Genomic DNA, 55,953 nt, shown 5'->3' with positions numbered 1-55,953 from the left:
CTCCGAGACACCCGTCTGCGCCATGGCCTCCGTGACGACCCGCTCGTCCTCGGCCGACCACTGGCGCAGCAGCCCCTGGTGCGGGTAGCGGCCCCGGCCGACCAGGTCGGCCACGGTGATGCCGTCGGGCGCGATGGAGGACTGCGGGAGCAGGCCGAGGGTGCGGGCGACCTTCTTGGCGGGCATCGACTGGATGGCCTGCCCGTCCAGCAGCACCCGGCCGTCGGCCGGCTTCAGCATCCGCGACAGCGCCCGCAGCAGGGTGGACTTGCCGCACGCGTTGGGGCCGACGATGACGGTGAAGGAGTTGTCGGGTATCTCCACCGACAGCCCTTCGGCGATGACGCGCTGTTCGTAGGCGAGGGTGACGTTCTCGGCGGACAGGCGGTTCACAGTGCTGGTGCTCCTAGAGGTGTTCGGCTGGGGTCCGCTGGGTTCCGCGCTCATACCCGGCCCGCCCGGCGCTCGGTGACCAGCAGCCACAGCAGGTAGGCGCCGCCGACGACACCGGTGACCACGCCGACCGGCAACTGGTCGGCGCCGAAGGCGCGCTGGCTGATCCAGTCGGCGGTCACCAGCAGGGCCGCGCCCATGCACAGGGACGGTACGAGGTTGGGCCCCGGCGAGCGGGTCAGCCGCCGGGCGAGCTGCGGCGCGGTGAGGGCGACGAAGCCGACGGGGCCCGCGGCAGCGGTGGCGGCGGCGGTGAGCAGTACGGCGCACACCATCAGCACCAGCCGTACCCGGTGCACCCGCACGCCGAGGGCGTGGGCCACGTCGTCGCCCATCTCCAGCATCCTGAGGCCCCGGCCGTTGGCGAGGACCAGCGGGACGAGGACGGCGCACAGGATCAGCAGCGGCCAGACCTGGGTCCAGTCCCGGCCGCTGAGGGACCCGGTCATCCACACCACCGCGCGGGCCGCGTCCACCATGTCGGCCTTGGTGATCAGATAGCCGTTGACCGCGGTGAGGACGGCGGAGACGCCGATGCCGACCAGGACGAGCCGGTAGCCGTGCACCCCCTGCTTCCAGGCGAGCAGGTAGATGCCGATGCCCGTGACCAGGCCGCCGACCAGCGCACCGACGGTCACGGCGGTGGCGCTGCCGGAGAACAGCACGATCATCACCAGGGCGCCCGCGGTCGACCCCTGGGAGAGGCCGAGCACGTCGGGGCTGCCGAGCGGGTTGCGCGAGATCGACTGGAACAGCGCCCCGCCGAGCCCCAGCGACGCGCCGACCAGCAGCCCGACCAGCAGCCGGGGCAGCCTGAGCTCGTTGACGATGAAGTCCTGGGACGGGCTGCCGTCGCCCACGAGGGCGCGCAGCACGTCGGCCGCGGGTATGTGGGCGTCGCCGGTGCCGATCAGCGCCACGCCCGCGGCGAGCACGGCGACCAGCAGGAGGGCGACGACGACGAGGGAGCGCGGGTCCAGGCGCAGCGAGAGCCCGCCGGGGGTGCGTACCGCACGGCTCCGGGAGAGTGTCTTCACAGTTGCGCCGTCCTCCGCCGTCGTACGAGAAAGATGAAGACCGGGCCGCCGATGAGCGCGGTGATGATGCCGACCTGGATCTCGGCGGGCCGGGCCACGAGCCGGCCGATGATGTCGGCGCCGAGCAGCAGCACGGGCGACAGCACGGCGGCGTACGGGAGGATCCAGCGCAGGTCGGGCCCGGTGAAGGAGCGCACGACGTGCGGCACCATCAGGCCGACGAACATGATCGGGCCGCAGGCGGCGGTGGCGGCGCCGCACAGCACGGTCGCGGCCAGCATGGCCAGCGCGCGGGTGCGGTTCAGATGGGCGCCGAGCGCGCGGGCGGTGTCGTCGCCCATCTCCATCGCGTTCAGCGGCCGGGCCAGGGCGAGCGAGAGGACCATGCCGGCCACGAGGAACGGCAGCACCTGGACGATGGTCCGGTCGTCGGCGGAGTCCAGCGAGCCGACCGTCCAGAAGCGCATCCGGGACAGCGCCTCGTCGTCCAGGATCATCACGGCCTGGAGGTATCCGTACAGCGCGGCGGCGATCGCCGTACCGGCCAGCGCGAGCCGTACCGGGGTCGCGCCCCGGCTGCCGCCGAGGAACCACACCAGCGCGCCCACGGCCGCCGCCCCGGCGAACGCGAACCACACGTACCCGCTCAGCGAGGTCACGCCGAAGAAGGTGATGGCCGTGACGACGGCGGCGGAGGCGCCCGCGTTGATGCCGAGCAGACCGGGGTCGGCCAGCGGATTGCGGGTGAGCGCCTGGAGCACCGAGCCGGACAGCCCGAACGCGGCCCCGGCCAGCAGACCGAGGACGGTCCGGGAGATCCGGTCGGCCACGACGATGTCGGCGTAGGTCCCGGTGTCGTGGAACAAGCCGTGCCAGATCAGGTCCGGCGCCAGCGATTTGGCGCCGACGCCGATACTCGCCATGGCGACGAACGCCAGGAGCACGACGGCGAGGAGCAGCCCGAGGGCACGCACCAGCCGTCGTTTCGGGGGCGCGGGGACGGTTGCCGCGCGCTGTTCCGGAGGACTCTCGACCAACACGCGGTTAGGTTAGCCTATCCTCCTATTCGATCTCGATCCCGAGACTCCCGGCCCCGGTTGGGGCAAGCCTCAAAGACCCAGCCTGGCCAACGCCTTTTCCGCGTCCAGCGCGCAGGAGCCGTCGCCGGCTGCCGTCCAGGCAGCCGCGCACAGCGCCCGCAGCCCGTCCAGCGCGGCCCCCTCGCCCGACAGCTCCAGCCGGTCGGAACCGGCCGTGGCGGTCCAGCCCCCGCAGCCGAAGCCGTCGCCCTCCCGCGCCACCTCCGGCTGACCGGTGAGCAGGCCCCGCAGATCCGCGTCGACATAGGTCGGCCGGTGCTGCGGCGGCGCGGCGAGCAACTGGGCGCCGTCGGTGACACCGGTCAGCACCAGCAGGGAGTCGACCTCGCCGTTGAAGGCACCCTCGATGTCGGTGTCCAGCCGGTCCCCGACCACCAGCGGCCGCTTCGCGCCGGTGCGCAGGATGGTCTCCTTGTGCATCGGGGGCAGCGGCTTGCCCGCCACCTGCGGCTCGGCACCGGTGGCGATCCGCACCACCTGCACGGCCGCGCCGTTGCCCGGCGCGATGCCCCGGCCGCTGGGAATGGTCAGATCGGTGTTGGACGCGAACCACGGCACCCCGCGCGCCACCGCGTACGACGCCTCCGCGAACCGCCCCCACGCCAGCTCGGGCCCGCCGTACCCCTGCACGACGGCGGCCGGGTCGTCGTCGGCCGACTCCACCGGGGTCAGCCCGCGCTCGCGCAGCGCCACCCGCAGCCCCTCGCCGCCGATCACCAGCACCCGCGCCCCGGCGGGCACCTGCTCGCTGATCAGCCGGGCCACCGCCTGCGCGGAGGTGATCACGTCATCGGCGTCCGTGGGTATACCCAGCTCGGTGAGGTGCCCGGCCACGGTGTCGGGGGTGCGCAGCGCGTTGTTGGTGACGTACGCCAGGTGCATCCCCTCGGCGCGTGCGTCGGCCAGCGAGTCGACGGCGTGCGCGATGGCCTCACCGCCCGCGTACACCACCCCGTCCAGGTCGAGCAGCGCCGTGTCGTACGCCTCGTTCAGGGGCCGCTCGCTGCCCTCGGGGCTCGTCCTGACGCTCCGGCTCATCCGTATCGCTCCTCGTTCGACGCTCTTTCCCCCGATCATCCCGCACACCGCCCGCACACGTACGATGCCGGGATGAACATCGCAGGTCACTCGGAAGCAACGGCGCCCCGAGGTCTGGAACTCACCCCGTTCCGCGGCCTTCGTTACGACCCCGAACGGGTCGGCAGTCTGGCCTCCGTCACCTCCCCGCCGTACGACGTGGTCGTGCGCCCCGACGGCCTGCACCACCTTCAGGACGCCGACCCGTACAACATCGTCCGGCTGATCCTCCCCCAGGCCGACACGCCCGGTGTCCGCAACGAACAGGCCGCCGACACCCTGCGCCGCTGGCTCGCCGAGGGCGTCCTCGCCCCCGACCCCGCCCCCGCCCTGTACGTGTACGAGCAGCGGGACGTCGACGGCCTGGTCCAGCGCGGGGTCATCGGCGCCCTGCGGGTCTCGGAGCCGGAGGAGGGGGTCGTCCTCCCCCACGAGGACGTGATGACGCCGGTGGTCGCCGACCGCGCGGCCCTGATGCGCGCCACCCGCGCCAACCTGGAACCCCTGCTGCTGACCTACCGCGGCGACGGCGCCACGAGCGAGGTCGTCGAGCGCACCGCGAAGCTCCCGCCCCTGCTGACGACGACCACCGAGGACGGCGTACGCCACCGCCTCTGGGGGCTCACCGACCCGGCCGAGCTGGCCCTGGTGCGGGCCGACCTCGCCCACCACCAGGCCCTCATCGCCGACGGCCACCACCGCTGGGCCACCTACCGCCTGCTGCGCGCGGAGCAGCCCTCCCCCGGCCCGTGGGACCTGGGCCTGGTCCTGCTGGTCGACACCGCCCGCTATCCGCTGCGGGTGCGCGCCATCCACCGTCTGCTGCACGGCCTGCCGGTGGCGGACGCCCTGGCCGCCGTGGGCGACCTGTTCCGGGTACGGCATCTCGCGGGACCGCTGGCCGAGGCGCTGGCGGAACTCGCGGAGGCCGCCGCCGAGGGCAACGCCTTCCTGCTGGCCGGCGACGGCGCCTTCTATCTGCTGGACCGCCCGGACCCGGCCCTTCTGGCCCGCGCGGTCCCGGCCGGCCACCCGGCGGCCTGGCGTTCCCTGGACGCGACGGTCCTGCACAGCGTGCTCCTGGAACACGTCTGGCACATCCCCGAGGACTCCCCCGCGCACATCGCCTACATCCACGACACGGCGGCCACGGTCGCCAAGGCGGAACGCGACGGCGGCACGGCCGTGCTGCTGCACCCGGTGCGCGAGGAGGTCGTGCGCGAGCTGGCCCGCCAGGGCGTGACGATGCCCCGCAAGTCCACGTCCTTCGGCCCGAAGCCGGCGTCGGGGCTGGTGCTGCGGGTGGTGGACATCTGAAGCGGGACTCCGCGTCTTCCCGGGCGTGAGGGGCTCACCGGGCATGGGGGCTCACCGGGCATGAAAAAAGGGCGGGACCGCTGGGGTCCCGCCCTTCTTCATGTGCCGAGGATCAGTCCTCGGTGTTCCGCTCGGTGGTGTCCTTGATCTCGACGACCTTGGGCTCCACTGCCTCGACGGCCTCGGACTCGACGGCCTCGACCTCAGCGGCCTCCGGCTCGGTGGCCTCGGGCTCGTCGTGGGTCGTCGTGTCCTCGTCGACCACGACCGTCACGACGGTCTCGTTCTCGGCGTCGTCCTCGTCCATGGCGTCGACGAACTCGACACCGTCCAGCTCGGCGAGCCGGTCGGAGGCGTCCGTGCTGCCGTCCCGGTCGGCCTCGATGGCCTTGGCGAACCACTCCCGCGCCTCGCCCTCGCGGCCGACGGCCAGCAGGGCGTCCGCGTAGGCGTAGCGCAGGCGGGCGGTCCAGGGCTGGATGGAGTTGGAGGCCAGCTCCGCGCTCTGGAGCGTCACGATGGCCGCGTCCAACTGGTCCATGTCACGCCGGGCACCGGCGGCGACGAGCCGCATCTCGACCTGGCCGGCCTTGTCCAGCTTCTGCACCTCGGGGGCACCGGCCATGTCCAGCGCCTTCTCCGGACGGCCGAGCCCACGCTCGCAGTCGGCCATCACGGGCCACAGCTCGGTGTTGCCCGTCATCCGGCGCGCGGCACGGAACTCGGCCAGGGCCTCGCTGTACTTCTGCGTGGCGTACGCCGCGAAGCCGGCGGCCTCACGGACAGCGGCCACACGGGACGCCAGACGCAGGGCCACCCTGGAGTAGCCGTAGGCGCCCTCGGGGTCCTCGTCGATGAGCCGGGCGACCATCACCAGGTTCCTGGCGACGTCCTCCGCGAGCGTCTTCGGGAGGCTCTGGAGCTCCTGGCGGACGTCCTTGTCGATCTCGTCGCCGGTGACGTCCTCGGGGATCGGCAGCCGCTTGATCGGCTCGCGGTCGCGGTCCCGCTCGTCACGGAAGCGGCCACCACCACGGCGGTCGTCGCCGCCGCGCCGGTCGTCCCGGCGGTCGTCGCGGCCACGGAAGCCACCACGCTCGCCCGGCCGGGCGCCACGGTCGTCGCGGCCACGGAAGCCACCACGGTCGCCACCCCCACGGTTGTCATCGCGACGGAACCCGCCACGGTCGCCACCGCGGTCGTCACGACGGAACGAGGGACGGTCCCCGCCACCACGGTTGTCGTCACGGCGGAACGGCGGACGGTCGCCGGAACGCTCGTCGCGGCGGAAGGACGGACGGTCGCCGGAGCGGTCGTCGCGGCGGAAGCCACCACGGTCGTCGCTACGACGGTCATCACGACGGTCGTCGCGGCGGAAGTCGCCACCACGGTTGTCATCACGACGGAACGGCGGACGCTCGCCGCCGCCACGGTTGTCGTCACGACGGAAGGACGGACGGTCGCCGGAACGCTCGTCGCGGCGGAAGCCACCACGGTCGTCGCCACGGCGGTCATCACGACGGTCGTCGCGGCGGAAGTCGCCACGGCTGTCGTCACGACGGAACGAAGGACGGTCCCCGCCACCACGGTTGTCATCACGGCGGAACGAGGGACGCTCGCCGCCACCACGGTTGTCATCACGACGGAACGGCGGACGGTCGCCGGAACGCTCGTCACGACGGAAGGGAGGACGGTCGCCGCCACCACGGTTGTCATCGCGGCGGAAGCCGCCACGGTCGCCACCGCGGTCGTCACGACCCCGGAAGCCACCACGGTCGTCGCCACGGCGGTCGTCGCGGCGGAAGTCGCCACGGCTGTCGTCACGACGGAACGAAGGACGGTCCCCGCCACCACGGTTGTCGTCGCGGCGGAACGGCGGACGCTCGCCGCCACCACGGTTGTCGTCACGACGGAAGAACGGACGGTCGCCGGAACGCTCGTCACGGCGGAAGCCACCACGGTCATCGCCACGGCGGTCGTCACGGCGGAACTCGCCACGGCTGTCGTCACGACGGAACGAAGGACGCTCGCCGCCACCACGGTTGTCATCACGACGGAACGAGGGGCGGTCGCCGCCACCACGGTTGTCGTCACGACGGAAGGACGGACGGTCGCCGCCGCGGTCGTCACGGCCGCGGAATCCACCACGGTCGCCGGCCCCGCGGCTGTCGTCACGGCGGAAGCCGCCGCGGTCATCGCCACGACGGTCGTCGTCACGGCGGAAGGACGGGCGGTCGCCGCGGTCGCCACCACGGCTGTCACCGCGGTCGTCACGGCGGAAGGAGGGACGGTCACCGCCACGGCGGTCGTCGCCACGGTCGTTGGACCGTCGCGGAGCGCCGCGGTAGCCGCCACGATCACCACGGTCACCACTGTCCCGTCGCCGCTGATCGCGCTCCGGTCGGTCGTCGGGAGAGTTGGTGGACATCGGGTGACTCCTGTCTTCGGGTACTACAAGCATTGTAAAAACAAAAGGACCCCTGGTCCCAGCTGAACGCTGGGACCAGGGGTCCTCCAAAGATTGTTCGGCGGCGTCCTACTCTCCCACAGGGTCCCCCCTGCAGTACCATCGGCGCTGTGAGGCTTAGCTTCCGGGTTCGATATGTAACCGGGCGTTTCCCTCACGCTATGACCACCGAAACCCTAATGGTTTCGAGCGAACAAGCACACTTTTTACTTGTGAGTTCAGCTCTGAACCGGCAACTGTTCGTTGCCTCAGAACATACACAGTGGACGCGAGCAACTGAGGACAAGCCCTCGGCCTATTAGTACCAGTCAACTTCACCCGTTACCAGGCTTCCATATCTGGCCTATCAACCCAGTCGTCTACTGGGAGCCTTACCCTCTCAAGGAGGTGGGAATACTCATCTCGAAGCAGGCTTCCCGCTTAGATGCTTTCAGCGGTTATCCCTCCCGAACGTAGCCAACCAGCCATGCCCTTGGCAGGACAACTGGCACACCAGAGGTTCGTCCGTCCCGGTCCTCTCGTACTAGGGACAGCCCTTCTCAATATTCCTACGCGCACAGCGGATAGGGACCGAACTGTCTCACGACGTTCTAAACCCAGCTCGCGTACCGCTTTAATGGGCGAACAGCCCAACCCTTGGGACCGACTCCAGCCCCAGGATGCGACGAGCCGACATCGAGGTGCCAAACCATCCCGTCGATATGGACTCTTGGGGAAGATCAGCCTGTTATCCCCGGGGTACCTTTTATCCGTTGAGCGACGGCGCTTCCACAAGCCACCGCCGGATCACTAGTCCCGACTTTCGTCCCTGCTCGACCCGTCGGTCTCACAGTCAAGCTCCCTTGTGCACTTACACTCAACACCTGATTGCCAACCAGGCTGAGGGAACCTTTGGGCGCCTCCGTTACTCTTTAGGAGGCAACCGCCCCAGTTAAACTACCCATCAGACACTGTCCCTGATCCGGATCACGGACCCAGGTTAGACATCCAGCACGACCAGACTGGTATTTCAACGACGACTCCCCCTGAACTGGCGTCCAGAGTTCACAGTCTCCCAGCTATCCTACACAAGCCGAACCGAACACCAATATCAAACTGTAGTAAAGGTCCCGGGGTCTTTCCGTCCTGCTGCGCGAAACGAGCATCTTTACTCGTAGTGCAATTTCACCGGGCCTATGGTTGAGACAGTCGAGAAGTCGTTACGCCATTCGTGCAGGTCGGAACTTACCCGACAAGGAATTTCGCTACCTTAGGATGGTTATAGTTACCACCGCCGTTTACTGGCGCTTAAGTTCTCAGCTTCGCCCTGTCGAAACAGAGCTAACCGGTCCCCTTAACGTTCCAGCACCGGGCAGGCGTCAGTCCGTATACATCGCCTTACGGCTTCGCACGGACCTGTGTTTTTAGTAAACAGTCGCTTCTCGCTGGTCTCTGCGGCCACCCCCAGCTCACCGAGTAAATCGGATCACCAGTGATGGCCCCCCTTCTCCCGAAGTTACGGGGGCATTTTGCCGAGTTCCTTAACCATAGTTCACCCGAACGCCTCGGTATTCTCTACCTGACCACCTGAGTCGGTTTAGGGTACGGGCCGCCATGAAACTCGCTAGAGGCTTTTCTCGACAGCATAGGATCATCCACTTCACCACAATCGGCTCGGCATCAGGTCTCAGACTATGTGTTGCCCGGATTTACCTGGACAACGTCCTACACCCTTACCCCAGGACTACCATCGCCTGGGCTGGACTACCTTCCTGCGTCACCCCATCACTCACCTACTAACCGCTTGGGCCGGCGGCTCCACCACTTTCCTTTCCCCGAAGGGTCCGGAACGGCTTCACGGCCTTAGCATCACGATGCTCGATGTTTGACGCTTCACAGCGGGTACCGGAATATCAACCGGTTATCCATCGACTACGCCTGTCGGCCTCGCCTTAGGTCCCGACTTACCCTGGGCAGATCAGCTTGACCCAGGAACCCTTAGTCAATCGGCGCACACGTTTCTCACGTGTGTATCGCTACTCATGCCTGCATTCTCACTCGTGAACCGTCCACAACTCGCTTCCGCGGCTGCTTCACCCGGCACACGACGCTCCCCTACCCATCACAGCACCCGTTGGGGCTTATTGCTGCAATGACACGACTTCGGCGGTACGCTTGAGCCCCGCTACATTGTCGGCGCGGAATCACTAGACCAGTGAGCTATTACGCACTCTTTCAAGGGTGGCTGCTTCTAAGCCAACCTCCTGGTTGTCTCTGCGACTCCACATCCTTTCCCACTTAGCGTACGCTTAGGGGCCTTAGTCGATGCTCTGGGCTGTTTCCCTCTCGACCATGGAGCTTATCCCCCACAGTCTCACTGCCGTGCTCTCACTTACCGGCATTCGGAGTTTGGCTAAGGTCAGTAACCCGGTAGGGCCCATCGCCTATCCAGTGCTCTACCTCCGGCAAGAAACACACGACGCTGCACCTAAATGCATTTCGGGGAGAACCAGCTATCACGGAGTTTGATTGGCCTTTCACCCCTAACCACAGGTCATCCCCCAGGTTTTCAACCCTGGTGGGTTCGGTCCTCCACGAAGTCTTACCTCCGCTTCAACCTGCCCATGGCTAGATCACTCCGCTTCGGGTCTTGAGCGTGCTACTGAATCGCCCTATTCGGACTCGCTTTCGCTACGGCTTCCCCACACGGGTTAACCTCGCAACACACCGCAAACTCGCAGGCTCATTCTTCAAAAGGCACGCAGTCACGAGATATGTGCAAGCACATATCCGACGCTCCCACGGCTTGTAGGCACACGGTTTCAGGTACTATTTCACTCCGCTCCCGCGGTACTTTTCACCATTCCCTCACGGTACTATCCGCTATCGGTCACCAGGGAATATTTAGGCTTAGCGGGTGGTCCCGCCAGATTCACACGGGATTTCTCGGGCCCCGTGCTACTTGGGTGTCTCTCAAACGAGCCGCTGATGTTTCGACTACGGGGGTCTTACCCTCTACGCCGGACCTTTCGCATGTCCTTCGCCTACATCAACGGTTTCTGACTCGTCCTGTCGCCGGCAGACGACAGAAGAGAGATCCCACAACCCCGTACACGCAACCCCTGCCGGGTCTCACACGTATACGGTTTGGCCTCATCCGGTTTCGCTCGCCACTACTCCCGGAATCACGGTTGTTTTCTCTTCCTGAGGGTACTGAGATGTTTCACTTCCCCTCGTTCCCTCCACACTGCCTATGTGTTCAGCAGCGGGTGACAGCCCATGACGACTGCCGGGTTTCCCCATTCGGAAACCCCCGGATCAAAGCCTGGTTGACGGCTCCCCGGGGACTATCGTGGCCTCCCACGTCCTTCATCGGTTCCTGGTGCCAAGGCATCCACCGTGCGCCCTTAAAAACTTGGCCACAGATGCTCGCGTCCACTGTGCAGTTCTCAAACAACGACCAGCCACCCATCACCCCGAACCCTTACGGTTCGAGTGCACTGGGGCCGGCGACTGAGGAAATCCATTCCCTCAGACACCCAACAGCGTGCCCGGCACTCCCCCTGCCCTTTCCGTTCCACGCCGAAGCAGTACTAGGAGAAAGTCAGTGAAGTGTGCCGAATAATCAACGTTCCACCCATGAGCAACCAGCATCGAACATTCGCCGATGTACTGGCCTCTGGACCGCTAGGCGGCCTAGAAGTGCTCCTTAGAAAGGAGGTGATCCAGCCGCACCTTCCGGTACGGCTACCTTGTTACGACTTCGTCCCAATCGCCAGTCCCACCTTCGACAGCTCCCTCCCACAAGGGGTTGGGCCACCGGCTTCGGGTGTTACCGACTTTCGTGACGTGACGGGCGGTGTGTACAAGGCCCGGGAACGTATTCACCGCAGCAATGCTGATCTGCGATTACTAGCAACTCCGACTTCATGGGGTCGAGTTGCAGACCCCAATCCGAACTGAGACAGGCTTTTTGAGATTCGCTCTACCTCACGGTTTCGCAGCTCATTGTACCTGCCATTGTAGCACGTGTGCAGCCCAAGACATAAGGGGCATGATGACTTGACGTCGTCCCCACCTTCCTCCGAGTTGACCCCGGCAGTCTCCTGTGAGTCCCCATCACCCCGAAGGGCATGCTGGCAACACAGAACAAGGGTTGCGCTCGTTGCGGGACTTAACCCAACATCTCACGACACGAGCTGACGACAGCCATGCACCACCTGTACACCGACCACAAGGGGGGCACCATCTCTGATGCTTTCCGGTGTATGTCAAGCCTTGGTAAGGTTCTTCGCGTTGCGTCGAATTAAGCCACATGCTCCGCTGCTTGTGCGGGCCCCCGTCAATTCCTTTGAGTTTTAGCCTTGCGGCCGTACTCCCCAGGCGGGGAACTTAATGCGTTAGCTGCGGCACCGACGACGTGGAATGTCGCCAACACCTAGTTCCCACCGTTTACGGCGTGGACTACCAGGGTATCTAATCCTGTTCGCTCCCCACGCTTTCGCTCCTCAGCGTCAGTAATGGCCCAGAGATCCGCCTTCGCCACCGGTGTTCCTCCTGATATCTGCGCATTTCACCGCTACACCAGGAATTCCGATCTCCCCTACCACACTCTAGCTAGCCCGTATCGACTGCAGACCCGAGGTTAAGCCTCGGGCTTTCACAATCGACGTGACAAGCCGCCTACGAGCTCTTTACGCCCAATAATTCCGGACAACGCTTGCGCCCTACGTATTACCGCGGCTGCTGGCACGTAGTTAGCCGGCGCTTCTTCTGCAGGTACCGTCACTTTCGCTTCTTCCCTGCTGAAAGAGGTTTACAACCCGAAGGCCGTCATCCCTCACGCGGCGTCGCTGCATCAGGCTTTCGCCCATTGTGCAATATTCCCCACTGCTGCCTCCCGTAGGAGTCTGGGCCGTGTCTCAGTCCCAGTGTGGCCGGTCGCCCTCTCAGGCCGGCTACCCGTCGTCGCCTTGGTGAGCCATTACCTCACCAACAAGCTGATAGGCCGCGGGCTCATCCTTCACCGCCGGAGCTTTTAACCGCAGACCATGCGATCCGCAGTGTTATCCGGTATTAGACCCCGTTTCCAGGGCTTGTCCCAGAGTGAAGGGCAGATTGCCCACGTGTTACTCACCCGTTCGCCACTAATCCCCACCGAAGTGGTTCATCGTTCGACTTGCATGTGTTAAGCACGCCGCCAGCGTTCGTCCTGAGCCAGGATCAAACTCTCCGTGAATGTTTACCGGTAATCCGGTGCACACACACGAGAGCGGAACCATCGGAGGAATAGTCCGATGGTTCACAGCGTCCTCGCTGTGTTTATTTCAAAGGAACCTCGTCCCGGTCGTGATGACCGGAGACGGGGTATCAACATATCTGGCGTTGATTTTTGGCACGCTGTTGAGTTCTCAAGGAACGGTCGCTTCCTTTGTACTCACCCTCTCGGGCTTTCCTCCGGGCTTCCCTTCGGTGTTTCCGACTCTATCAGATCGTTTTCTGATCCGATTTCCTCGGTGCTTTCCAGGTTCTCGCTTTCGCGTTTCCCTTTCCGGCGGTTCCGACTCTATCAGATCCTTTCGGCGTCTGATTCCCAGTCGGATTGGGATTGCCTTGGGCTTTTCGGCTCTCGCCGTTCGGCCTTTCGACATTCACTACGTTAGCCGATCTCCGCCGCGCCTCATAATTGAGTCTCGCGGAGTCGAATTCGAACGTGCGGGCACGCCGAAATCATCCCCGCCAGGGGAAGTCGTAGGTAGTGGGTTGGCCGCTTCCGGCTGCAGGCGATTGCCGTACCCGGTTCAAGCGACTCGGGCTACATTACGCACGTTCCAAGGGTGAGTCAACGTGACCTGCGTCTCGGTACGTGGGGCCGGTAGGGACTCACGGTGGGGTCGTCGGCGACCCAGAAGCGCCAGGGGTGGACTCCCCCGTCGCCGGCCACTCCGGTCCTCGGTCCACTGCGTACCTGCTCGGACGGGACGGGCGTGCCCGCGAGGATGCGCAGCGGGGTCTCCCCCGGGGTGCAGGCGTCCGTGCCGTCGAGCGCGCGGTCGACGTCCAGGGCGGTCGCCAGCCGGGCCGGGCCCTTGGCCAGTTCCTTGTCATTGCGGGCCGAAAGCCGGCGTTCTCGGGCGAGCTCGGCGCCCTCGACGATCTCGCCCGCACGGAGCAGGACACCGCTCGCCGTGCCCTCGGGGCCGCAGACGAGGTTCATGCAGTGCCACATGCCGTAGGTGAAGTAGACGTACACATGTCCGGGCGGACCGAACATCACCTCGTTGCGGGGGGTGCGGCCGCGGTAGGCGTGCGAGCCGGGGTCGTTCGGGCCGTCGTACGCCTCCACCTCCGTGAGGCGGAGGACTGTCGGACCGTCGGGGGTCGTGCGGATCAGGAGGCGGCCGAGGAGGTCGGGGGCGACCTCCAGTACGGGACGGTCGAAGAACTCCCGCGGCAGTGGCGTACGGTCCGGGGGCGTGATCATGCCCTCCGAGGGTAGTGCAGCCCGCGTCGGCGTCCCCGCGGAACCGGTTAGGGCCGTTTCGCGTTTGTACGGGTCGAGGGTCCATTCGTAAAGGGAGAGTCAATGGCGTTCAAGAAGCTGCTCGCGAGCCTGGGGGCCGGGGGCGCCTCCGTCGAGACCGTGCTGACCGAGGTCAACGTGGTGCCCGGCGGTGTCGTCCAGGGTGAGGTCCGTATCCAGGGCGGCTCGGTCAACCAGAACATCGAGGGCCTGTCCGTAGGCCTGCAGGCCAGGGTCGAGGTGGAGGGCGGCGACCAGGAGTACAAGCAGGACGTCGAGTTCACCAAGGTGCGGCTCGGCGGCGCCTTCGAGCTCCAGGCCGGCGCGGTGCACGCGGTGCCGTTCGGGCTGGAGATCCCCTGGGAGACGCCCGTCACGGTGATCGACGGGCAGGAGCTGCGCGGGATGCACATCGGGGTGACGACCGAGCTGCAGATCGCCCGCGCGGTGGACTCCTCCGACCTGGACCCGATCCACGTGCACCCGCTGCCGGCGCAGAAGGCCTTGCTGGACGCCTTCATCCAGCTCGGCTTCCGCTTCAAGAACGCGGACATGGAGCGCGGCCACATCCGGGGCACCCGGCAGCAGCTCCCGTTCTACCAGGAGATCGAGTTCTACCCGCCGTCGCAGTACCGGGGCCTGAACCAGGTCGAGGTCAGCTTCGTGGCCGACGAGAACGCGATGGACGTCGTGCTGGAGATGGACAAGAAGCCGGGGCTGTTCAGCGAGGGCTCGGACACCTTCCGCTCCTTCCAGGTGGGCCTGCACGACTTCCACACCACCGACTGGGCGGCGTACCTCAACCAGTGGCTGTCCGAGGTCGGCAGCAAGCGGAACTGGTTCTAGGCTCGAAAGCCCGAACGGAACGATCAGCAGGAGGTATCGACGTGACCGAGCTCAAGCGGCGGCCGCTCCCCCATGACTTCCATCCGCCCGTGCCGTCGTTCACGGTGACGAGCGAGGACGTCACCGAGGGCGGGACGCTGAAGGGCGCCCAGGTCCAGGCGGAGGGGAACACCTCTCCGCGGCTGAGCTGGTCCGGCTTCCCGCCGGAGACCAAGAGCTTCGCGGTGACCTGCTTCGACCCGGACGCGCCGACCGGCAGCGGATTCTGGCACTGGGTCGTCTTCGACATCCCGGCGTCCGTGACGGAGCTGCCGACGGGTGCGGGCAGCGGCGAATTCGCCGGGCTGCCCAAGGGTGCCGTGCAGGCGCGCAACGACTACGGCGCGCCGGGGTTCGTCGGCGCGGCCCCGCCGCCCGGCGACGGTCCGCACCGGTACGTGTTCACCGTGTACGCGGTGGACGAGGAGAAGCTGGGGATCGGCTCCGACGCCACTCCGGCCGTCGTCGGCTTCAACCTGCGCTTCCACACGCTGGCGCGTGCCCAGCTCATCGGGGAGTACGAGGTCCCCGCGCAGGGCTGAGTTGTCCCTTCGGTGTTTGCCCGCCCCTGGTCTTGGAATTGATCAGGGGCGGGCGTTTTTTATTTCGTTGTCCATCTCGATGCGCCCGTCCAGAGTTGATCCAGGTCCGCCGGGGGTGCGGACAGGCGCACGGGAGGTGGGCGGGATGCGTGGCACGTTGGTCCTGAACGCGAGTTTCGAGCCGCTGTCGACGGTGACGGTGAACCGAGCCGTGGTACTGGTGCTCCAGGACAAGGCGGTGGTGGAGCAGGCGCACGCCGGGCTGCGGATGCGCGGCACGCTGGTGGACATGCCGGCACCGAGGGTGATCCGGCTGTGCAGATACGTAAGGGTGCCGTTCCGAAGACAAGCGCCATGGTCGAGGCGGGGTGTGCTGGTGCGGGACCGGCACCGGTGCGCGTACTGCGGGCGGGCGGCGAGCACGGTGGACCACGTGGTGCCGCGGGCGCAGGGGGGTGCGGACTCCTGGCTGAACACGGTGGCGTCCTGCGCGGAGGACAATCACCGTAAAGCCGACCGGACACCGCTGCAGGCGGGGATGCCGTTGCTGCGGCAGCCGTTCGAGCCGACACCGGCGGACGCGATGCTGCTGGCGCTGGGGTCGGACGACTTCGCCGCGCTGCCGGAGTGGCTGGCGCCACCCGCGGCCGCGTAGGCCGTACATGACAGCGGGGCCCGCTCTCCCTTGCCGGGAGAGCGGGCCCCTTGCCGTGCCGGGTGGGCTCAGTCGATGGTCGGCCGCTCGCGGCGGTCGGTGCCCGTGCCCTTGTTCTGCTGAGGTACGGAGCCGCCGCCCCCGCCTCCGCCGAAGTTGCCGAAGTTGCCCATGGCTCCGGAGAGGCCCTTGAGGGCGTCGCCGATCTCGCTGGGGACGATCCAGAGCTTGTTGGCGTCGCCCTCGGCGATCTTCGGGAGCATCTGGAGGTACTGGTAGGAGAGGAGCTTCTGGTCCGGGTCGCCGGCGTGGATGGCCTCGAAGACGGTGCGGACGGCCTGGGCCTCGCCCTCGGCGCGGAGCGCGGCGGCCTTGGCCTCACCCTCGGCGCGCAGGATCTGGGACTGCTTCTCGCCCTCGGCGGTGAGGATGGCGGCCTGCCGGGTTCCTTCGGCGGTGAGGATCGCGGCGCGCTTGTCGCGGTCGGCGCGCATCTGCTTCTCCATCGAGTCCTGGATGGAGGTGGGCGGCTCGATGGCCTTCAGCTCGACGCGGTTGACGCGGATGCCCCACTTGCCGGTGGCCTCGTCCAGGACGCCGCGCAGGGCCGCGTTGATCTCCTCGCGGGAGGTCAGGGTCCGCTCCAGGTCCATGCCGCCGATGATGTTGCGCAGCGTGGTGACGGTGAGCTGCTCGATCGCCTGGATGTAGCTGGCGACCTCGTAGGTGGCGGCTCGGGCGTCGGTGACCTGGTAGTAGATGACGGTGTCGATGTTGACCACCAGGTTGTCCTGGGTGATCACCGGCTGGGGCGGGAACGGCACGACCTGTTCGCGCAGGTCGATGCGGTTGCGGATGGTGTCGATGAACGGGACGACGATGTTGAGGCCCGCGTTCAGGGTGCGCGTGTAACGGCCGAAGCGCTCGACGATCGCGGCGCTCGCCTGTGGGATGACCTGGATGGTCTTGATCAGGGCGATGAAGACCAACACCACCAGAATGACCAGGACGATGATGACCGGTTCCATCGTGTTTCCCCGTATCCCCTCTCCGCATCGGTGCGCGCGGCGGATGTCGTGGCTGTGAAAGATCTTTCCGGTCGAGTCTGACAGACCGTCCGGCAACTCGTGAGCTGTTCGGTCCAGTTGAGTCGTGCGAGGTCAGGTCAGCGATCCGTCAGATGACGATCGCGGTGGCCCCCTCGATGTCCACGACGTCCACCTCCTGGCCGACGTCGTAGGCGCGGGCGGTGTCGAGGGCGCGGGCCGACCAGATCTCCCCGGCCAGCTTGACGCGTCCGCCGGAGCCGTCGACCCGTTCCAGGACGACGGCCTGTTTTCCCTTCAACGCGTCGATCCCCGTGGGCAGATGGGGGCGCCTGCTGCCGTGGCGGGCCGCGATGGGACGGACCACGGCGATGAGCGCGACGGAGACGACCACGAAGGTGAGGACCTGGACGACGACACCGAAGCCGAGTCCGGCCGCGCCCGCGGCCACCAGGGCTCCGGCCGCGAGCATGCCGAACTCGGGCATGGCGGTGACGACGAGCGGGATTCCGAGGGCGACGGCAACGACGAGCCACCACACCCATGCGTCTATGTCGTTCACCCGGTCATGGTAGGTCCGGGTGTCATGCCGCCGACAGGGTGCGAACGGACAGTTACGCCTCGGGGGAGGGCGCGGTCAGCCCAGCGGGAGGCCGCGCGCGGTCCAGCGCTCGCCCGCCTGCTCGACGACGAGGGGGAGGCCGAAGCAGCGGGAGAGGTTGCGGGAGGTCAGTTCCAGCTCGATCGGTCCGGCGGCGAGCACCTTGCCCTGGCGGATCATGAGGACGTGGGTGAAACCGGGGGCGATCTCCTCGACATGGTGGGTGACCATGATCATGGAGGGGGCGATCGGGTCGCGGGCGAGGCGGCCGAGGCGGCGGACCAGGTCCTCGCGGCCGCCGAGGTCGAGTCCGGCGGCGGGCTCGTCGAGGAGCAGCAGCTCGGGGTCGGTCATCAGGGCGCGGGCGATCAGGGTGCGCTTGCGCTCGCCCTCGGAGAGGGTGCCGAAGCGGCGGTCGAGGAAGTCGCTCATGCCGAGGCGGTCGAGGAAGGCGCGGGCGCGCTGCTCGTCGATGTCCTCGTACTCCTCCTGCCAGCCGGCGGTCATGCCGTAGGCGGCGGTGAGGACGGTCTGCAGGACGGTCTGGCCCTTGGAGAGCTTTTCGGCCATGGCGATGCCGGCCATGCCGATGCGGGGGCGCAGTTCGAAGACGTCGACCTTGCCGAGGGTGTCGCCGAGGATGGTGGCGGTGCCCGTGGTGGGGAAGAGGTAGCTGGACGCGACGTTCAGGAGGGTGGTCTTGCCGGCGCCGTTGGGGCCGAGGATGACCCAGCGCTCGCCCTCCTTGACCGACCAGGAGACCTGGTCCACCAGAGCCCGGCCCTCACGGACCACGGATACGTCCTGAAGCTCCAGAACATCGCTCATGAGCGCGTTGTCTCCCCTTGCGTTGTGGCCGGTCTCGGCTGTCGCGTACGCCTGTGGCTCGGTCGCCGCGCCGATGGGCGCAGCCCATATGAAATCTACGCCACGAGTGCCCCGCTCCATTCCATCGGTCCGGTCCTTAGGGTGGGGGCATGCTCACGGAACCGCGTTCAGGACGCCTCGCCGCTTGGGGAAATGCCCTATTGGCCGGACTTGTCTCGCCGGATGACGCCGTACTCGCCGCTGTGGGAGAGGACGCGGTGCACCGGGTCGCCGGGCTGCCCGGTGAGAACGGGGTGGTGGGGCTCACGTTGGCGCTCGGGCGGCTGCGGGCGCTCGGGGTGAGCGGGCTGCGGGTGGCGCTGCCGGCGCCGGGGCATCCGCTGGGGCTGAGCGGTCCGCCGGAGTTCAACGCGCGGGCGCTGGGCGCCGGGGAGGCGGTGCTCTGCACCGGGGCCGCCTTCGGGCTGGTGCCGGAGGTGCACGAGGCGGGGCCCGTGGGCGACGTGCACGCGGAGGTGGTGTGGCACGTCCTGCCGGTGCGGGAGGCGCCGCCCGCCGACGTCCCCTCTCTCGGTGAGGCGGAACGGGAGCTGGCGGAGGCCCTGCGGGAGGCGACCGAGGTGCTGTCGCGGCTGGACGTGGCCGGGTCGGGACCGGTGGCCGCGGCGGCGATCGACGCCTACCGGGCGCGGGCCGAGCGGGACGGGGAGGTGCTGGCGCCGGGGTATCCGCCGCGTGCGGCACGGGTGTTGGAGCTTGCCGGGCGGGTGGGGCTGCTGGTCTCGCTGGCCCAGGAGCGGGGGCACGGCGGTGCGGTCAGCGCCTCGGAGATGGGTGCCCGCGCCGAGGCGTTGCGCCCGGTGGAGCGGACGGCCCGGCGGGCGCGGGTGGCGGCGTACAACTCCGTCGTGGAGGAGCGGGAGCGGGGGGTGCGCTGAGGGGGTTCAGCCGCTCGCCTCGTGGCGTACGGCCCACAGCGCGGCCTGGGTGCGGTCGGCGAGGTCGAGTTTCATCAGGATGTTGGAGACGTGCGTCTTGACGGTCTTCTCGGAGAGCACCAGGGCGCGGGCTATCTCCCGGTTGGAGCGTCCGTCGGCGATGAGCCCGAGCACCTCGCGCTCCCGCTCGGTGAGCGAACCCCCCCTCCCCTGACCTGAGTTGGTGCCCTCCTGGGTGAGGAGGGCGTCGGCCACCTCGGGCTGGAGCAGGATGTGGCCGGCGTGCACGGAGCGGATGGCGGCGGCCAGGGCGTCGGGGTCCACGTCCTTGTAGACGTACCCGGCGGCGCCCGCGCGCAGGGCGGGGACGACGGTACGGCGCTCGGTGAAGCTGGTGACGATCAGCACGCGGGCGGGGTTGCCGAGTTCCCGGAGCTTGCGCAGTGCGTCGATGCCGTCCATGCCCGGCATGCGGACGTCCATCAGCACCACGCCGGGCCGCAGCTCCTCGGCGCGGGCGACTCCCTCGGCGCCGTCGGCCGCCTCGCCGACGACCTCGATGTCGTCCTGCACCTCCAGGAAGGTGCGCAGGCCGCGGCGGACGACCTGGTGGTCGTCGACGAGCAGCACCCTGATCGGGTCAGCCACCGGGCACCTCCATCTCGATCTCGGTGCCCTTGCCGGGCGCCGATTCCACGGTGAGCGTGCCGCCGGCCCCGCTCGCCCGGTCCCGCATGGAGACCAGGCCGAGGTGGCGTCCGGCACGGCGGACGGCGGTGGGGTCGAAGCCGCGGCCGTCGTCGGTGACGCGCAGGACGGCTCCCCGGCCGCGCCGCTCCACGTCGACGTGGACGTGCTCGGCGCCGGAGTGGCGCAGGGCGTTGTGCAGGGCCTCCTGGGCGACTCTCAGCAGGGCTTCCTCCTGGGCGGCGGGCAGTGCGCGGAAGCCATGGCCGGTGAAGGTGACGCGGGCCGTGTGGGCGCGGTCGAGGACCTGGATCTGGGTGCGCAGGGTGGCGAGCAGTCCGTCCTCGTCCAGGGCGGCGGGGCGCAACTCCACGACGGCGGCGCGCAGTTCCTCGGCGGCTTCGGCGGCGAGGGCGGCGACCTGGTGGAGTTCGCCCTTGGCGCGGGCGGGGTCGCGGTCGACGAGGGCGGTGGCCGCCTGGGCGGTCAGGCGCAGGGAGAACAGCTTCTGGCTGACGGCGTCGTGGAGTTCGTGGGCGAGGCGGGAGCGTTCCTCGGCGATGGTCAGCTCGCGGCTGCGTTCGTAGAGGCGGGCGTTGGTGAGGGCGATGGCGGCGTGCTGGGCGAGGATGCCGAGCAGGGCCTGGTCCTCCTCGGTGAAGCCGCAGCCGCCCTGGGGCTTGGGGCAGTTCTTGTTGGCCAGGAACAGGGCCCCGATGGTCTCGTCCCCGTCCCGGATGGGGAGGCCGAGGAAGTCGGCCAGCTCGGGGTGGGCGTCGGGCCAGCCCTCGAAGCGGGGGTCCTCGCGTACGTCGCCCAGGCGCACCGGGCGGCCCTCGCGCAGCATCGCCGCGAGGATGCCGTGCTGGCGGGGCAGCGGGCCGATGGCCTTCCACTGCGCGTCGCCCACCCCGTCGACGACGAACTGGGCGAAGCCCCCGTGGTCGTCGGAGACGCCGAGGGCCGCGTACTGGGCGTCGAGCAGCTCGCGCGCGGAGGCGACGATCGTCTTGAGGACGTCGCGCACCTCCAGGTGCCTGCTCATGGCCAGCAGCGCGGCGCTCACCGCGGCGAGCCCGGACCGGGGACCTTGACTCATGCACCTCACGGTACCGGCGGGCCGTGACGGCCGGATCGGCCTGTGGACAGCGGTCACCGGGCCGCTGGGCCTAGGGCGGCGGACGTAGGGCCACGGGGACCGCGCGGAGGAGGTAGAACGCGCGCGGGCGGGCGGGCAGGCGCACGGAAAAGGGGTGGCCAGAACGTTTGCTAACGCAGAGCGGCGTGCCATTACCTCTGGGTGACATGAGGCCCGTTCCGGTGTGAGCCCTCGCATAGGGCGCACATCACTTACGAACGGACATAGGAGACAGACCACCCCGGTATGAACGGGGCGGATATGCTGATCTGTCCCGTTTTAACCAGACCTGATCCACTACCCGGCTTCGTACGTCACATCATTGCCAGGGCATTTTGCGGCCGCTAAGAATTGCTCATGTCGCTCAGCGCCGCGGGTCACCCCGCGGCGTTCGTGCTGGAGGAACCGATTCCCCCGGCGGACGCGAGAGCGACCTCCGCGCTCACTCGAAGAGGTCCATCAAGCCATGCCTAAGAAGATCCTGAATCGTCGTCTCAGTCGCCCGCTCGACAAGTTCTCCGCGCTGAACAAGCAGCACAAGATCGCCATCGCCGGCGTCAGCACCCTCGGTGCCGCCGCCATCGCCCTGTCGGCCATCCCCGGCGGCGCCACGACCGTGGCCACCGGCGTCCCGGCCGCCTCCACCAAGCAGGTGGCCGCCGAGCACAGCCAGGTCCGTGACCTCGGCTCCACGCTCAGCAGCCCGCTGACGGGCGAGAAGGTCAAGCTCGACGCCCTCAAGGCGAAGCAGAAGGCCGCCGCCGCGAAGCAGCACGCCGCCGACGCCGCCAAGAAGAAGGCCGCCGAGTCGCGCTCCGCCAAGGAGACCGCGAACCGGTCCGCGAAGCGTCCCCAGATGGAGACGGTCGCGGCGAAGACCTACAAGAACAACCTCGACGGCTGGATCCGCCAGTCGCTCGACATCATGCACGCCAAGGGCATCCCGGGCAGCTACCACGGCCTGCACAAGAACATCATGCGGGAGTCCTCCGGCAACCCGCGCGCCATCAACGGCTGGGACATCAACGCCATCAACGGCATCCCGTCCAAGGGCCTGCTCCAGGTGATCCCGCCCACGTTCGCCACGTACCACGTGAAGGGCACCTCGAACGACATCTACGACCCGGTCGCCAACATCACCGCCGCCGCCAACTACGCGGCGCACCGGTACGGCTCGATCGACAACGTCAACAGCGCGTACTGAGGTCGGCGCGGACCTCTGAGACGCGGAAGGGCGGCACCCCGAACGGGGGTGCCGCCCTTCACGTGACTCTCGGAACGAAACGCCGCTACTTGCGCATGACCTCGGGCTCGTGCCGCCGCAGGAAACGCGAGACGAGGAAGCCGCAGGCCACCCCGAGCGCGATCAACGCGATCATGTCCAGGCTCCAGGCCGCCGCCGAGTGGTTCCACAGCGGGTCGGTGCTGGTCGGGTCATCGCTGTTCGGCGCGATGTCGTTGAAGTCCAGCGTGGTGCCGGCCGCGGCCACCGCCCAGCGGGACGGCATCAGGTACGAGAACTCGTTGACACCGGGCGTGCCGTGCAGGGTGAACAGGCAGCCGGTGAACACGACCTGGATGATCGCGAACATCACCAGCAGCGGCATGGTCTTCTCGGCGGTTTTCACCAGCGAGGAGATGACCAGGCCGAACATCATCGAGGTGAAACCGAGCGCCATGACCGGCAGGCAGAGCTCGAACAGCGTCGAGCCGCCGAAGACGACGCCCCGGTCCGGGATCTCCCGGCTGGCGAAGCCGATCAGGCCCACCATCAGTCCCTGGAGCACCGTGACGGCGCCCAGGACGACCACCTTGGACATCAGGTAGGCCGAGCGGGACAGGCCGGTCGCGCGCTCCCGTTCGTAGATCACCCGCTCCTTGATCAGCTCGCGGACCGAGTTGGCCGCGCCCGCGAAGCAGGCGCCGACCGCGAGGATCAGCAGGACGGTCGTCGCCGTGCCGTTCGGCACGTGTATGCCGGTCCTGGGGTTGACCGGGTTGACCAGCAGCCCCTTCTCGTGGTCGATCAGCAGGCTGACCGCGCCGAGGACGGCCGGCAGGATCACCGTCAGCGCCAGGAAGCCCCTGTCCGAGCCGATGACCGCCACGTACCGCCTGACCAGCGTCAGCAACTGGGAGCCCCAGCTCTGCGGCTTGGGCGGCTTGACCGCCTGCGGCGGGGGCGCGGTGACGGACTGCGCGGCGACCGCGTCGAGGTCGGCGGCGTACATCTGGTAGTGCTGCGAGCCCTTCCAGCGGCCCGCCCAGTCGTAGTCGCGGTAGTTCTCGAAGGCGGAGAAGACGTCGGCCCAGGTGTCGTAGCCGAAGAAGTTCAGCGCCTCCTCCGGCGGGCCGAAGTAGGCCACCGCGCCGCCCGGCGCCATCACCAGCAACTTGTCGCAGAGCGCGAGCTCGGCGACGGAGTGGGTGACGACCAGGACCGTGCGGCCGTCGTCGGCGAGGCCGCGCAGCAACTGCATGACATCGCGGTCCATGCCAGGGTCCAGGCCCGAGGTCGGCTCGTCCAGGAAGATCAGCGAGGGCTTGGTCAGCAGCTCCAGGGCCACCGAGACGCGCTTGCGCTGGCCGCCGGAGAGGGAGGTGATCTTCTTGCCCTTGTGGATGTCGAGCTTCAGCTCGCGCAGCACCTCGTCGATGCGGGCGTCGCGCTCCGTGGGCGTGGTGTCGGCGGGGAAGCGCAGCTTGGCCGCGTACTTCAGCGCCTTCCGTACGGTCAGCTCCTTGTGCAGGATGTCGTCCTGCGGGACCAGACCGATGCGCTGGCGCAGCTCGGCGAACTGCTTGTACAGGTTCCGGTTGTCGTAGAGCACCTCGCCCTCGTTGGCGGGGCGGTAGCCGGTGAGCGCCTTGAGCAGGGTGGACTTGCCGGAGCCGGACGGGCCGATGACCGCGATCAGGGACTTCTCGGGGGCGCCGAAGGAGACGTCCCGCAGGATCTGCTTGCCGCCGTCGACCGTGACGGTGAGGTGGCGGGCGGAGAAGGACACCTCACCGGTGTCGACGAACTCCTCGAGGCGGTCGCCGACGATACGGAAGGCCGAGTGGCCGACACCGACGATGTCGTCCGGGCCGAGCACGGCGGTGCCGCCCTTGGCGATCGGCTGACCGTTGACGTAGGTGCCGTTGTGCGAGCCGAGGTCGCGGATCTCGAAGCGGCCCTCGGGCGTCGTCTGGAACTCGGCGTGGTGCCGGGAGACCTGGAGGTCGGAGACGACGAGGTCGTTGTCCAGCGAACGGCCGATGCGCATGACATGGCCGAGGGCGAACTGGTGGAACGTGGTCGGGCTGCGGTCGCCGTGGACCGGCTGCTCCGCCTGGCCGTGGCCGCCGCCCTGCTGCTGCGGGAAGGCCGGGGCCTGCTGCGGGCCGCTGTGCCACTCGGGGCTCTGCGGCTGGGCGGGCGGACCCGGCTGGGCGGCGGCCTGCGGCACGGCCTGCGTCTGCTGGGCCCAGGTCGCGGACTGGGCCGCGTACGGTGCGCCCTGCCCCGCGTCGGCGGCCGTCAGGTTCAGGCGCGGTCCGTCGGTCGCGTTGCCGAGGTGCACGGCCGAGCCGGCCCCCAGCTCCGTCTGGCCGACACGGTGACCCTGCACGAAGGTGCCGTTGGTGCTGCCGTGGTCCTCGATGACCCAGGTGTGGCCGTTGAAACGGACCGTGGCGTGTCGCCAGGACACCCTGGCGTCGTCGAAGACGATGTCGCCCTGCGGATCACGTCCGAGGGCGTAGGACCTGGACGGATCGAGCGTCCAGGTCCGTCCGTTTGTTTCCAGTACGAGTTCCGGCACTCCATGCCCCACTGAGTTGTCCCCCGAATTGCCCCCGACACGGGGAGTCTAGGGATGTCGAACATCGTGGGGAACTATTCCAGGCGCGGGCGCCCAACTGGTAGTCGGGCGGGTGTGCGTGGACGGTTCGGGGGGCGGATACCGGTGCGGAGGGGGGTAATTGACCGCGAGCCGGAGGAGGGACCCGGACCGCCGGCCCTCCCCGCCCCCTCGCCCCGCCGCGGCACCGTCCGGTTGGCGGACCTGTCGGGCGGGGGGTGCGGGGTGCCGGATACGGTGGTGGGACCATGAGCGCTTCGCAGACCGTCGCTTCGCAGCCCGAAGACGTCCCCACTCTTCTTGTCAAGATCTTCGGCAAGGACCGGCCCGGCATCACGGCCGGGCTCTTCGACACCCTTGCCGCCTTCCAGGTCGACGTGGTCGACATCGAGCAGGTCGTCACCCGTGGCCGGCTGGTGCTGTGCGCGCTGGTCACGCAGCCCGCGGAGGGACTGGAGGGTGACCTCCGCTCGACCGTCCACAGCTGGGCCGAGTCGATGAAGATGCAGGCCGAGATCATCTCGGGCCACGGGGACAACCGGCCGCGCGGTGTCGGCCGCTCCCTGGTGACGGTGCTCGGGCACCCCCTGACCGCCGAGTCGACGGCCGCCATCGCGGCGCGGATAGCCGAGGCGGGCGGCAACATCGACCGGATCTTCCGGCTCGCCAAGTACCCCGTGACGGCCGTGGAGTTCGCCGTGTCCGGCGTGGAGACGGAGCCGCTGCGCACGGCGCTGGCGGCGAGCGCGGCGGCCCTGGGCGTCGACATCGCCGTGGTCTCGGCGGGACTGCACCGGCGGGCGCAGCGGCTCGTGGTCATGGACGTGGACTCGACCCTCATCCAGGACGAGGTCATCGAGCTGTTCGCCGCGCACGCGGGCTGTGAGGCCGAGGTCGCCGAGGTGACGGCGGCGGCGATGCGCGGGGAGCTGGACTTCGAGCAGTCGCTGCACGCGCGGGTGGCGCTGCTGAAGGGGCTGGACGCCTCGGTGGTGGACAAGGTCCGCGAGGAGGTCCGGCTGACGCCGGGCGCGCGGACGCTGATCCGCACGCTGAAGCGCCTGGGCTACCAGGTCGGCGTGGTCTCCGGCGGCTTCACCCAGGTCACCGACGCCCTGCAGGACCGGCTGGGGCTGGACTTCGCGCACGCCAACACGCTGGAGATCGTCGACGGGAAGCTGACCGGCCGGGTCACCGGTGAGGTCGTGGACCGGGCGGGCAAGGCGCGGCTGCTGCGCCGGTTCGCCGCCGAGGCGGGGGTGCCGCTGTCGCAGACGGTGGCGATCGGTGACGGTGCCAATGACCTGGACATGCTGAACGCGGCGGGTCTGGGCGTGGCCTTCAACGCCAAGCCGGTCGTCCGCGAGGCGGCGCACACGGCGGTGAACTTCCCCTTCCTCGACACCGTGCTCTACCTGCTGGGCGTCAGCCGGGAAGAGGTCGAGGCGGCCCAGACCCACGACGAGGACTGACCCCGAGGAGACGGCGTACGTCGGGCCCGGAACCTCGGTGGTTCCGGGCCCCGCGCATGTCCACAGGTCACTCGGAGGGCGCCCAGTAGTCCACCAGCGTCGCCTTGCCCGGCTCCAGGTCCTTCCAGTCGCCGTCGAAGGTCAGTACGGCGAAGGCGGACGTGGGGAAGCCGCGCCGGTTCATCCGCTCGCGGGCGTCGCCCTCGGCGGTCCCGGCGAGGATCTCGGTCAGGTTGTGCACGCCGGGGTTGTGGCCGATGAGGATCACGTCCCGCACGTCGTCCGGGGTCTCGTTCAGCACGGCGATCAGCTCGCCGGGCGAGGCATCGTAGACCCGGTCCTCGTAGACCGTTTTCGGCCGGTGATCCAGCTCGTGCACGGCGAGCTTCCAGGTCTCGCGGGTGCGCAGCGCGGTGGAGCAGACGGCCAGGTCGAAGGGGATGCCGGTGTCGGCCAGCCTGCTGCCTGCGACGGGGGCGTCCGTGCGGCCGCGGTCGGCGAGCGGGCGCTCATGGTCGGAGACCTGGGGCCAGTCGGCCTTCGCATGGCGGAAGAGGACGATCCTGCGGGGTTCAGCGACGCTCATGTCACCCAGCTTCGCATGAAACAGGCCACCTGGCGCAGGGAGTTGACATGCGGATTCACCAGTACGAGCGGGGCTGCGGCTCAGTGCGCGACGAGCTGCCGGGCGCGCTCCACGACCTGCGCGAGCGCCGGGTCCCCGCTCGCCGCGTGGGCGTCCGACGGGTTCATTATGAGCATCAGCAGCGCGACGAAGGCGAGCGTGGGAAGCGCCAGCGCCCACCAGGGCAGGCGGGTGGCGGCAGGGGCGGGGCGGGGCCGGGTGTGGGCGGGTACCGGCATGGTCGCCTCCGTCGCTCGTGGGGCCGTCCGGGAACCTCTGTCCCGGTACCCCTCGAAGCTACGTGCTCACCCGCCGTCGCCCCATCCGGGCTTCCACCCACTCGACCCTGATCCTCGCCCCCTAGGGGATGGTGGGGGAAACCCCACCAGGACCGGCCGGGATCAGGGGGCGAGCATCATCGCGACGATGCCGATGACGACGAAGATGGCGAAGAACGAGCCGAAGACGATCAGCATCTTCTTCTGGCCGTTCTGCGGGTTCGGATCGAGCACAGGCTGCATGACCCCAGTCTCCCACCCGTCCCCGGGCCGGAGGCCGCCGGGGCGGCCGAGACGCGCCTAACGCCCCGCCTCGTCCTCCACGATCCGGTCGCGCCCGGCGAGGAAACCGACCGCCATCTGCGGCAGCATCAGTGCCGCCATGAGCGCGATCGGCACGCCCCAGCCCCCGGTGCGCTGGTAGAGCACACCGACCAGCAGCGGGCCGGGGATGGAGAGCAGGTACCCGGTGCTCTGGGCGAACGCGGAGAGCTGGGCCACGCCCGGACCGGTGCGGGCCCGCATGCCGACCATGGTGAGCGCGAGCGGGAAGGCGCAGTTGGCGATGCCCAGCAGTACCGCCCAGGCCCAGGCACCGGCGGCGGGCGCGAGGTACAGCCCGGCGTAGCCGGCGAGCCCGCAGGCGCCCAGGACCAGCACGATGGGGCCCTGGTGGGGCAGCCGGGTGGCCAGACGCGGGATGACGAAGGCCAGCGGGACGCCCATCACCATGGTGACCGCGAGCAGCACGCCCGCCGTACCGGCCGGGACACCGGCGTCACGGAAGATCTGCGGCATCCAGCCCATGGTGATGTAGGCGGCGGTGGCCTGGAGGCCGAAGAAGACGGCGAGCGCCCAGGCGGTACGGCTGCGGGCGATCCGCAGCCGGGGACCCGCCTCGGCCCCAGGGACCGGTACCGGCGCGGGCACCCGCTCGCGGACCAGCGGCAGCCAGGGCAGCACGGCGACGCCCGCGAGCACCGCCCACACGGCGAGTCCGGACTGCCAGCGGCCGCCGAGGGCGCCGGTCAGGGGCACGGTGACGGCGGCGGCGGCCGAGGTGCCGAGGGCCAGCGCCATGGAGTACAGGCCGGTCATGGTGCCCACGCGGTCCGGGAACCAGCGCTTGACGATGACCGGCATCAGCACGTTGCTCACCGCGATGCCCATGAGGGCGAGCGCGCTGGCGGCCAGGAAGCCGGCCGTGCTGCCGACGTAGGGCCGGATCAGCAGGCCCGCGGTGATGGCGGTCATGCCCGCGCAGACCACCGCGCCCGGTCCGAAGCGGCGGGCGAGGCGGGGTGCGGTGGCGCCGAAGACGGCGAAACACAACGGGGGCACGGAGGTCAGCAGTCCGGCGACGCCGCCGCTCATGCCGAGCCCGTCGCGGACCTCCTCCAGGAGGGCGCCGAGGCTGGTGATCGCCGGGCGGAGGTTGACCGCGGCCAGCACGATGCCGACGACGACCAGGCGCACGGCCCAGGCGGGCGGCGTGGGAGCGGTGGCCTGCAAGGGGGTCTGTGTGTCGGTACGGTTCCGCGCGGTCCGGGTCTCCTCAGCCATGAGACCCATCATAGAATCATGGGATGATTGGTTGTCCATTCCGGGGCGGGCTCCGTGCGGGGCGCCCCGGTCCGGCCCGTTCGTGCGGGCCGCAGCTCTCGTGCCAAGGTGGGCCATGCCTCTGAGCCACCCGCGCCGTTCGGCGCTGTCCGAACAGGTCATCGCCGAGCTCCGCGCCCAGATCACGTCCGGTGAGTGGCCGGTCGGCTCGCGCATCCCGACCGAGCCGGAGCTCGTCGAGCAGCTCGGCGTGGCCCGCAACACCGTCCGCGAGGCGGTCCGGGCGCTCGCGCACAACGGACTGCTGGACATCCGCCAGGGCTCGGGCACCTATGTGGTGGCGACGAGCGAGCTGGCCGGGGTGATGCACCGCAGGTTCGCCGACGCCGATCCCCGGCACATCGCCGAGCTGCGGTCCACGCTGGAGTCGTCGGCGGCGCGGCTGGCGGCCGAGCGCCGTACGGAGAAGGACCTCAAGCAACTGGACGCGCTGCTGACCCGGCGCGAGGAGGCGTGGGAGGCCGGCGAGGCGGAGGCGTTCGTCGCGGCCGACGCGACCTTCCACCTGGCCGTGGTGGCCGCCTCGCACAACGACGTGATGACGGCGATGTACGCCGACCTCGGCGAGGTGCTGCGGGACTGGCTGCGCGCGGACGTGGGTGCCGAGCTGCGGCCGAGGTCGTACATGGACCACACCCGGCTGGTGGACGCGATCCGCACCGGGGACGCGCGGGCGGCGGCCTCGGAGGCCGCGAGCTACCCCTTCCAGTGCCGCCCGGAGCCGGTCAGCCCGCCTTCTGGTGACTGATCCACACCACCCGGATCTCCTTCCAGCACCGCCCGGTCAGCTTCACCGTCAGGGCGGGCCCGGCGGCCACCGGCGCGCTGTCGGTGTCGATGTCCCACCAGCGGGCGCACTCGACATGCAGCCGCACCCGGTCGACGTGCACATAGGGGTTGTGGCAGTACGCCACCACCTCGGACCCGTCCACCTTGATACGGCAGGACGCGCCGAAGAGGTCGGGGGCGTGCGGCTTGCCGTCACCGGCGCGGGCTACTCCGCAGGGCAGGGCGAGGACGAGAGCGGCCACGGCGACCGGGGCCACGCTGCGGGACGGGCGCACAAGGGGACCTCCTCGGCCGGGCTGCGGAGGGGCGCACGGAACAACGCCTGCTTCGAGGGTGCGCCGCCGCATCGGCGACGGCCCGGCCGGAGATCCGTACGGGTGAGGCCCGCACCCCCCTTGGGGGTACGGGCCTCTCGCGTGTGCGGTGTCGGTCAGGCGCCGATGGCGTGCAGGCCGCCGTCGACGTGGATGATCTCGCCGGTGGTCTTCGGGAACCAGTCGCTCAGCAGGGCGACGATGCCCTTGCCGGCCGGCTCCGGGTCCTTGAGGTCCCACTCCAGCGGGGAGCGGGTGTCCCAGACGGCGGCCAGGTCGGAGAAGCCCGGGATGGACTTCGCGGCCATGGAGCCGAGCGGGCCCGCGGAGATGAGGTTGCAGCGGATGTTCTGCTTGCCCAGGTCGCGCGCCATGTAGCGGCTGGTGGCCTCCAGGGCGGCCTTGGCCGGGCCCATCCAGTCGTACTGCGGCCAGGCGTACTGCGCGTCGAAGGTGAGGCCGACGACCGAGCCGCCGTTCTGCATCAGCGGCAGGCACGCCATGGTCAGCGACTTCAGGGAGAAGGCGGAGACGTGCATGGCGGTGGCGACCGACTCGAACGGCGTGTTCAGGAAGTTGCCGCCGAGGGCGTCCTGCGGGGCGAAGCCGATGGAGTGGACGACACCGTCCAGGCCGCCCAGCTCCTCGCCGACGATGTCGGCCAGGCGCGCGAGGTGCTCCTCGTTGGTGACGTCCAGCTCGATGACCTTAGCGGGCTTCGGCAGCTTCTTGGCGATGCGCTCGGTCAGCGTGGGCCGCGGGAAGGCGGTCAGGATGATCTCGGCGCCCTGCTCCTGCGCGAGCTTGGCCGCGTGGAAGGCGATGGAGGACTCCGTCAGCACACCCGTGATCAGGATGCGCTTGCCCTCGAGAATTCCGCTCATGGTGATCAGTGACCCATTCCCAGTCCGCCGTCAACGGGGATGACGGCTCCAGTGATGTACGAGGCGTCGTCCGAGGCGAGGAACCGCACCGTCGCGGCGACCTCCTCGGGCTCCGCGTAGCGGCCGAGCGGCACCTGAGACACGATGCCCGCACGCTGCTCGTCGGTGAGCGCCTTGGTCATGTCGGTGTCGACGAAGCCGGGGGCGACGACGTTGAAGGTGATGTTGCGCGAACCCAGCTCACGGGCGAGGGAGCGCGCGAAGCCGACGAGCGCGGCCTTGGAGGCGGCGTAGTTCGCCTGCCCCGCCGAGCCGAGCAGACCGACCACCGAGGAGATCAGTACGACGCGGCCCTTCTTGGCGCGCAGCATGCCGCGGTTGGCCCGCTTGACCACACGGAAGGTGCCGGTGAGGTTGGTGTCGATGACCGAGGTGAAGTCCTCCTCGGACATGCGCATCAGAAGCTGGTCCTTGGTGACACCGGCGTTGGCGATCAGGACCTCGACGGGGCCGTGCCGCTCCTCGATCTCCTTGTACGCCTGCTCCACCTGCTCGGCGTCGGTGATGTCGCACTTCACGGCCAGGAAGCCGGCCGGCGGCTCACCCGAGCGGTACGTGATGGCGACCTTGTCGCCGGCGTCGGCGAAAGCGCGGGCGATGGCGAGGCCGATGCCCCGGTTGCCTCCGGTGACGAGAACCGAGCGGCTCAACGGATCACCCTTTCGTTAGCGGTCTGCAGCGTTCCGACAATCCGCCCGGTCGCCCTGGTGAGGGGCGGGACAGGCGGCTTCCCCGAAAACCTATCGGTCCGTCCACGACCACGGACAATCGGGCACCGACAGTGACACATCCCTGCTCCTGTCGGATTCCTACAGATCAGGACTCGCGGGTGGCGCACTCCGCCCACACCGTCTTGCCCGGGCCCGTGCGCGCCGCGGTGCCCCAGCGGGTGGCCACGGCGTCCACGAGGAGGAGGCCCCTTCCCCCCTCGGCCGCGGGGTCCAGAGCGGGGAGCACCGGGTGGGCGGGATGGGTGTCGGAGAGCTCGACCCTCACGTGGCCGGGCGCGCGGTGGAGGCGGAGTTCGAAGTCCCTGCCGGGTACGCGGCCGTGCAGGACCGCGTTCGCGGCGAGTTCGGCGACCACCAGGGCGACGGCTTCCGATACGGGGCTGCCGTACGGGAAGCCCCACTGGTCCAACTGGTGCACGGCCAGCATCCGCGCGAGGCGCGCGCCGCGCCTGGTGGCGGAGAGACGCTGGGCGAACATACTTACGGTGACTGCCTCTTGGGCGCGTGACGGCGACATACGCCCAGCCTGGAGACTCCGTCCGCCGCCCCAACAGGAACGAAGCCCATACAACTCCGCTTGTATCGGTGCACACTCTGGACTGGGTGGGTCACTCCCCGTGACGATGAGCGGATCGGGCTGGTTGGGCGGGGTGCGCGAGAGGTGGGCGGCGATGGTGGCGGAGCAGAGCGGGGCCGAGGTCTCCGACAGCCTGAAGATGTTCGGTGCGGTCATGAAGTCGCTGAGGGATCAAGGGCGCCTGACCCAGGAGGAGTTCGCGGCGCAGGTGGGGTACTCGGCGCCCTACGTCGCCAAGATCGAGCAGGGGAAGCGGTTTCCTCCGGCGGATCTGCCGGCTCGGGCGGCCGGCGTTCTGGGCGACGACACGGCGAAGGTCCTCGCTGCGGCCGCCAAGACCCTGACGAGGCGGTCGGGGCTGGCGTCCTGGTTCCAGCAGTGGGCGGGGATCGAGGAGGAGGCGATCTCCCTCTACGCGTACGAGTGCCGTGCGATTCCTGGGCTGTTGCAGCCGGAGATCTATGCGCGGGCGGTGTTCGAACGCCAGCTTCCGCCGTGGAGCGACGAGCAGATCGACCACAAGGTGGCGGCACGACTCGAACGGCAGACGTTACTCGTCGACCGCCCGAACACCGCGTTCACGTTCATCATCGAACAGGCGGTCCTGGAGCGAGGACTGGGCGGCGCAGGCGTGACCACGGCAGTCATCGACCACTTGTTGGACGTGAGCCGACGGAACAACGTCGAAATCCAGATCATGCCTCTGCACCAGGAGGACCACTGCGGCGTAGACGGTCAGATGTACCTCGCCGAGACGCCCGCACATCAGTGGTTCGGCTACGTCGAAGGGCACCGGTCGAGCACCCTCATCGCCCAGCCGGGCGAGGTGAGCGTCCTGCATCAGCGCTATGGCAAGCTGCGTTCCCAAGCCTTGGACTGCCGGGCTACGGTGATGCTGCTGGAACAGATGCGAGGAGCGCTATGAGCACCACCTCTGGGCTGAAGTGGTTCAAGAGCAGTTACAGCGGCGGGGACGGGGACAACTGCATCGAGGTCGCCCTCGACGCCGAAGCGATACACATCCGCGACTCCAAAGACCCCCGCATCACCCCCCTCACCGTCACGCCGAAGGCATGGTCCGCGTTCATCGCCGTATCGTGCCCTCATGCCCGGTGATCTGATTCGTATCGTCTCCCGCAACTCCCCCATGGCGCTCGCCCAAGTGGAGCGCGTGCGCGCCGAGTTGGCCGCGCTCCACCCCCATCTGCGTACCGAGGTCCTGCCCGTGACGACCACCGGTGACCGGTGGATGGGAGACCTCGCCCAGGTCGAGGGCAAGGGCGCGTTCACCAAAGAGGTGGACGCCGCCCTGATCCGGGGCGACGCCGACCTCGCCGTGCACTGCATGAAGGACGTGCCCGGCGACCGCCCCATCCCGGCAGGGACCCTCTTCGCCGCGTACCTCGAGCGCGACGACATCCGGGACGCCCTGGTGGACCCGCGGGGCCGTACCCTCGACGAACTCCCGGCCGGGACCAGGATCGGCACCTCCTCCGTGCGCCGTGTCGCGCAGCTCGCCGTTTCCCACCCGCACCTCGACTGCGTGCCCATCCGGGGCAACGCGAACAGGCGCCTGGAGAAGATGGCGGCCGGTGAGGCGGACGCGCTGATCCTGGCCGTGTCCGGCCTGGAGCGCATCGGCCGTATGGACGCCGTCACCGAGGTCCTGACCCTGGAGACGATGCTCCCGCCGATCGGCGCCGGGGTCCTCGCCCTGCAGTGCCGGGAGGACGACACCGAGACGATCGACGCCGTCAGCGACCTGGGCGACCCCGCCACCCACCGCGAGACCACCGCCGAGCGGATGCTCCTCCACGTCCTCCAGGGACACTGCAACTCGCCGATCGCCGGATACGCCCGCACCGAGCGCTCCGGCGAACTCTCGCTGCGCGCGGCCGTGTTCACCCCGGACGGCAAGACCGTCCTCCAGGCGCACGAGTGGGCCGGACGCCTCGACCCCGCCACGCTGGGCACGTCCGTCGCCGTCGCCCTGCTCCGCCAGGGGGCCCGGGAACTCATCGACGGCATCGCGCACTGAGACCGGGCACCGCCGGGACGTATCCTCCTGAGCACCCCACCACGTCCAGGAGGAACCCACCCGTGGCCCGACACATCGACCCCTCCTTCCTGGAGCTCCCCCTGCGGGCCCTGGCCGACGCCGCGTTGGCGCGGGCCCGCGCCCTGGGAGCCGAGCACGCCGACTTCCGGCTGGAGCGGGTGCGCAGTGCCTCCTGGCGGGTGCGCGACGGACGGCCGGCCGGGTCCTCGGACACCACCGACCTCGGCTACGCGGTCAGGGTCGTGCACGGAGGTAGCTGGGGGTTCGCCTCCGGGGTGGACCTGACCATGGGCGGCGCGGCGAAGGTCGCCTCCCAGGCCGTGGCGATGGCCAAGCTGTCCGCGCAGGTGATCCGGGCGGCCGACTCGGCGGAGCGCGTGGAACTGGCCGACGAGCCCGTGCACGCCGACAAGACGTGGATCTCCTCGTACGAGATCGACCCCTTCACCGTGCCGGACGAGGAGAAGTCCGCGCTGCTGGCCGACTGGAGCGGGCGGCTGCTCGCGGCGCAGGGGGTCGACCACGTGGACGCGTCGCTGACGACCGTGCACGAGAACAAGTTCTACGCCGACACCGCCGGGACGGTCACCACCCAGCAGCGCGTCCGGCTGCACCCGGAGCTGACGGCCGTCTCGGTGGACAGCTCCAGCGGGGAGTTCGACTCCATGCGCACCCTCGCCCCGGCCGCCGGGCGCGGCTGGGAGTACCTGACCGGGACCGGCTGGGACTGGGACGCGGAACTCGAACAGATCCCTGAGCTGCTGGCCGAGAAGATGCGCGCGCCGAGCGTGGAGCCGGGACTGTACGACCTGGTCGTGGACCCCTCCAACCTGTGGCTCACCATCCACGAGTCCATCGGCCACGCCACCGAGCTGGACCGCGCCCTCGGCTACGAGGCCGCGTACGCCGGTACCTCGTTCGCCACGTTCGACCAGCTCGGCAAGCTCAGGTACGGCTCGGAGCTGATGAACGTCACCGGCGACCGCACCGCCGAACACGGTCTGGCGACCATCGGCTACGACGACGAGGGCGTGGCCGCGCAGTCCTGGGACCTGGTGCGGGACGGCACGCTCACCGGGTACCAACTGGACCGCCGTATCGCCAAGTTGACGGGCTTCGAGCGCTCCAACGGCTGCGCCTTCGCGGACTCCCCCGGCCATGTCCCGGTGCAGCGCATGGCCAACGTCTCGCTCCGGCCCGACCCGGCCGGGCTGTCCACGGAGGGGCTGATCGGGGGCGTCGACCGGGGGATCTACGTCGTCGGCGACCGTTCATGGTCAATTGATATGCAAAGGTACAATTTTCAATTTACCGGGCAGCGCTTCTTCCGCATCGAGAACGGGCGGATCACCGGCCAGCTCAGGGACGTCGCCTACCAGGCCACGACCACCGACTTCTGGGGTTCGATGGCCGCCGTCGGCGGTCCGCAGACGTACGTCCTCGGCGGTGTCTTCAACTGCGGCAAGGCCCAGCCGGGCCAGATCGCCGCCGTCTCCCACGGCTGCCCCTCGGCCCTGTTCCGGGGCGTCAACATCCTCAACACCACGCAGGAGGCCGGGCGATGAGCGCGCGGACCAGCAAGCCGTACGAGATCGTCGAGCAGGCCCTCGCGCTGTCCCGGTCCGACGGCTGTGTCGTCATCGCGGACGAGGAGTCGAGCGCCAACCTGCGCTGGGCGGGCAACGCGCTCACCACCAACGGCGTGACCCGCGGCCGTACCCTCACCGTGATCGCCACCGTGGACGGGCAGCAGGGCACCGCCTCCGGCGTGGTGTCGCGGTCGGCGGTCACCTCGGCCGAGCTGGAGCCGCTGGTGCGGGCCGCCGAGGCCGCCGCGCGGGCGTCCGGGCCCGCCGAGGACGCCCAGCCGCTGGTCACCGGGGTGCCGGAGTCCCCGGACTTCCGCGACGCACCCGCCGAGACCTCCTCGGCGGTCTTCGCGGACTTCGCCCCGGCGCTCGGCGAGGCGTTCGCCCGTGCGCGGGCCGGGGGCCGGGAGCTGTACGGCTTCGCCAGCCACGAGACCGTCTCCACCTACCTGGGCACCTCCACCGGCCTGCGCCTCAGGCACGACCAGCCGACCGGCACCCTGGAGCTGAACGCCAAGTCCCCCGACCACACCCGCTCGGCCTGGGCCGGCCGCTCCACCCGCGACTTCAAGGACGTCGATCCGGGCGCGCTGGACACCGAGCTGGCCGAGCGCCTCGGCTGGGCGGAGCGCCGGGTGGACCTTCCGGCCGGGCGGTACGAGACGCTGCTGCCGCCGTCCGCCGTGGCCGACCTGCTGATCTACCAGCTCTGGTCCGCCTCGGGCCGGGACGCCGCCGAGGGCCGCACGGTGTTCTCCAAGCCGGGCGGCGGCACCCGCTCCGGCGAGCGGCTGAGCGAACTGCCGCTGACCCTGCGCAGCGACCCGTACGAGCCGGGGCTCGGCTGCGCGCCGTTCGTGGTCGCGCATTCCTCCGGCGGCGACCGCTCGGTGTTCGACAACGGGCTGCCCGTACGGGCCACCGACTGGATCAAGGACGGTGTCCTCGATCACCTCACCACCACCCGGCACAGCGCGGCCCTGACCGGTCTGCCGCTCGCCCCGGCGCTGGACAACCTGATCCTGGACGGCGGCGGCGACCGCTCGCTCGCGGAGATGGTCGCGGACACCGGGCGCGGGCTGCTGCTGACCTGCCTCTGGTACATCCGCGAGGTCGACCCGGCGACCCTGCTGCTCACGGGCCTCACCCGCGACGGGGTCTACCTGGTGGAGAACGGCGAGGTCACCGGCCAGGTGAACAACTTCCGGTTCAACGAGTCACCGGTCGGCGTGCTGGGCCGGGCGTCCGAGGCGGGCCGCACCGAGCAGACGCTGCCCCGCGAGTGGAGCGACTGGTTCACCCGGGCCGCGATGCCCGCGCTGCGCGTGCCGGAATTCAATATGAGCTCTGTCAGCCAGGGCGTATAACCTCGTAGTCGGCTGTCACCCGACCGCCGGAAGATCATCTAGGAGACACGAGAACCGTGACGGACATCGTCGACGAACTGAAGTGGCGTGGGCTGATCGCCCTCTCCACCGACGAGGACGCATTGCGCAAGGCGTTCGCGGACGGTCCTGTCACGTTCTATTGCGGCTTCGACCCGACCGCGCCCAGCCTGCACCTCGGCAACCTCGTGCAGATCCTCACCATGCGCCGGATCCAGGACGCGGGCCACCGTCCGCTGGGCCTGGTCGGCGGCGCCACCGGTCTGATCGGTGACCCGAAGCCGAACGCCGAGCGCACGCTGAACGCGCCGGAGATCGTCGGCCAGTGGGTGGAGCGGCTGCGCGGGCAGATCCAGCCGCTGCTGGACTTCGAGGGCCCGAACGCGGCCGTGATGGTCAACAACCTGGACTGGACCCAGGGGATGTCGGCCATCGAGTTCCTGCGGGACATCGGCAAGCACTTCCGGGTCAACAAGATGATCGCCAAGGAGGCCGTCTCCCGCCGGCTGAACTCCGACGCGGGCATCAGCTACACCGAGTTCAGCTACCAGATCCTCCAGGGCATGGACTTCCTGGAGCTGTACCGGCGGTACGGCTGCACGCTCCAGACCGGCGGCAGCGACCAGTGGGGCAACCTCACCTCGGGCACCGACCTGATCCACCGGGTCGACCCGGACGCCGTGGTGCACGCGCTGGGCACCCCGCTGATCACCAAGGCGGACGGCACCAAGTTCGGCAAGACCGAGTCCGGCACGGTCTGGCTGGACGCGGAGATGACCACGCCGTACGCGTTCTACCAGTTCTGGCTGAACGCGGACGACCGGGACGTCTCCAAGTTCCTGCGGATCTTCAGCTTCAAGTCCCGCGAGGAGATCGAGGAGCTGGAGAAGCTGACCGAGGAGCGTCCGCAGGCCCGTGCCGCGCAGCGCGCGCTGGCGGAGGAGCTGACGACGCTGGTGCACGGCGCGGAGCAGACCGCCGCCGTGGTCGCCGCGTCCAAGGCGCTGTTCGGCCAGGGTGAGCTGTCGGAGCTGGACGAGCGCACCCTCGCGGCCGCGCTGTCCGAGCTGCCGCACGTCCAGGTCGCCGAACTGGGCCCGGTGGTGGACCTGCTCGCCGAGGTGGGCCTGGTCGCCAGCAAGTCCGCCGCGCGCCGCACGGTGAAGGAGGGCGGTGCCTACGTGAACAACGTCAAGGTCGCCGCCGAGGACGCCGTACCGGCCGCCGAGGAGCTGCTGCACGGCCGCTGGCTGGTGCTGCGCCGGGGCAAGAAGAACCTGGCGGCCGTCGAGGTCACCGGGGCCTGAGGCCACGCCGAAGGGCGGCTTCCCCTCGCGGGGAGGCCGCCCTTCGTCATGACCGCTGCCTCACACCCGCTGCTCGGCCTTGCGCCGCTTGCGCTTGCCGAGGGTCGCCATGTAGAGCATGTCGACGAAGAACACGATGATGATCGCCGCGACGAGCTGGAAGATGTGCCTGCTCCAGTCGATGCCGCGTGTCTCGGCGACCCCGAGCCCGCGGGCGATGGCGTTGCCCACGAGGGCGCCCAGGATGCCGCAGATGGTGGTCAGCCACAGCGGGCTGTGCTGCTTGCCGGGAATGATCGCCTTGGCGAGCAGACCCAGCACGAATCCCACGATGATCGCCCACAGCCAGCCCATGGCGGCCTCCTCGTCCGGCTCGACCTGATCGTCCCGGCCAGTCTGGGCGCGCTCCGGGCGCCGCGCACGCCGGGCGCACCCGGATGGTGGGCGTTCCCGCAGGCCGGGCGGGTGCCCCGGTATCGAGCGCGGCGCCGTGGCGGCGTACCGTGGGGGAAGTGTCCCGGTCCGGTTCCCCGACGGGCCGAGGGACGCGGCTTCGGGCCGGGGATGGTCCCATGCGGGCGGATGGTGGACTGATGGGCAAGCAGCGTGGCGAGGTTTTCCGGATCACCGGCGCCCGGACCGGACTCGCCGAGGACGTGCGCGGCCGGCAGCGCCGGTACGTCATCTCCATGTCCGTGCGGACGCTGTCGGTGATCCTGGCCGCCTCGCTGTGGAACGTGGAGCGGTACGTCGCCATCGTGGCGCTGGTGCTGGGCGCCCTGCTGCCGTACGTCGCCGTCGTGATCGCCAACGCGGGCCGGGAGCGGCCGCAGTCACTGCCGTCGACCTTCGTCGCCATGCCGTCCAAGCCGATGATCACACCGCCGCGCGCCGAGAGTTCCGACGCGCGGGCGGAATCCGGCCCGCGGCCGTCGTCGGCGGGGCCGGAGGCGGAGTCGCGCGGCGAAGGTTCCGACCGAGCCTGAGCAGCGTGGGGGCGGAAAAAGCGGAAGACGACTTCCCGCCAAGCTCAGGAAAAGCTCAGATCAATCATGCTGTTCCTGTGCCGGTCGGCCAGTGCTGCGTGACATACTGCGTACGCGCTCCGCATCCCCCGTCGGAGCGACAGACCGACGCCGGGCAGCTCCCCCCGTGGCTGCTCGGCGTCGCCTTGTTCGGGGCCGTTTCCGCCGCGGGACTCCCTCTGTGAGAATCCCTCTGTGAGCGATACACCGATCTGTTCCGCCAAGGGCTGCCGAGCCGACGCCGTGTGGGTACTGGCGTGGAACAACCCGAAGATCCACACCCCTGAGCGGCGCAAGACCTGGATCGCCTGCGAGGAGCACCGCGAGCACCTGTCGCAGTTCCTCGGGGTGCGGGGGTTCCTCAAGGACGTGGTCGCGCTGAAGGACTGGCAGGAGCCCGGCGCCTGACGGTCCCCCCGTCAGCCGCCGATCGCGGACATCGGTCGGTCCGGCTGGACGAAGGACGGGTCGTCGAGACCCGCGCCGGCCTTCTTGCCCCACATCGCCTTGCGCCACAGCTCGGCGATCTCCTCGTCCGGCGCGCCGGAGCGCAGCAGGGCGCGCAGGTCGGTCTCCTCGGTGGCGAACAGACAGGTCCGTATCTGCCCGTCGGCGGTGAGCCGGGTGCGGTCGCAGGCCGCGCAGAACGGGCGGGTCACCGAGGCGATCACGCCGACCCGCTGCGGGCCGCCGTCCACCAGCCAGCGCTCGGCCGGGGCCGAACCGCGCTCGCCGGCGCCCTCGTCGGTCAGCTCGAAGCGGGTGCGCAGGGACGCCAGGATGTCCTGGGCGGTGACCATGCCCTCGCGCTTCCAGCCGTGCTGGGCGTCCAGCGGCATCTGCTCGATGAACCGCAGTTCGTACGCGTGCTCCAGGGCCCAGGCCAGCAGGTCGGGGGCCTCGTCCGCGTTCAGGCCCGGCATCAGCACGGAGTTGACCTTCACCGGGGTGAGCCCGGCGTCGGCGGCGGCCTGGAGGCCGTCCAGCACGTCCTGGTGACGGTTGCGCCGCGTGAGGGTCTTGAAGACGTCGGGGCGCAGGGTGTCCAGGGAGACGTTGACCCGGTCCAGGCCCGCCTCCTTCAGGGCGGCGGCGGTGCGCTTGAGGCCGATGCCGTTGGTGGTGATGGACATCTGGGGGCGCGGGGTCAGGGCCGCGACGCGCTCCACGATGCCGACCAGGCCGGGGCGGAGCAGGGGCTCGCCGCCGGTGAACCGGACCTCCTCGATGCCCAGCAGGCGCACCGCGAGGTCGATGAGGCGGACGATCTCGTCGTCCGTGAGCAGGTCGGGCTTGGCCAGCCACTGCAGGCCCTCTTCGGGCATGCAGTAGGTGCAGCGCAGATTGCACCGGTCGGTCAGCGAGACCCTCAGGTCGGTGGCCACTCGGCCGTAGGTGTCGATGAGCACGTGGGCCCCCTCCCTCGTTCTCCGGACCTCTTTTTCCCTGTCACCTGCGAGCCTACGCGAGACCTCCGACATCGACAGCCGCTCGTTCCCCGGCGCGGTACGGACGCGGCCGCGCCGCGCGGGTGTGCTGCCCGCGCGGCGCGGCCGTGGCGTCCTTCTGCAGAGGGGGTGCTCAGTGCGCCCCGGTGCCGGTCAGGGACCGTACCTCCAGCTCGGCGTACTTCTCCGCGTCCGGGACCTCCTTGGACAGCAGGGTGCCGACCGCGCCCAGCAGGAAGCCGACCGGGATCGAGATGATGCCGGGGTTCTCAAGCGGGAACCAGTGGAAGTCGAGGTCGGGGAACATCGAGGTGGGCTTGCCGGAGACGACCGGGGAGAACATCACCAGTCCGACCGCGGTGACCAGGCCGCCGTAGATCGACCACAGGGCGCCGGAGGTGGTGAACCGCTTCCAGAACAGGCTGTAGAGGATGGTCGGCAGGTTCGCCGACGCGGCGACGGCGAAGGCCAGCGCGACGAGTCCGGCCACGTTCAGGTCGCGGGCGAGGGCGCCGAGCACGATGGAGACGGCGCCGATGCCGACGGTGGCGTAGCGGGCGGCGTTGATCTCCTGCTTCTCGGTGGCCTGGCCCTTCTTGATGACGTTGGCGTAGATGTCGTGGGCGAAGGACGAGGAGGAGGCCAGGGTGAGGCCCGCGACGACCGCGAGGATCGTGGCGAAGGCGACGGCGGAGATGCTGGCCAGCAGGATGGCGCCCCAGTTGGAGTCCACTCCCCCGAGGTGCAGGGCGAGCAGGGGCGCGGCGGTGTTGCCCGCCTTGTTGGAGGCGATGATCTCGTCGGGCTTGATCAGCGCGGCGGCGCCGAAGCCGAGGGCGAGGGTCATCAGGTAGAAGGCGCCGATCAGGCCGATGGCCCAGATGACCGACTTCCGGGCCGCCTTGGCGGTGGGGACGGTGTAGAAGCGGATCAGGATGTGCGGCAGGCCCGCGGTGCCCAGGACCAGGGCGATGCCGAGGGAGATGAAGTCCAGCTTGGAAGTGCCGGTGGCGCCGTACTTCAGGCCGGGCTCCAGGAACGCCTTGCCCTTGCCGCTGTTGTCGGCGGCCGAGCCGAGCAGGTCCGAGACGTTGAAGTCGAACTTGAGCAGCACCAGGAAGGTCAGCAGCAGGGCGCCCGCGATCAGCAGCACCGCCTTGACCATCTGGACCCAGGTGGTGCCCTTCATGCCGCCGATGGTGACGTACACGATCATCAGGACGCCGACCAGGGCGACGATGCCGATCTTGCCGCTGTCGCTGGTGATGCCGAGCAGCAGGGAGACCAGGACACCGGCGCCGGCCATCTGCGCGAGCAGGTAGAAGATCGACACCACGATGGTGGAGGTGCCCGCGGCGGTACGCACCGGGCGCTGGCGCATGCGGTAGGCCAGCACGTCGCCCATGGTGTAGCGGCCGGAGTTGCGCAGCGGCTCGGCGACCAGGAGCAGGGCCACCAGCCAGGCGACCAGGAAGCCGATGGAGTAGAGGAAGCCGTCGTAGCCGAAGAGGGCGATGGCGCCGGCGATACCGAGGAAGGACGCGGCGGACATGTAGTCGCCGGATACGGCCAGGCCGTTCTGGAAGCCGGTGAACTGGCGGCCGCCCGCGTAGAAGTCGGCGGCGTCCTTGGTCTGGCGGCCCGCCCAGACGGTGATGACGAGGGTCGCGACGACGAACACCGCGAACAGGGAGATGATCAGCGTCCGGTGTTCACTGGCCTCACCGGCCGCGAGCAGCGTGTGCTGGGCGGGGATCGTGTGCTGAGCGGGGATCATGCGCCGCCCTCCATCCGGGACTTGATGGCCTCGGCCTTGGGGTCGAGCTTGGCGGCGGCGTGCCGCGCGTACCACCAGGCGATGAGGAACGTGGTGAGGAACTGGGCGAGGCCCAGGACGAGGGCCACGTTGATGTTGCCCGCGATCTCGGTGCCCATGAAGTCGCCCGCGTAGCAGGAGAGCAGCACGTAGAGCAGGTACCAGGCGATGAAGGCGATCGTCAGGGGGAAGGCGAAGGAGCGGTTCGCGCGGCGCAGTTCACCGAACTCCGCGCTCGCTTGCGCCTCGGTGAACTCCTCGGGGGAAGGAAGTGGGGGCTTCGCGGGGGGCGGTGTCTCGGTAGCCACTCAAGTCTCCTCGCGTCACGGACGGGCGGTTGCCGACCTCACTGGAACGGAGATCACGTTACCGGGCGTCAACGCGCGACTCCCCGTTGTGATCATCCGGGGGGCGCGATCCGGCCGTGCCCCCTCGTTGACGCACACGGCCCGGCGCGTGCGCCGGTTCACGCGGGTCCGGCCCTTTCGGAGATCCGCGCCGTCGGGATAGCTTCACCTTGTTCCACCCGTCATGTACCTGCCCGAGCGCCACCCGTGCCTCGGGCGGTTTCGTTTCCGGATGATGTGGAGATCCCATGGCTCATCTGCGCTCCCGGCGCCGGTTCGCTCCGGCCGTCCCGGTCGTGCTGTCGCTGACCGCCTCGCTCGGCTTCCTGCCGACGGCGGCCTCCGCGGCCCCGTCCACGGCCCAGACGACGCGGGCGGCGGAGGGTTCGGCCACCACGTACGACGGCCCGAAGCTGTCCTACGTGGTCAACACGAGAACGGACCATCGCACGATCGAGTCGGTGCGCCGCGCGATTGGACGCAACGGCGGCACCGTCGTGGCCAGTTATGACCGTATCGGCGTGATCGTGGTCCACTCCGCGAACCCGGACTTCGCCAAGTCCATCCGCAGGGTGTCCGGTGTCTCCTCGGCCGGTGCCACCCGTAACGCCCCGCTGCCCGCGCAGTCCACCACCGACGTGGGCGCCCCGAAGCCGCTGAGCGCGGCGGAGGTGGCGAAGGCGAAGGCGGCCGACGGGCAGGACCCGCTGGAGTCGCTGCAGTGGGACCTGCCCGCCATCAAGGCGGACAAGGCCCATGAGAAGACGCTCGGCAGCAAGAAGGTGACGGTCGCCGTCATCGACACCGGTGTGGACGACACCCACCCGGACATCGCGCCCAACTTCGACCGTGCCGCCTCCGTCAACTGCGTCTCCGGGGCGCCGGACACGACGGACGGCGCCTGGCGGCCGAGCGCGGCGGAGTCCCCGCACGGCACGCACGTCGCGGGCGAGATAGCGGGCGCCAAGAACGGCGTCGGCATCACGGGCGTGGCGCCGGGCGTGAAGGTCTCGGGCATCAAGGTGGGCAACCCGGACGGCTACTTCTACACCGAGGCCGTGGTCTGCGGCTTCGTGTGGGCGGCCGAGCACCACGTGGACGTCACCAACAACAGCTATTACACCGACCCATGGTACTTCAACTGCACCGGCGACCCGGACCAGAAGGCCCTGGTGGACGCCATCACGCGGGCGACGAGGTACGCGGAGGGCAAGGGCGCGGTCAACGTCGCGGCGGCCGGCAACGAGAACTACGACTTCGCCGCCGACTCGATCACCGACTCCTCCTCCCCCAACGACGGCACCCCCTCGGACCGGACCGTCGACCCGCGCAAGTGCTTCGACATACCCACCCAGCTCCCGGGTGTGGTGACGGTCGCGGCCACCGGTGCGAAGGGCGTCAAGTCCTCGTTCTCCAACTACGGTCTGGGCACCATCGACATCGCGGCCCCCGGCGGCGACTCGACCGCCTACCAGACCCCGGCCCCGCCCGCGGTCAGCGGCCTCATCCTGGGCCCGCTGCCCGGCGGCAAGTGGGGCTACATGGCCGGTACGTCGATGGCCTCGCCGCACGTCGCGGGCGTCGCCGCGCTGATCAAGTCGACCCACCCGCACGCCTCCGCCGCCGCGGTGAAGGCGCTGCTGTACGCGGAGGCGACCGCCACCCCGTGCACCGACCCGTACGACATCAACGGTGACGGCAAGGTCGACGCGGTGTGCGAGGGCACGAAGAACCGCAACGGGTTCTACGGCTGGGGCATCGCGGACGCGCTGAAGGCGGTCACGCGCTAGATTCCGCGTGGCAGCGCCGCAGGCGGGCGCCTCCTTGTCGGGTCCGGGTGGCTGATGCATAGTGCAGCGGTGACCGATCCGATGATCAAGTCCGCCTGGGTCGCGCTGGGCGGCGATCGCACGCTGCTCGCGCGGCTGGCCTGCGTCGAGCGTCCGGGGGGCCTGATCGGCCGCCTTCCCGTGCAACGGCTGGCGCGTGCGTGCGTGGGCACGTGTGCGCTGGCCGCCGCCGAGCTGGGCGCGCTGCGGGCCGGGCTCGGCCAGGTGCCGCGCGCCGTGGTGGACGACGGCGCGGTCGTCACCGCGTTCCACAGCGAGCGGGTGCTGCGGATCGACGGCCGCGCCCCGGTCAACTTCGCGCCCCTGTCCCGCTGGTGGCGGGCGTCGTACGGCTGGGTGCGCACCCACGCCAACTACCCGCACCACCGGCTCCGCCTGCTCGACGCGCTGGGCCTGCCCGACGGTGCCACCCCCGAGGACGTGGAGCGGCTGCTCCTCGAGCGCTCCGCCCTGGAGATCGAGGAGACGGTGTACGCCGCCGGTGGACTGGCCGTCGCCCTGAGCACCCCCGGCCAGTGGGCGGCTCATCCGCAGGCCGCCGAGGTGGCCAAGCGCCCGCTGGTGGAGCGCGCCCCGATCGGCGCCGCCTCGGGACGCGAACTCCCGCCCCTGGAACGGGAATCCGCACCCCTGCTGCCCGCCGCCGGGCTGCGCGTCCTGGACCTCACCCGCGTCCTGGCCGGGCCCGTCGCCACCCGCACCCTCGCGCTGCTCGGCGCCGACGTGCTGCGCGTGGACGCGCCCGAGCTGCCCGAACTGGCCGACCAGCACGCGGACACGGGCTTCGGGAAGCGGTCCGCCACCCTCGACCTCGCCGCCGACAGCAAGGTGCTGGAAGAGCTGCTGGCCTCCGCCGACGTGGTCGTCACCGGTTACCGCCCCGGCACCCTCGACCGCTTCGGCCTCTCCCCCGAGGCGCTGGCCGAGCGGTACCCCGGTCTGATCGTCGCCCAGATCTCGGCGTGGGGCGCGTACGGGCCCTGGGGCGAACGGCGCGGCTTCGACAGCCTCGTCCAGGTCGCCACCGGGATCGCGGCCACCGAGGGCTCGACCATGGAGCCCGGCGCGCTGCCCGCGCAGGCCCTGGACCACGGCTCGGGCTACCTGATGGCGGCGGGCATCCTGCGGGCCCTGGCCGAACGGTCCCGCGACGGCCAGGGCCGCCTGGTGCGCCTCGCGCTCGCCCGGACCGCGCGCTGGCTGACCGACGAGGCCGGGCGGGACCGCCAGGGCGGGCAGGTCTACGAGGGCCCGGACGCGTGGCTGGCCGAACGGGACAGCCCGCTGGGGCGCTTGCGGTACGCCCGGCCCCCGGTGTCATTCACCGGCGGGCCGACCGACTGGGCCGCCCCGCCGGTCCCCTGGGGGTCGAGCGAGGCGGCCTGGAGCTGAGGGCGTCGCGGTGCCGGCTCAGTCGGAGGGCATCGCGGTGCCGGCTCAGTTGTTGGTGACGAGCACCTTCAGGGCCGTGCGCTCGTCCATCGCCTTGTAGCCGGCCGGGACGCCCTCGATGTCCACGGTCATGTCGAACACCGGGGAAGGGTCGATGGTGCCGTCCAGGATGTCGGGCAGCAGCTCGGGGATGTAGGTGCGGACCGGGGCGACACCGCCGCGCAGCGCGATGTTGCGGTCGAACATGACGCTGAGGTCCAGACCGGTGCCGCTGCCGTGGGGCACGCCGACGAAGCCGATGGCGCCGCCGTCGCGGGTGATGTTGACGGCCGTGTTCATGGACTGCTCGGTGCCGACCGCCTCGACGACGGCGTGCGCGCCCTGGCCCCGGGTCAGCTCGCGGACGGCCGCGACGGCTTCCTCGCCACGCGCGGCGACCACGTCGGTGGCGCCGAAGCGGCGGGCGATGTCGGTGCGCGCCTCGTGGCGGCCGAGCGCGATGATCCGCTCGGCGCCGAGCCGCTTGGCGGCCAGCACCGCGCACAGGCCGACCGCGCCGTCACCGACGACGGCGACCGTGGCGCCGGGGCGGGCGCCCGCGCCGAGGGCGGCGTGGTGGCCGGTGCCGAGCACGTCGGACAGGGTGAGCAGGCCGGTGAGCAGGTGCTCGTCGGCGGCCGCCTCCTTGGGCAGCCGGACCAGGGTGCCGTCGGCGAACGGCACGCGCACGGCCTCGCCCTGGCCGCCGTCGTAGCCGACGGAGCCCCAGAAGCCGCCGTGCACGCAGGAGGTGGTCAGGCCCTCGCGGCAGTACTCGCAGGTGCCGTCGGACCACATGAACGGCGCGACGACGAGGTCCCCGCGCTGGAGGCTGCCGACGTCGGAGCCGGTCTCCTCCACGATGCCGAGGAACTCGTGCCCGATCCGCTGCCCCTGCTGCCGGGCCGCCTCGCCCCGGTAGGCCCACAGGTCGCTGCCGCAGATGCAGGCGCGCAGCACGCGGACGACGGCGTCGGTGGGGAGCTGCACGATCGGCTCGGGCACGTCCGCCACACGCATGTCGTACGGGGCGTGGATGGTGGTGGCGCGCATGGCGGAGGTCCTTCTCGTGCAGGGGGTGCGGGGTGCCCGGGGACGGCCCGGGCGCACCACACGGTACGCCGTGGCGGGGCCGGTTCGCCTACCGAGGGGGCCCGGACCAGCGGGGACGGACGCAACGGCGTTCCCCCGCACCGGCCTTGGGGACGTACACCCATACGAGGCCCGACCCGGTCGGTGGGTGCGAAGCCCTGGGCGGCCCGGTTGTCGGTCAGGACCCGTATCCTCATTGACCATGCTCGAAGACCCCGCGACCGCAGTGTCCTCGCCCACCCGGTGGCCGGCCGTGTATCCCAAGGGATACGCGGTCGTCGACGTGGAGACCACCGGCCTGGCCCGCGACGACCGGATCATCTCGGCGGCCGTGTACCGCCTGGACGCGCGCGGCGAGGTCGAGGACCACTGGTACACGCTGGTCAACCCCGAGCGCGATCCGGGCCCGGTGTGGATACACGGCCTGACGAGCGAGGTGCTCGAAGGCGCCCCGCTCTTCGCGGAGGTGGCGGAGGAGTTCGCGGCCCGGCTGGACGGCCGGGTGCTGGTGGCGCACAACGCGGTCTTCGACTGGCAGATGATCGCGCGGGAGTACGCGCGCGCCCGGCGTGAGCCGCCGGTGCGGCAGCGGCTGTGCACCATCGCGCTCTCCAAGGAGCTCAGGCTGCCGCTGCCCAACTTCAAGCTGGAGTCGCTGGCCGCGCACTTCGGGGTCGTGCAGCAGCGCGCGCACCACGCGCTGGACGACGCGCGGGTGCTGGCCGAGGCGTTCCGGCCGAGCCTGCGGGCCGCGGCGGCGGACGGGGTGCGGCTGCCGCTGCTGGAGTGCCGCCCGCTGACCGAGTGGGCGGACAGCCCGCGCATCGGCCGTCAGGCGACCGGCCCCTACGGCGGCGGACAGGGCGGCGGCTGGCGCCCGGCCCGCAAGCGGCCCGCCTGCCCGCACCCCAACCCCGGAAGGTACGAAGCGGGCAAACGCCTCAAGCAGGGCATGCGGGTGGCCTTTTCGGGCGACACCTCCACCGAGCGGGAGCTGCTGGAGGACCGGGCGACCGAGGCCGGGCTGCACGTGGCCTCCAGTCTGTCCCGGCTGACCAGCCTGCTGGTCACCAACGACCCCGACTCGGGCACCTCCAAGACGGCCAAGGCCCGCCAGTTCGGCACCCCGGTCATCGACGAGGCCGCGTTCGGGCAGTTGCTCCGCGACGTCGAGGACGCCGACGGGTGAGCCGTACGGACGGGTGATTCCCCGCGACTCGCGCCCGTGCCCGCTCGTCCGGCGACCGGGTACGGCTCACGCTGTGGCGCATGGCGAGATGCGAAGTTTGCGGCAATGACTACGGAATGACCTTCGAGGTCCACGCGCAGGGCGCGGTGCACGTCTTCGACTGCTTCTCCTGTGCCATCCATCGCATGGCCCCCATCTGCGAGCACTGCCGGGTGCAGATCATCGGGCAGGGCGTCGAGGTCGAGGGCCACTGGTACTGCGGCGCCCACTGCGCCCGCGCCGAGGGGAGGACGGGGGTGGTGGACCGGGTCTGACCCGGTACCCGCCCGAATGCGCCCCACGGCCCGGAGGTACCGTCGTGGGGTGCACCGCTACCGCTTCCTGCTCACCCGCCAGTGGGTGATCCTCAGCCTCGTCGTGATCGCGCTGATCCCGACGATGATCAGGCTCGGTATCTGGCAGCACCACCGGTACGAGGAACGCACCGCCCGCAACGACCTGGTGGCGCGGGCCCTCGACGCCACCCCGGTGCCCGTGGAACGGCTCGCCGCCCCCGGCCGCGCCGTCACCCACGCCGACAAGTACCGCACCGTCACCGCGACCGGCACCTTCGACACCGCCCACGAGGAGGTCGTCCGGCGCCGGACCAACGCCGACGGCGAGGTGGGCTTCCACGTCCTGACCCCGCTGAAGCTGACCGACGGCCGGGTGCTGCTGGTCAACCGGGGCTGGATCCCGGCGAACGGGGCGCAGACCGAGTACCCGAAGGTGCCCGCACCCCCGGCCGGGAAGGTCACGATCACCGGGCGGCTGAAGGCCGACGAGACCACCGCGGCGAGCGGCATCAAGCGGATCGCGGGCCTGCCGGACCGGCAGATCATGCTGATCAACAGCGCGGAGCAGGCCCGGCGCCTGGGCGCCCAGGTGCTCGGCGGCTATGTCGAGCAGACCGCGCCGGAGGCGAAGGGCGCGACGCCGGAGCAGATCTCCAGCCCCGGCAAGGAGGACGCCCCGCTGAACTACGCCTACATGATCCAGTGGTGGCTGTTCGCCGCCGCCGTGCCGGTCGGCTGGTGGTTCCTGGTCCGGCGCGAGCTGCGCGACCGGGCGGCGGCCGCGGAGCAGGAAGGCCGGCCGGAGGCGGAACCCGCCACCGTGTGAGCCGGCCGTCACTCCCCCGGCGCACCACCTGATTGGCCGTCACGCCCACCGGGGAATCGCCAACCCGTGAACCCGCGCATCGAGGACTACGCCGTCATCGGCGACGAGCAGACCGCGGCCCTGGTCGGCCGGGACGGCTCGATCGACTGGCTCTGCCTGCCCCGCTTCGACTCCGGCGCCTGCTTCGCCCGGCTGCTCGGCGACGAGGACAACGGCTACTGGCGGATCGCGCCGAAGGGCGCGGGCGCCTGCACCCGGCGCGCCTACCGGCCCGACACCCTCGTCCTGGACACCGAGTGGGACACCCCCGAGGGCACGCTGCGCGTGACCGACCTGATGCCGCAGCGCGAGAAGGTCCCGGACGTCGTACGCATCGTGGAGGGCGTCAGCGGGCGGGTCACCGTGCGCAGCACGCTGCGGCTGCGCTTCGACCACGGGTCCATCGTGCCGTGGATGCGCCGCTCCGACGGGCACCGGGTGGCCGTCGCGGGGCCGGACTCCACCTGGCTGCGCTCCGAGCCGCACGTCCGCACCTGGGGCGAGGACCTCGGCACCCACTCGGAGTTCACCCTGGCCGAGGGCGAGCGGGTGGCGTTCGTGCTCACCTGGCACCCCTCGCACCAGCCGCGCCCCCGCCTGATCGATCCGTACAAGGCGCTCAGCACCAGCGTCCGGGACTGGCGGCGCTGGAGCGGCCGCTGCCGCTACGACGGGCCGTACCGGGACACCGTGGTCCGCTCGCTGATCACCCTGAAGGCGCTCACCTACCGGCCCACCGGCGGGATCGTCGCCGCGGCCACCACCTCGCTGCCGGAGAAGCTGGGCGGGGTGCGCAACTGGGACTACCGCTACTGCTGGCTGCGCGACTCCACCCTCACCCTGAACGTGCTGCTCGCCGCCGGCTACCACGAGGAGGCCGAGGCATGGCGCGACTGGCTGCTCCGGGCGGTCGCGGGCAGCCCGGAGGACCTCCAGATCATGTACGGCGTCGGGGGCGAGCGGCGGCTGCCGGAGACCGAGCTGCCCTGGCTCGCCGGGTTCGCGGGCTCGGCCCCGGTCCGCATCGGCAACAGCGCGGTGGACCAGCTCCAGTTGGACGTGTACGGCGAGGTGATGGACTCCCTGTGGCTCGCCCGGCGGTCCGGGCTGTCGGCGCGGCCGCACATGTGGGCCCTGCAGTGCGCGCTGATCGACTTCCTCCAGGAGCAGTGGCGGCAGCCGGACGAGGGGCTGTGGGAGGTGCGCGGCGGGCGCCGGCAGTTCACCCACTCCAAGGTCATGGCGTGGGTGGCCGTGGACCGCGCCGTACGCACGCTGGAGGAGCACCCGGAGCTGGAGGGCGACCTGTCCGGCTGGCGGGCGCTGCGCGACGAGATCCACGAGGAGGTGTGCGCCAAGGGCTACGACCCCGCGCGGAACACCTTCACCCAGTACTACGGCTCGCGCGAGCTGGACGCGGCACTGCTGCTGATCCCGCGCGTGGGCTTCCTGCCCCCGGACGACCCACGGGTGATCGGCACGGTCGACGCGGTCCGCGCCGACCTGGACGACCGGGGCTTCGTGCGCCGCTACGACACCGAGGACCCCGAGGGCCCGGTGGTCGACGGGCTGCCCGAGGGCGAGGGCTCCTTCCTCGCCTGCTCCTTCTGGCTGGCAGACGCCCTGCACCTGACCGGCCGCACCGAGGAGGCACGCGCGCTGTTCGAGCGGCTGGCCGGCCTGGTCAACGACGTGGGCCTGCTGGCCGAGGAGTACGACCCGGAGGCCGGCTGCCAGCTCGGCAACTTCCCGCAGGCGTTCAGCCACATCGCGCTGGTGAACACCGCCCTCACACTGTTCGGCACCGAGGAGGCAGGATAGGAGCATGGATCTTGGACTGAAGGACCGGGTGTACATCGTCACCGGCGCATCGCGGGGCCTGGGCAACGCCGCCGCGCGGCAACTGGTCGCGGACGGGGCGAAGGTGGTCGTCACCGGCCGGGACGAGCAGCGGGTGGCCGAGGCCGCCGCCGAACTGGGCCCCGACGCGGTGGGCGTGGCACTCGGCAACGCCGAGGCGGACGCCCCGGAGCGGCTGATCGCGGTGGCCCGCGAGCGCTTCGGGCGGTTCGACGGCATCCTCATCAGCGTCGGCGGCCCGCCGCCCGGCTTCGTCGCGGACAACACCGACGAGCAGTGGCGGGACGCGTTCGAGTCGGTGTTCCTGGGCGCGGTGCGCCTGGCCCGCGCGGCGGCGGCCGAGCTGGAGCCGGGCGGTGTCATCGGGTTCGTGCTGTCGGGTTCGGTGCACGAGCCCATCGCGGGGCTGACCGTCTCCAACGGGCTGCGGCCGGGCCTGGCCGGGTTCGCCAAGTCGCTCTCCGACGAGCTGGGCCCGCGCGGCATCCGCGTCGTCGGCCTGCTCCCGGCCCGTATCGACACCGACCGGGTGCGCGAGCTGGACGGCATGTCCGCCGACCCGGTGGCCACCAGGGCGGCCAACGAGTCCCGCATCCCCTTGCGCCGCTACGGCACCCCGGACGAGTTCGGCAGGGCCGCCGCGTTCCTGCTGTCCCCGGCCGCGTCCTATCTGACGGGCGTCATGCTTCCGGTGGACGGCGGCATGCGGCACGGCTTCTGAGAGCACGCGCCGCCCGGCCGGCCGTCAGCTCACCCGCTCCGCCCGGTGCTTGACCTTCTTGAGCCGCACCTCGGTGGGCAGCGACTCCAGGCCCGTCGAGTCACGGGCCGCGGTCAGCGGGTGGGTGGTGAAGTCGGCCAGGGTGGCGGCCGGGGACGCGTCGGGCTCCAGGCGGAGCCCGGCGCGCAGCGTCGGGGACGTGCGGCGGCCGGCCAGTCGGGCGTCCGCGTGGGCCACGCCCGGCCGGCGGCCCGCGTCGTCCGCGAGCGCGGACCGCAGCGCTCCGCCGCGCACCAGCGCGCCGGAGCCGTCACCGGTGTCGATCAGGATCTCGGACAGACGGCGCCTGCGCAGCACCGACACCAGCCACCACAGGCCGATCAGCAGCAGGACGGCCAGCAGCGCGATCAGCGCGGGCCACCACCAGTCCTGGTCCCGCCAAGTTGTGCGCTCGGCCCGGCTGAGCAGCACGTCGCGCGGGCCGGAGTGCGGCCACCAGGAGGGCGACGGCGCGCCCAGGCCCACGGCCAGCACCGACCCGCCGAGCACGAACAGCACGAGTCCGGCGAGGGCCAGCAGGACCCGGTTGACGACTCCTGAACGCATGCCCCTCATCCCTTCTTCCCGGGTCCCCGGAGCCGTACCGACAGCTTGGGCCGCCGGGCCATGCCCAGGTCGGTCACCGCGCCGGCCAGGGCCGCGTCCAGGTCGGTGCGCACCTCGGCGGGGTCGCGGAAGTGCGAGATCACCCGGACGTCCGCCCGGCGGCGGCGCATCCGCACCCGTGCCTCCCGCACCCCGGAGACCTCCACGGCCCGGTCGCGCAGCACCTGGGCGGCGGCGTCGCGGGTGAGCGCGGCGCGTACGTCGGGCCGCGGGCGGAGCATGGGCAGCAACTGGCGCAGGCCGGGTGTGAGGGCGAGCAGGATCAGCCAGAGGCCGACTGCGGTGACGAACGCGGCGCCCGCCAGCACCGGGATGTAGTCGAGAGGGTGTTCGGCCAGTTGGCGGGCCAGTTCGCGGCGCCAGTACATCGCGGGCTGCCCGGTGCGGACGGCCACGACGTCGTACAGCAGCAGGCCGGCACCGCCCAGCAGGAGCAGGGCGACGATGGCCGAGGGGACGCGGCGCGCCGACCAGAAGCGGCCGCTGCTCCGGGCGGACGGGGGCGGGGCCGTCGGTTCCACCGGCTGCGGGAGGTGCTTGCCGGTGTCGACCACGGGCATCGGCCGGGTGGCGTCCGGCGGCCGGGACTCGCTCATACCGTCCTCCCGCGGTGCTCACCGGGCAGGCGCAGCCGCTCGACCTCGACGACCACCTCCGGCACCTCCATGTTCGCCAGCGTGCCCACCCGCTCGATGACCCGGCGGCGTACGGCGGCGCAGTGGGGGCCGATGTCACCCGGATAGCCGAGTTCGAGGGCGACACGCACCCGGGCCGTGCCGAAAGGGACGTTGTCGGCGGGGCCGGTGCCGCGCGCCTTGGCCCGTACGGACACCGTGGCGCGCGGGGCGGCGACGTCCGGGGGCAGCGGGGCGAGCGCCTCGCGCGCCGCGCGTCCCGCGATCTTGGCGACGACACGGTCCGCGACCCTGGTGGCCCCGCGCCGGCCCGGCGCTTCGCGGTGCGGGACCGCCGGCGGCGCCGCGCCGGTGTCCGTGCTCATCGCGGTCACCGGCGCCAGTCGCGCCGGTCGCCGCCGGTGCGGAACCGGTCGTCACGGGTGCGGGGGCGGTCGTCACGGCGGTGGAAGAAGTCGCCCAGTTCCAGATCGCCGTCCACGAAACGACCGGCGAAGAATCCGACGGCCCCCAGGGCCGCCACCAGCACGAAGGCTCCGAACCCGCCGTAGAACCCGGCGAAGCCCAGCGCCATTCCGGCGATCATGCCGACTGCTGCCATGCTCATCTCTGCAGCGCTCCTTCAAGCGAGTGAGCCCGCCCGGCCGGCTTGACCCAGCCGGTCCGGCCTACTTCTCCGAGTACCCCGTGACTCACTGGATACGGGGCTGCTCGGGCTCCTCTTCCTCCTCCTCGTCGGGGAGGTGGACGTCGCTGACCGCGATGTTGACCTCGACGACCTCGAGGCTGGTCATGCGCTCCACGGCGGCGATCACGTTCTCCCGCACCGCGTGGGACACGTCGCCGATCGGGAAGCCGTACTCCACGACGATCTCCAGGTCGAGCGCGGTCTGCACCTCGCCGACCTCGGCCTTCACACCGCGGGTCACGGCCTTGGAGCCACCGGGCACCCGGTCGCGCATGGCGCCGATGGTGCGGGAGAGGCCGCTGCCCATGGCGTAGACGCCGACCACGTCGCGTGCGGCCGTTCCGGCGATCTTCTCCACGACTCCGTCAGCGATCGTGGTGCGTCCTCTGGTGGCCGGGTCGCCGCCACCGCGCCGGGTCTGCTTGCGGGCCGAGACCTGCGCCTCGTAGTCGTCGTCCTGATTCGTCAGTTCGCTCATCGCTCACAGCCCCTCTCGGTAGTCCTTCTCCGACCACCGTAAGCACGGTTGCGTGGTTGCGCGCCGTGGATACGGCAGGCTGGAGGAATGACGGCGGACTGGACACAAGCGGTACGGCAGCGACTGGCGCCCGGCAGACTGCTGCCGCTCGGCGGCAGCCGGGACGGCGCGTGGATGACGGAGCGGGCCGCGGCCGCGGTGCTGGCCGAGGCGGCCGAGGCTCAGGTGCCGGGGGCGCGGTTGAGCGCGCTGCGGATCGGCCTCGCCGATTCCGAGGACGTGCGCGAGCCGGTGGTGCCGGCGCCGCCGAGCGCGCTGCCGCCCGGCCCTCTCCGGGTGACGGCGGAGGTCGCGGCCACCGCGGCCCTGCCGCTGCCGGACACGGCGGCCCTGCTGCGGGCCGCGCTCACGGCGGCGGCCGACCGGCTGGGGCTCATGGTGACGGAGGTGGACCTGCGGGTGACGGATCTGCTGGACCCGTCGGCCGAACGGCCCCCCGCCCACCCGGCGCCGCGGGCACCGGACGCCGAGCGGTCCACGGACCCCGACGAGGCACTGGTCGCCGCCGCGGTGCTCACGGTCGCCGGAGTGGCCCGGCTGACCTCGGGGCTGAGCGGCCGGGGCCAGGCGGTACGCGTCGAGCAGCGCGCGACCGGGGCGGCGCTGCCGCACCGGCACGTGTACGTGGAGCTGACC

At 70.2% G+C, this 55,953-nt stretch carries 54 protein-coding genes, 3 rRNA genes and 1 pseudogene (2 of these 58 only partly in view); 24 read left to right on the top strand and 34 right to left on the bottom strand.

The features are described 5' to 3' along the window. From HEK131_RS08845 to HEK131_RS08830, 4 genes are all read right to left on the bottom strand, one after another. Positions 1–447 carry the 5' portion of an ABC transporter ATP-binding protein gene (locus HEK131_RS08845; RefSeq protein ID WP_244334299.1) on the bottom strand. Its footprint begins 420 nt before the window's first position, so only the first 447 of its 867 coding nucleotides appear in the window; its start codon is at positions 445–447; its stop codon lies off the left edge, out of view. Then, positions 444–1,490, bottom strand: a complete 1,047-nt coding sequence (locus HEK131_RS08840) for a FecCD family ABC transporter permease (protein WP_217465415.1) — start codon at positions 1,488–1,490, stop codon at positions 444–446. Before HEK131_RS08840 ends, HEK131_RS08845 begins: the two co-directional genes overlap by 4 nt. Further along, complete coding sequence (locus tag HEK131_RS08835) at positions 1,487–2,530, bottom strand: FecCD family ABC transporter permease (protein ID WP_244334298.1); 1,044 nt, start codon at positions 2,528–2,530, stop codon at positions 1,487–1,489. Before HEK131_RS08835 ends, HEK131_RS08840 begins: the two co-directional genes overlap by 4 nt. 69 nt (positions 2,531–2,599) lie before the next feature. Further along, complete coding sequence (locus HEK131_RS08830; protein ID WP_244334297.1) at positions 2,600–3,628, bottom strand: HAD hydrolase-like protein; 1,029 nt, start codon at positions 3,626–3,628, stop codon at positions 2,600–2,602. A gap of 72 nt (positions 3,629–3,700) precedes the next feature. Between HEK131_RS08830 and HEK131_RS08825 the strand changes: the two genes are divergently transcribed. Next, entirely contained in the window at positions 3,701–4,984 is a 1,284-nt protein-coding gene (locus HEK131_RS08825) for a DUF1015 domain-containing protein (protein ID WP_217465412.1), read from the top strand. A gap of 112 nt (positions 4,985–5,096) precedes the next feature. Here HEK131_RS08825 and HEK131_RS08820 read toward each other — a convergent pair whose 3' ends face one another. From HEK131_RS08820 to HEK131_RS08795, 6 genes and pseudogenes are all read right to left on the bottom strand, one after another. Continuing rightward, positions 5,097–5,963, bottom strand: coding sequence for a hypothetical protein (locus HEK131_RS08820; protein ID WP_432215693.1), 867 nt, complete (start codon positions 5,961–5,963; stop codon positions 5,097–5,099). A 21-nt stretch (positions 5,964–5,984) separates the two neighbouring features. Beyond that, a pseudogene (locus HEK131_RS30265) lies at positions 5,985–7,412 on the bottom strand (hypothetical protein); the annotation flags it as partial. 95 nt (positions 7,413–7,507) lie between these two features. Continuing rightward, positions 7,508–7,624: ribosomal RNA gene (rrf, locus tag HEK131_RS08810) — 5S ribosomal RNA — on the bottom strand. A 105-nt stretch (positions 7,625–7,729) separates the two neighbouring features. Continuing rightward, positions 7,730–10,851, bottom strand: a 23S ribosomal RNA gene (locus HEK131_RS08805). 292 nt (positions 10,852–11,143) lie between these two features. After that, positions 11,144–12,669, bottom strand: a 16S ribosomal RNA gene (locus tag HEK131_RS08800). The 16S, 23S and 5S rRNA genes sit together here, the layout of an rRNA operon. 603 nt (positions 12,670–13,272) lie before the next feature. Further along, positions 13,273–13,914 (bottom strand): DNA-3-methyladenine glycosylase, encoded by a 642-nt coding sequence (locus tag HEK131_RS08795; protein ID WP_244334296.1) that lies wholly within the window; start codon positions 13,912–13,914, stop codon positions 13,273–13,275. Positions 13,915–14,016: 102 nt separating this feature from the next. On the opposite strand from HEK131_RS08795, the gene HEK131_RS08790 reads away from it, so the two are divergent. The 3 genes from HEK131_RS08790 (at position 14,017) to HEK131_RS08780 (ending at position 16,035) form a co-directional block, all read left to right on the top strand. After that, complete coding sequence (locus HEK131_RS08790; RefSeq protein ID WP_217461499.1) at positions 14,017–14,799, top strand: sporulation protein; 783 nt, start codon at positions 14,017–14,019, stop codon at positions 14,797–14,799. Positions 14,800–14,840: 41 nt separating this feature from the next. Continuing rightward, positions 14,841–15,380 (top strand): YbhB/YbcL family Raf kinase inhibitor-like protein, encoded by a 540-nt coding sequence (locus HEK131_RS08785; RefSeq protein WP_244334295.1) that lies wholly within the window; start codon positions 14,841–14,843, stop codon positions 15,378–15,380. Between the two features lie 145 nt (positions 15,381–15,525). Further along, the gene (locus tag HEK131_RS08780; RefSeq protein ID WP_217461501.1) at positions 15,526–16,035 is read left to right on the top strand and encodes an HNH endonuclease; all 510 of its coding nucleotides are present in this window, start codon (positions 15,526–15,528) and stop codon (positions 16,033–16,035) included. Positions 16,036–16,103: 68 nt separating this feature from the next. Here HEK131_RS08780 and HEK131_RS08775 read toward each other — a convergent pair whose 3' ends face one another. The 3 genes from HEK131_RS08775 to HEK131_RS08765 all read right to left on the bottom strand — a co-directional run bounded on the left by HEK131_RS08775 (position 16,104) and on the right by HEK131_RS08765 (position 18,510). After that, a complete protein-coding gene (locus HEK131_RS08775; protein ID WP_030815656.1) occupies positions 16,104–17,063 on the bottom strand; it encodes an SPFH domain-containing protein in 960 nt (319 codons plus the stop codon). Between the two features lie 148 nt (positions 17,064–17,211). Further along, positions 17,212–17,643, bottom strand: a complete 432-nt coding sequence (locus HEK131_RS08770; RefSeq protein WP_161148239.1) for an NfeD family protein — start codon at positions 17,641–17,643, stop codon at positions 17,212–17,214. A gap of 75 nt (positions 17,644–17,718) precedes the next feature. Then, on the bottom strand, positions 17,719–18,510 hold the full coding sequence (locus HEK131_RS08765) for an ABC transporter ATP-binding protein (protein ID WP_217461502.1): 792 nt from the start codon (positions 18,508–18,510) through the stop codon (positions 17,719–17,721). Positions 18,511–18,659: 149 nt separating this feature from the next. Here HEK131_RS08765 and HEK131_RS08760 point away from each other — a divergent pair, with 149 nt between their 5' ends. Beyond that, on the top strand, positions 18,660–19,448 hold the full coding sequence (locus tag HEK131_RS08760) for a hypothetical protein (RefSeq protein ID WP_244334294.1): 789 nt from the start codon (positions 18,660–18,662) through the stop codon (positions 19,446–19,448). Positions 19,449–19,454: 6 nt separating this feature from the next. Here HEK131_RS08760 and HEK131_RS08755 read toward each other — a convergent pair whose 3' ends face one another. Together HEK131_RS08755 and HEK131_RS08750 are read right to left on the bottom strand one after the other, a co-directional pair. Further along, on the bottom strand, positions 19,455–20,096 hold the full coding sequence (locus HEK131_RS08755; RefSeq protein ID WP_217461504.1) for a response regulator: 642 nt from the start codon (positions 20,094–20,096) through the stop codon (positions 19,455–19,457). Beyond that, entirely contained in the window at positions 20,089–21,234 is a 1,146-nt protein-coding gene (locus HEK131_RS08750) for a GAF domain-containing sensor histidine kinase (protein ID WP_244334293.1), read from the bottom strand. The genes HEK131_RS08755 and HEK131_RS08750 overlap by 8 nt, the downstream gene beginning before the upstream one ends. A gap of 505 nt (positions 21,235–21,739) precedes the next feature. Between HEK131_RS08750 and HEK131_RS08745 the strand changes: the two genes are divergently transcribed. Further along, positions 21,740–22,477 carry a transglycosylase SLT domain-containing protein gene (locus HEK131_RS08745; RefSeq protein ID WP_244334292.1) on the top strand — a complete coding sequence of 246 codons (738 nt, stop codon included), beginning with the start codon at positions 21,740–21,742 and terminating at the stop codon, positions 22,475–22,477. Between the two features lie 85 nt (positions 22,478–22,562). Here the strand turns inward: HEK131_RS08745 and HEK131_RS08740 are convergent, their stop codons facing one another. Further along, positions 22,563–25,079: an ABC transporter ATP-binding protein/permease gene (locus tag HEK131_RS08740; RefSeq protein WP_244334291.1), complete on the bottom strand. Its 2,517-nt coding sequence runs from the start codon at positions 25,077–25,079 to the stop codon at positions 22,563–22,565. A gap of 287 nt (positions 25,080–25,366) precedes the next feature. On the opposite strand from HEK131_RS08740, the gene serB reads away from it, so the two are divergent. Further along, positions 25,367–26,590, top strand: a complete 1,224-nt coding sequence (serB, locus tag HEK131_RS08735) for a phosphoserine phosphatase SerB (protein WP_217461508.1) — start codon at positions 25,367–25,369, stop codon at positions 26,588–26,590. Between the two features lie 67 nt (positions 26,591–26,657). Here serB and HEK131_RS08730 read toward each other — a convergent pair whose 3' ends face one another. The 4 genes from HEK131_RS08730 to HEK131_RS08720 form a co-directional block, all read right to left on the bottom strand. Further along, positions 26,658–27,176 (bottom strand): SixA phosphatase family protein, encoded by a 519-nt coding sequence (locus tag HEK131_RS08730; RefSeq protein ID WP_217461509.1) that lies wholly within the window; start codon positions 27,174–27,176, stop codon positions 26,658–26,660. Positions 27,177–27,256: 80 nt separating this feature from the next. After that, the gene (locus HEK131_RS08725) at positions 27,257–27,454 is read right to left on the bottom strand and encodes a hypothetical protein (RefSeq protein ID WP_244334290.1); all 198 of its coding nucleotides are present in this window, start codon (positions 27,452–27,454) and stop codon (positions 27,257–27,259) included. A gap of 162 nt (positions 27,455–27,616) precedes the next feature. Next, positions 27,617–27,736 carry an SGM_5486 family transporter-associated protein gene (locus HEK131_RS30115; RefSeq protein ID WP_254641075.1) on the bottom strand — a complete coding sequence of 40 codons (120 nt, stop codon included), beginning with the start codon at positions 27,734–27,736 and terminating at the stop codon, positions 27,617–27,619. A gap of 57 nt (positions 27,737–27,793) precedes the next feature. Then, on the bottom strand, positions 27,794–29,068 hold the full coding sequence (locus HEK131_RS08720) for a CynX/NimT family MFS transporter (protein ID WP_244334289.1): 1,275 nt from the start codon (positions 29,066–29,068) through the stop codon (positions 27,794–27,796). Positions 29,069–29,171: 103 nt separating this feature from the next. Between HEK131_RS08720 and HEK131_RS08715 the strand changes: the two genes are divergently transcribed. Further along, positions 29,172–29,864, top strand: coding sequence for a FadR/GntR family transcriptional regulator (locus HEK131_RS08715; protein ID WP_244334288.1), 693 nt, complete (start codon positions 29,172–29,174; stop codon positions 29,862–29,864). Here HEK131_RS08715 and HEK131_RS08710 read toward each other — a convergent pair. The 4 genes from HEK131_RS08710 to HEK131_RS08695 all read right to left on the bottom strand — a co-directional run bounded on the left by HEK131_RS08710 (position 29,842) and on the right by HEK131_RS08695 (position 32,372). Then, the gene (locus tag HEK131_RS08710; protein ID WP_217461513.1) at positions 29,842–30,180 is read right to left on the bottom strand and encodes a hypothetical protein; all 339 of its coding nucleotides are present in this window, start codon (positions 30,178–30,180) and stop codon (positions 29,842–29,844) included. The genes HEK131_RS08715 and HEK131_RS08710 overlap by 23 nt on opposite strands. A 155-nt stretch (positions 30,181–30,335) precedes the next feature. Beyond that, positions 30,336–31,103, bottom strand: coding sequence for an enoyl-ACP reductase FabI (fabI, locus tag HEK131_RS08705; protein WP_161148282.1), 768 nt, complete (start codon positions 31,101–31,103; stop codon positions 30,336–30,338). A gap of 5 nt (positions 31,104–31,108) precedes the next feature. Next, positions 31,109–31,813: a 3-oxoacyl-[acyl-carrier-protein] reductase gene (gene fabG / locus HEK131_RS08700; RefSeq protein ID WP_161148283.1), complete on the bottom strand. Its 705-nt coding sequence runs from the start codon at positions 31,811–31,813 to the stop codon at positions 31,109–31,111. A 166-nt stretch (positions 31,814–31,979) separates the two neighbouring features. Further along, positions 31,980–32,372: an ATP-binding protein gene (locus HEK131_RS08695; protein ID WP_244334287.1), complete on the bottom strand. Its 393-nt coding sequence runs from the start codon at positions 32,370–32,372 to the stop codon at positions 31,980–31,982. A 193-nt stretch (positions 32,373–32,565) separates the two neighbouring features. Here HEK131_RS08695 and HEK131_RS08690 point away from each other — a divergent pair, with 193 nt between their 5' ends. The 6 genes from HEK131_RS08690 to tyrS all read left to right on the top strand — a co-directional run bounded on the left by HEK131_RS08690 (position 32,566) and on the right by tyrS (position 38,811). After that, entirely contained in the window at positions 32,566–33,396 is an 831-nt protein-coding gene (locus HEK131_RS08690) for a helix-turn-helix domain-containing protein (protein ID WP_244334286.1), read from the top strand. Then, on the top strand, positions 33,393–33,587 hold the full coding sequence (locus tag HEK131_RS08685) for a DUF397 domain-containing protein (protein WP_217461517.1): 195 nt from the start codon (positions 33,393–33,395) through the stop codon (positions 33,585–33,587). The genes HEK131_RS08690 and HEK131_RS08685 overlap by 4 nt, the downstream gene beginning before the upstream one ends. Further along, on the top strand, positions 33,577–34,509 hold the full coding sequence (gene hemC / locus HEK131_RS08680; RefSeq protein ID WP_244334285.1) for a hydroxymethylbilane synthase: 933 nt from the start codon (positions 33,577–33,579) through the stop codon (positions 34,507–34,509). The genes HEK131_RS08685 and hemC overlap by 11 nt, the downstream gene beginning before the upstream one ends. Positions 34,510–34,571: 62 nt before the next feature. Beyond that, entirely contained in the window at positions 34,572–36,095 is a 1,524-nt protein-coding gene (locus tag HEK131_RS08675; protein ID WP_244334284.1) for a TldD/PmbA family protein, read from the top strand. Beyond that, complete coding sequence (locus HEK131_RS08670; RefSeq protein WP_244334283.1) at positions 36,092–37,486, top strand: metallopeptidase TldD-related protein; 1,395 nt, start codon at positions 36,092–36,094, stop codon at positions 37,484–37,486. The genes HEK131_RS08675 and HEK131_RS08670 overlap by 4 nt, the downstream gene beginning before the upstream one ends. Positions 37,487–37,542: 56 nt before the next feature. After that, positions 37,543–38,811 carry a tyrosine--tRNA ligase gene (gene tyrS, locus HEK131_RS08665; RefSeq protein ID WP_217461520.1) on the top strand — a complete coding sequence of 423 codons (1,269 nt, stop codon included), beginning with the start codon at positions 37,543–37,545 and terminating at the stop codon, positions 38,809–38,811. A gap of 60 nt (positions 38,812–38,871) precedes the next feature. Here tyrS and HEK131_RS08660 read toward each other — a convergent pair whose 3' ends face one another. Further along, on the bottom strand, positions 38,872–39,165 hold the full coding sequence (locus HEK131_RS08660; RefSeq protein WP_161148288.1) for a GlsB/YeaQ/YmgE family stress response membrane protein: 294 nt from the start codon (positions 39,163–39,165) through the stop codon (positions 38,872–38,874). 239 nt (positions 39,166–39,404) lie between these two features. On the opposite strand from HEK131_RS08660, the gene HEK131_RS08655 reads away from it, so the two are divergent. Together HEK131_RS08655 and HEK131_RS08650 are read left to right on the top strand one after the other, a co-directional pair. Further along, positions 39,405–39,797 carry a DUF3099 domain-containing protein gene (locus HEK131_RS08655; RefSeq protein ID WP_217461521.1) on the top strand — a complete coding sequence of 131 codons (393 nt, stop codon included), beginning with the start codon at positions 39,405–39,407 and terminating at the stop codon, positions 39,795–39,797. 234 nt (positions 39,798–40,031) lie between these two features. Then, the gene (locus HEK131_RS08650) at positions 40,032–40,244 is read left to right on the top strand and encodes a hypothetical protein (protein WP_244334282.1); all 213 of its coding nucleotides are present in this window, start codon (positions 40,032–40,034) and stop codon (positions 40,242–40,244) included. A gap of 11 nt (positions 40,245–40,255) precedes the next feature. Here HEK131_RS08650 and moaA read toward each other — a convergent pair whose 3' ends face one another. The 3 genes from moaA to HEK131_RS08635 form a co-directional block, all read right to left on the bottom strand. Next, entirely contained in the window at positions 40,256–41,245 is a 990-nt protein-coding gene (moaA, locus tag HEK131_RS08645) for a GTP 3',8-cyclase MoaA (protein WP_217461522.1), read from the bottom strand. Positions 41,246–41,417: 172 nt separating this feature from the next. Beyond that, the gene (locus HEK131_RS08640) at positions 41,418–43,061 is read right to left on the bottom strand and encodes a solute symporter family protein (RefSeq protein WP_244334281.1); all 1,644 of its coding nucleotides are present in this window, start codon (positions 43,059–43,061) and stop codon (positions 41,418–41,420) included. Next, the gene (locus HEK131_RS08635; RefSeq protein ID WP_161148293.1) at positions 43,058–43,408 is read right to left on the bottom strand and encodes a DUF485 domain-containing protein; all 351 of its coding nucleotides are present in this window, start codon (positions 43,406–43,408) and stop codon (positions 43,058–43,060) included. Before HEK131_RS08635 ends, HEK131_RS08640 begins: the two co-directional genes overlap by 4 nt. 287 nt (positions 43,409–43,695) lie before the next feature. Here HEK131_RS08635 and HEK131_RS08630 point away from each other — a divergent pair, with 287 nt between their 5' ends. Both HEK131_RS08630 and HEK131_RS08625 read left to right on the top strand, forming a co-directional pair. Further along, positions 43,696–45,237, top strand: a complete 1,542-nt coding sequence (locus HEK131_RS08630; protein WP_217461524.1) for a S8 family peptidase — start codon at positions 43,696–43,698, stop codon at positions 45,235–45,237. Between the two features lie 81 nt (positions 45,238–45,318). Further along, positions 45,319–46,689, top strand: a complete 1,371-nt coding sequence (locus tag HEK131_RS08625) for a CoA transferase (protein ID WP_244451967.1) — start codon at positions 45,319–45,321, stop codon at positions 46,687–46,689. Between the two features lie 45 nt (positions 46,690–46,734). Here HEK131_RS08625 and HEK131_RS08620 read toward each other — a convergent pair whose 3' ends face one another. Next, positions 46,735–47,781, bottom strand: a complete 1,047-nt coding sequence (locus tag HEK131_RS08620) for a zinc-dependent alcohol dehydrogenase family protein (RefSeq protein WP_244334280.1) — start codon at positions 47,779–47,781, stop codon at positions 46,735–46,737. Between the two features lie 241 nt (positions 47,782–48,022). Between HEK131_RS08620 and HEK131_RS08615 the strand changes: the two genes are divergently transcribed. The 5 genes from HEK131_RS08615 to HEK131_RS08595 all read left to right on the top strand — a co-directional run bounded on the left by HEK131_RS08615 (position 48,023) and on the right by HEK131_RS08595 (position 52,790). Then, on the top strand, positions 48,023–49,009 hold the full coding sequence (locus HEK131_RS08615) for a DEDDh family exonuclease (protein WP_244334279.1): 987 nt from the start codon (positions 48,023–48,025) through the stop codon (positions 49,007–49,009). 80 nt (positions 49,010–49,089) lie between these two features. After that, complete coding sequence (locus HEK131_RS08610) at positions 49,090–49,323, top strand: hypothetical protein (protein ID WP_020939201.1); 234 nt, start codon at positions 49,090–49,092, stop codon at positions 49,321–49,323. 49 nt (positions 49,324–49,372) lie between these two features. Continuing rightward, a complete protein-coding gene (locus HEK131_RS08605; protein ID WP_432215618.1) occupies positions 49,373–50,170 on the top strand; it encodes an SURF1 family cytochrome oxidase biogenesis protein in 798 nt (265 codons plus the stop codon). Positions 50,171–50,236: 66 nt separating this feature from the next. After that, complete coding sequence (locus HEK131_RS08600; protein WP_217461528.1) at positions 50,237–52,030, top strand: glycoside hydrolase family 15 protein; 1,794 nt, start codon at positions 50,237–50,239, stop codon at positions 52,028–52,030. A 4-nt stretch (positions 52,031–52,034) separates the two neighbouring features. After that, the gene (locus HEK131_RS08595) at positions 52,035–52,790 is read left to right on the top strand and encodes an SDR family oxidoreductase (protein WP_217461529.1); all 756 of its coding nucleotides are present in this window, start codon (positions 52,035–52,037) and stop codon (positions 52,788–52,790) included. A 24-nt stretch (positions 52,791–52,814) separates the two neighbouring features. Here HEK131_RS08595 and amaP read toward each other — a convergent pair whose 3' ends face one another. The 5 genes from amaP to HEK131_RS08570 all read right to left on the bottom strand — a co-directional run bounded on the left by amaP (position 52,815) and on the right by HEK131_RS08570 (position 55,257). After that, positions 52,815–53,396, bottom strand: a complete 582-nt coding sequence (amaP, locus tag HEK131_RS08590) for an alkaline shock response membrane anchor protein AmaP (RefSeq protein ID WP_244334278.1) — start codon at positions 53,394–53,396, stop codon at positions 52,815–52,817. Between the two features lie 5 nt (positions 53,397–53,401). After that, positions 53,402–54,052, bottom strand: a complete 651-nt coding sequence (locus HEK131_RS08585; protein WP_244334277.1) for a DUF6286 domain-containing protein — start codon at positions 54,050–54,052, stop codon at positions 53,402–53,404. Next, positions 54,049–54,456 (bottom strand): hypothetical protein, encoded by a 408-nt coding sequence (locus tag HEK131_RS08580; RefSeq protein ID WP_244334276.1) that lies wholly within the window; start codon positions 54,454–54,456, stop codon positions 54,049–54,051. The genes HEK131_RS08585 and HEK131_RS08580 overlap by 4 nt, the downstream gene beginning before the upstream one ends. Before the next feature lie 5 nt (positions 54,457–54,461). Next, the gene (locus HEK131_RS08575) at positions 54,462–54,698 is read right to left on the bottom strand and encodes a hypothetical protein (protein WP_217461533.1); all 237 of its coding nucleotides are present in this window, start codon (positions 54,696–54,698) and stop codon (positions 54,462–54,464) included. An 85-nt stretch (positions 54,699–54,783) separates the two neighbouring features. Next, positions 54,784–55,257, bottom strand: a complete 474-nt coding sequence (locus tag HEK131_RS08570) for an Asp23/Gls24 family envelope stress response protein (protein WP_217461534.1) — start codon at positions 55,255–55,257, stop codon at positions 54,784–54,786. Between the two features lie 87 nt (positions 55,258–55,344). On the opposite strand from HEK131_RS08570, the gene HEK131_RS08565 reads away from it, so the two are divergent. Beyond that, positions 55,345–55,953, top strand: partial view of a nucleopolyhedrovirus P10 family protein gene (locus HEK131_RS08565; protein ID WP_244334275.1) — the 5' portion only. It continues 111 nt past the right edge of the window; only the first 609 of its 720 coding nucleotides appear in the window; its start codon is at positions 55,345–55,347; its stop codon lies off the right edge, out of view.

This window comes from Streptomyces seoulensis (genome assembly GCF_022846655.1).
Lineage (GTDB): Bacteria > Actinomycetota > Actinomycetes > Streptomycetales > Streptomycetaceae > Streptomyces.
Note: the sequence above shows the minus strand (reverse complement) of the source record. Positions and strands in the feature narration are given on the sequence as shown.

Bases quoted from the DNA above. Each gene is read 5' to 3' on its own strand.
- HEK131_RS08580 (WP_244334276.1), bottom strand. From the start codon at position 54,456: ATGAGCACGGACACCGGCGCGGCGCCGCCGGCGGTCCCGCACCGCGAA.
- HEK131_RS08730 (WP_217461509.1), bottom strand. From the start codon at position 27,176: ATGAGCGTCGCTGAACCCCGCAGGATCGTCCTCTTCCGCCATGCGAAG.
- HEK131_RS08570 (WP_217461534.1), bottom strand. From the start codon at position 55,257: ATGAGCGAACTGACGAATCAGGACGACGACTACGAGGCGCAGGTCTCG.
- HEK131_RS08780 (WP_217461501.1), top strand. From the start codon at position 15,526: ATGCGTGGCACGTTGGTCCTGAACGCGAGTTTCGAGCCGCTGTCGACG.
- HEK131_RS08695 (WP_244334287.1), bottom strand. From the start codon at position 32,372: ATGTTCGCCCAGCGTCTCTCCGCCACCAGGCGCGGCGCGCGCCTCGCG.
- HEK131_RS30115 (WP_254641075.1), bottom strand. From the start codon at position 27,736: ATGCAGCCTGTGCTCGATCCGAACCCGCAGAACGGCCAGAAGAAGATG.
- HEK131_RS08585 (WP_244334277.1), bottom strand. From the start codon at position 54,052: ATGAGCGAGTCCCGGCCGCCGGACGCCACCCGGCCGATGCCCGTGGTC.
- HEK131_RS08790 (WP_217461499.1), top strand. From the start codon at position 14,017: ATGGCGTTCAAGAAGCTGCTCGCGAGCCTGGGGGCCGGGGGCGCCTCC.
- HEK131_RS08625 (WP_244451967.1), top strand. From the start codon at position 45,319: ATGATCAAGTCCGCCTGGGTCGCGCTGGGCGGCGATCGCACGCTGCTC.
- fabI (WP_161148282.1), bottom strand. From the start codon at position 31,103: ATGAGCGGAATTCTCGAGGGCAAGCGCATCCTGATCACGGGTGTGCTG.
- HEK131_RS08610 (WP_020939201.1), top strand. From the start codon at position 49,090: ATGGCGAGATGCGAAGTTTGCGGCAATGACTACGGAATGACCTTCGAG.
- HEK131_RS08775 (WP_030815656.1), bottom strand. From the start codon at position 17,063: ATGGAACCGGTCATCATCGTCCTGGTCATTCTGGTGGTGTTGGTCTTC.
- HEK131_RS08620 (WP_244334280.1), bottom strand. From the start codon at position 47,781: ATGCGCGCCACCACCATCCACGCCCCGTACGACATGCGTGTGGCGGAC.
- HEK131_RS08630 (WP_217461524.1), top strand. From the start codon at position 43,696: ATGGCTCATCTGCGCTCCCGGCGCCGGTTCGCTCCGGCCGTCCCGGTC.
- HEK131_RS08795 (WP_244334296.1), bottom strand. From the start codon at position 13,914: ATGATCACGCCCCCGGACCGTACGCCACTGCCGCGGGAGTTCTTCGAC.
- hemC (WP_244334285.1), top strand. From the start codon at position 33,577: ATGCCCGGTGATCTGATTCGTATCGTCTCCCGCAACTCCCCCATGGCG.
- HEK131_RS08825 (WP_217465412.1), top strand. From the start codon at position 3,701: ATGAACATCGCAGGTCACTCGGAAGCAACGGCGCCCCGAGGTCTGGAA.
- serB (WP_217461508.1), top strand. From the start codon at position 25,367: ATGAGCGCTTCGCAGACCGTCGCTTCGCAGCCCGAAGACGTCCCCACT.
- HEK131_RS08725 (WP_244334290.1), bottom strand. From the start codon at position 27,454: ATGCCGGTACCCGCCCACACCCGGCCCCGCCCCGCCCCTGCCGCCACC.
- HEK131_RS08660 (WP_161148288.1), bottom strand. From the start codon at position 39,165: ATGGGCTGGCTGTGGGCGATCATCGTGGGATTCGTGCTGGGTCTGCTC.
- HEK131_RS08750 (WP_244334293.1), bottom strand. From the start codon at position 21,234: ATGAGTCAAGGTCCCCGGTCCGGGCTCGCCGCGGTGAGCGCCGCGCTG.
- amaP (WP_244334278.1), bottom strand. From the start codon at position 53,396: ATGCGTTCAGGAGTCGTCAACCGGGTCCTGCTGGCCCTCGCCGGACTC.
- HEK131_RS08575 (WP_217461533.1), bottom strand. From the start codon at position 54,698: ATGAGCATGGCAGCAGTCGGCATGATCGCCGGAATGGCGCTGGGCTTC.
- HEK131_RS08640 (WP_244334281.1), bottom strand. From the start codon at position 43,061: ATGATCCCCGCTCAGCACACGATCCCCGCCCAGCACACGCTGCTCGCG.
- HEK131_RS08615 (WP_244334279.1), top strand. From the start codon at position 48,023: ATGCTCGAAGACCCCGCGACCGCAGTGTCCTCGCCCACCCGGTGGCCG.
- HEK131_RS08670 (WP_244334283.1), top strand. From the start codon at position 36,092: ATGAGCGCGCGGACCAGCAAGCCGTACGAGATCGTCGAGCAGGCCCTC.
- HEK131_RS08690 (WP_244334286.1), top strand. From the start codon at position 32,566: ATGGTGGCGGAGCAGAGCGGGGCCGAGGTCTCCGACAGCCTGAAGATG.
- HEK131_RS08760 (WP_244334294.1), top strand. From the start codon at position 18,660: ATGCTCACGGAACCGCGTTCAGGACGCCTCGCCGCTTGGGGAAATGCC.
- HEK131_RS08595 (WP_217461529.1), top strand. From the start codon at position 52,035: ATGGATCTTGGACTGAAGGACCGGGTGTACATCGTCACCGGCGCATCG.
- HEK131_RS08745 (WP_244334292.1), top strand. From the start codon at position 21,740: ATGCCTAAGAAGATCCTGAATCGTCGTCTCAGTCGCCCGCTCGACAAG.
- HEK131_RS08720 (WP_244334289.1), bottom strand. From the start codon at position 29,068: ATGATGGGTCTCATGGCTGAGGAGACCCGGACCGCGCGGAACCGTACC.
- HEK131_RS08715 (WP_244334288.1), top strand. From the start codon at position 29,172: ATGCCTCTGAGCCACCCGCGCCGTTCGGCGCTGTCCGAACAGGTCATC.
- HEK131_RS08685 (WP_217461517.1), top strand. From the start codon at position 33,393: ATGAGCACCACCTCTGGGCTGAAGTGGTTCAAGAGCAGTTACAGCGGC.
- HEK131_RS08655 (WP_217461521.1), top strand. From the start codon at position 39,405: ATGGGCAAGCAGCGTGGCGAGGTTTTCCGGATCACCGGCGCCCGGACC.
- HEK131_RS08830 (WP_244334297.1), bottom strand. From the start codon at position 3,628: ATGAGCCGGAGCGTCAGGACGAGCCCCGAGGGCAGCGAGCGGCCCCTG.
- HEK131_RS08765 (WP_217461502.1), bottom strand. From the start codon at position 18,510: ATGAGCGATGTTCTGGAGCTTCAGGACGTATCCGTGGTCCGTGAGGGC.